The organism is uncultured Vagococcus sp., from assembly GCF_963518325.1.
GTDB lineage: Bacteria > Bacillota > Bacilli > Lactobacillales > Vagococcaceae > Vagococcus_D.
Genome location: NZ_CAUQJB010000030.1, coordinates 1 through 57,443 on the forward strand (window position 1 = coordinate 1; position 57,443 = coordinate 57,443).

The following is a 57,443-nucleotide window of genomic DNA, read 5'->3' on the forward strand; positions in this document are numbered from 1 at the left end:
ACTTAGATACCACCCCGGTGAAATTTGAAATTGTTAAAAATCAAAAAGTAGCTCTAAAGGTTAGTAAGACTAATTTGCAAGAAGAAACTGGAAAATTACCAGATACAGATTTACCAGATACAGATTTACCAGTTAAAGAATTACCAGATACAGATCTACCAGTTAAAGAATTACCAGATAAAGAGCCAACAGATGAATTACCAAATAGAGATGGTAGTGGTGCAAAAACACCAACCAGCAAGCTTTCTACAACTAGTGGTAAAAAAGATGTTAAAACGACAAATAAACAAACGGTTTTACCTAAAACTGGAGAAGAATACCAGACCTATATTACTAATATTGGTATCCTGATAGTAGCGTTTATCGGAGTACAACTGAGAAGGCGACAACGAAAGTATTATCAATAGCAAAAAAGCCAACGTCGGTTTATTTATCGAGGTTGGCTTTTTTTTCGTTTATTTTGCTAATTGTTCAATCAAAGCGATAAAAGCATCAACGATTGATTGAAAGAACTCTAACGTGCCTGGATTATTAATTGAGCCGTCTTCGGCTAGTAACGTGTGGACATTAGCGATATAGGCTTCGGGTTGTTGCAAGGTTTGAACATCTAAAAAGACCAAACTTTGGCGCAGGTGATGGTTGGCACCAAAGGCACTGATATTACCGGGAGAGACGCTGACAACTGCGCCAGCTTTTTTTCCCCACAAATTATGACCATAAGGACGAGAACCAACATCTAAAGCATTTTTTAAAACAGCGGGAACAGAGCGATTGTATTCGGGTGTAACAAATAAGAACGCATCTTGTTCACTCAGCTTTTGACGGAATTCAGCGTAGGAAGAAGGAGCACGATCTTCATCATCAAAATCTTGATTGTACATGTCCAGTTTGCTGATGTCGATAAACTCCACATCGTAACCAGCTGGAAACAGACCTGCTAAAACTTTTGCGATTTTTTTGGAAAATGACCCTGCTCTTAAACTTCCGACTAAGACACCAATTTTTTTGTTTGACATATGTAAACTCCCTTTCGCTAACTTAAATTACTTACCAATAATTAGTAAGTGTTAACCTAAGTGTATAACTCCTCGTAGAATAAGGCAAGCAATATGTATTAAAAGGGCGATTAATCAATAGCAAGCTTTTTTTTAGGTGAGCTGTTTAAGGGCATAACCAATTTCCTTTAGAACAGCTTGATCCGTTTCTTTTTCTTGTAAATCAGTGAGAAACTCGATAATGGCTAGGTTATCGGGAGAAGCTAGCTCGCCTAAAGCCCAAGCCGCAGTTCCGCGAATCACCGGTCGGGGGTCCGTTTCAATAACCGCCAGTAAATTGGGAATAGCCGTTTTAACTTTAGCATTGGCTAAGGCGATAATGGCATTTCGTTGAAGTGGTTTTTTTCCTCGCCAAGAACCTGCTAGAGAACCAAAGGTATCTTTAAATTCGCGATTCGAGATGGTTAGCATCGGTGTTAGCAAGGGGGTCACAACCTCTGGATCGGGTTCCATTTCATCATGAAAATGAAAATCTTTTCCTTTGTTAAAGGGGCAAACTTGTTGGCAAATATCGCAACCGTAAATGATTGTTCGAATTTTAGGACGATATTCTAAGGGCATAAATCCTTTGGTTTGAGTTTGATAAGACAAACATTTTTGACCGTTCATTCTGCCGTCACCTAACAGTGCCTCTGTTGGGCATAAGTCAATACACTTGGTACAACTTCCGCATTGATTGTCGATAGGAGTGTCTGGTTCAAAGGGAATGTTTGTGATAATTTCACCTAAATAAACATAGGAGCCGAACTCTTCGGTTATCAATAGCCCATTCTTGCCAATAAAGCCTAAACCAGCTCGTTGTGCGACTACGACATCAATTAGTTCGCCAGTATCAACCATGGGCTTAAATCGAAGCTCAGGCTCGCTGCCAGCGACTTCATGTATATAGTCAATCAATTTTTGCAGGCGCTCTTTTAAAATATCGTGATAGTCGATTCCCCATGAAGCTCGGGCAAAACTACCGCGACGATCGCCTTTGACAGAGGCTGCCTTGGCTTTTATTTTAGTTGGGTAAGCCAGAGCGATGGAGATAATTGATTGAGGCTGGTCGAAAATTCGCTCAGGATAAAGGCGATCATCAATAACTGGGTGCTCAAAACCAGTTGTGTGACCAGCTGCTTTTTGTTCTTCGAGACTTTCTTTTAAATGGGTAAAGGGGGTGGCGTCAGTAAAGCCAATTTTATCGATACCTAAGTCTCGACTAGCAGCAATAATCTTTTCTTTTAAGCCTTGATACACAGATATCTCGTCCTTTCTGTTGTAAAAAAGGGATAGTTGCCAAATAATTAAAAATTAGGTTCCCCTTTGTCTGTAGTTATTATATGATAATAGTAGAGAAAAATAAACTATTAGGGGTGAAGGTAAATGGCTTTGACTAGAGATCGGAAGCAAAAGACTACTAATTGGCTTGGTATTGGCCTTGGTGCAGTAGCTGTCTTGGCGATTGCCGGTGGTGGAATCTACTTTGCATTAAATACAGAACCGTACAAAGATGTACAGGAAGCCTATATTAAGTCCTTGGAAAAACAAGACTACAAAAAAATGGGGCAACAATTATCTACTGCATCCGTTAAAAACAGTGGCTATCAAAAACAGGAGATCGTTGATAAATACGATAATATTTTTAATGGGTTGGGATTTCAAGGTATTGAGGCTAAAGAGGTAAAGGTGACAAAAGGAAAAGATAAAGGTTCCTTTTTATTGTCATATAAATTAACGATGCAGACGCCTTTGGGCGAACTGGAACAAGGCTATCAAACCAATCTGATTAAAGAAGATAAAGAGTATAAAGTCGAGTGGGATCCTAGTTTGATTTTTGAAGGAATGAGCGGTAAGGATATTGTGTTGTTGGAAATGGAACCTCCAGCACGAGGTAAAATCCAAGACCGTAACGGTACTGACATTGCGACGAACCAGAATGCCAACCAAGTGGGGATCATTCCTGGTCAACTGGGAACGGCTGATCAAAAAGCTGGGGCTATTAAGCAAATTAGCGAGGCTTTAGATGTGACTGAAGACTTTATCAATGAGCAACTAAGTGCCAGCTGGGTTCAGGACGATCACTTTGTTCCGATTAAGACTTTGATTGACGAGACACCTAATCTGGAAGGGATTCCTGGCTTAACCATTGGTCAAACTCCGATTCGTTATTATCCGCTAAAAGAAGCTGGGGCACAACTGATTGGCTATACGGGGCAGGTAACCGCTGAGGATATTGAAAAAAATTCTTCGTTGAAAGCTAATTCCCTGATTGGGAAAACAGGACTAGAAGCTGCTTTTGACAAAGAATTACGCGGTGTTGAAGGTGGTGTCTTAAAAGTGGCGGATGAAAATCGGGCTGAAAAGAAAGTGCTAATCCAGCAGGAAACTAAAGCAGGGGAAACGATTGTGACGACACTGGATGCTGCAGTTCAGGCCAAGGCCTATGAGCAAATAGCGGCTGTTAAAGGTGCTACAGTGGTTATGAACCCTCTTGAAGGGGACGTGATGGCACTTGTTAGTAGTCCCTCATTTAACCCAAATAAGATGGCTAACGGTATTTCAAAAAAAGATTACGATGCTTATGCCAACAATGATAAGCAACCATTCTTAGCTCGGTATGCGACGGGTTATGCACCAGGATCGACCTTCAAGACCATAACAGCGGCAATTGGAATGGATGCGGGGATTACAACTCCTGAGAAGAGCAAAGAGATTCAAGGAGAAAAGTGGCAGAAAGATGTTTCTTGGGGGGGCTATTGGGTAACTAGAGTCTCCAATGTATCTCCAGTTAACATGGTCGATGCCTTAATTTATTCAGATAATATTTATTTTGCCCAAGAGGGACTGGAAATGGGCGAACAAGTTTTTCGCACGGGCTTAGCTAAATTTCAATTTGACCATCAGTTTGACCTTCCATTGGAAGTCGCGCCAGGACAGGTTTCCAATGAGAAGTCCTTTGGCAGTGAGATCTTGTTAGCAGATACGGCTTATGGTCAAGGGGAGTTATTAATCAGCCCCTTACAGCAAGCTACGATGTACAGCGTCTTTGCCAATCAGGGTACGATGACTTTTCCGAAATTGCTTAAAGACAAAGAAAAGGAACAAGTACCAAATGTCGTTACGGCAGATTCCGCTAATAAAGTGAAGGATGCCATGTTAAAAGTGGTTTCTGATCCAAATGGAACTGCTCACGGCTTAAATAGTGCTAGTTATCAGCTAGCAGCCAAAACTGGAACCGCTGAAATCAAAGAAAAACAAGACATCAAGGGCTTGGAAAATAGCTTTTTATTAGCTTTTGATGGGGCAACTAATCAGCCTTTGGTTGTGTCTCTAGTAGAAAGTGCTGAGGCGGGACAATCAGCTACTGTTTTGAATCAGGCATTAATAGAATCTATAATGACAAAGTAGTTTAGCCATGGTAATGAGGGAATCTAACCAAAAGAGACTAGCCTCTTTTAGTTGGATTCTCTTTTTGATAGGAGTCGTAGATTGCTAGTCCATAGTTCTGTTGGGACAAGTTGTAAGACTGAAACTGATTAATTACAGTGGACCAGTTTTGAATCTTGACAAATCAGAGGAATTTTTGTTAAACTGTGTCACATTAAGAGAAGAGGGTGATGACGATGATCCGTCGTCTAATGAGGTTTAAGTCTGTCGCAGTGGTATGTGGCTTCTAGGTAAAGGACTACTTAGAAGCGAGGAAAAGAAAATGGAAATTAATAATGGTAATCATTGGTCAGAAACAGTTTATTTAAATGAAATAGTCACAAATCCCTTGATCACAGTGGGAGACTATTCATATTATTCAGGGTATTATGGGCAACCAAATTTCGAAGATGGCTGTGTTCGCTATCTGTGGGGAGATCAGGTCTCTCGGGAATTATTTAATCCAATTGCGTCCTTTGGTTGGAAATTGGATCGCTTATTCATTGGTAATTATGTCTGTATAGCCAGTGGTGTGGTGATTTTAATGGGTGGTAATCACAACCACCATCCTGAATGGGTGACGGTTTACCCCTTTCATGAGACGATTGCTAGATCTTATGAAAGTAAAGGCGATACAATTATTGAAAGTGATGTTTGGATTGGTATGAATGCTATGATTATGCCTGGGGTAAGAATTGCTGAAGGAGCGATTGTGGCTGCTGGGTCAGTAGTTGTGAAGGATGTGCCGGCCTATGGGATCGTCGGTGGGAATCCTGCCAAACTCATTAAAGAGCGATTCACTTTACAGGAACAAAATTGGCTAAAAGAAATTCGGTGGTATGACTGGCCACGTTACCAAGTTGAAAAGGCGATTCCGCTTTTGATGAGTGGAAATATTGAGGGATTGTATCGCTTTTACCAGTTGAACCAAATGAACTAATCTATGAAACTTGTTTGGCTAGCCAAGCAAGTTTTTTTGTGGATATAATATTATAATGTTGTTCGGTAACGATTTAACAAAAAAGGTTTTGGTAAAGGTTATTGAGGCAGGTGATGTAAGGAAATGCACTAGACATCTGATTAGCTTGCACTTAAGGAAGTGCAAATTTTTTGTGTTGTGGAGAAGAAGACCTTGTTATAAAGTAAGGATGTTGAAAGAAAACGTTATCCTAAAAATTGGCCAAGAATGATAAACTAACCTTTTTTTGTGTTAGTCAGATAAGGAGACATGGCGATGCCCATTCAACTAAGTAAAAGAGAAAACAGTATTTTATTGCATTTATTGACTAATACTGGTGTTATGCAGATCAAAGAATTGGCGGAACAGTTCAGTTTGAGCGTTCGCACGATTAAATATGACTTAGATACAATTCGTCTCTGGCTCGGGGAACGAGAGTATGAATTAAGGTCAAAACGTGGAAAGGGAATTTGGCTTGATTTGACGGACTTTCAAAAATTGTCCTTAAAAAACGAGATCTTGCAATTGGAAAAACTAGAAGATAATGTGGATCAAGAGGTTAGAATTTACAAGTTAGTTTTCGAACTTCTGAATCAAGGGAAGTACATTAGCAGTGACCGGCTTAGTGAAAAATTAGGTGTAAGTAAAAATACTATTACCAGTGATTTGGAAAAAGTTGAAGAGTTTATGTTAAAGAATGACTTGATACTAATTAAACAACCCCGAAAAGGTATTAAAGTTGTAGGAGAAGAGGGGAATATCAGACTTGCTCTGGAACAAATTATTCAAATTGAGTTATCTGAGTACGATATATACAATATTATGAATAAGCTTGTTAAGTCTGATAGTTACGAACGGGCATTTAAACTTTATATTGGATCAAATAGGGAATTTCAAGTGACCTATGGAGAGACTTTGAATAGCATGACGGAATTGATTGACGGTGATATTTTTGAGCAGTTGAATTACAGTGAAATACTGTCCATCACCATTCGAACAGCGATATCTGTCACTCGCTTAGTTCGTCAAAAGACAATCGGGCGCTATAAACTTTTAGCTGATCAACAAGGACTTTTAAGAAAAAAAGAACTACCTTATTTATTAGTCCAAGCGATTTATGAAAAATACGAGCTGCCGATTTTAGAGGACGAGTATCATTACATTTACAGTGATGTCTTTGAAAATGAACAAAATCAGGACATTGCGAATATGGCAGAGCAGATAATTACCCATGTCGCTCGGAAGTTAAGTTGCCCCTTTGATCGGGATGAAGTGTTATTTACAAATTTATTTGCTCATCTTTCTTTGCGATTAGCGCGGAAACATCTTTTTATCAATGAATACAATCCCTTCGTTGTGGATATCAAGGCGAAATATCCTGCCTTGTATACTGCAATCAAAGAGGGGAGTTTACGGGCTATAAGTGGTTCAGCTTTGATTGTCAACGATTCATTTATCGCTTATCTAGCGCTTCACTTTTTAGTTTCAGTTGAAAAGTTTCGAACCAAAGACAGTGTCAAAGTTGTTTATGTCTGTTCCACAGGTCTTGGTGTTACTAGTTTAATTCAGCAAAAAATTTCTGAGGAGATTAACGGCTTGGAGATCGTCTCCTTTGCCTCAATTTTAAACTTAAGAGAGGTCGTTAAATCTTGTTTACCAGATTTGATTATTACTATATTTCCGATTGAAGAAAGTGATACCACTTGGATTAAAGTTAGCCCGATTCCGACTAGTGAGGATTTGAAAAAAATTCAGCTGTTGGTTGATGGTTTATTATCAAATGGACTCCAGTCCGGCAGTAAAGTCAGCTTGAAATTACGCCATAAAAGTCAGTCTAGCTTGACGACAGAAGAAGAAAGTCGGGAATTGATCGTCAAAGGATTTATTATTTTTGAAAGTTTAAAGGAAATTTTATCGGAGCGGATTGATCACGAATTAATGGACTCTTTTTTACTACATGTGTTTTTGATGGTTCACCGAATCGTCTACAAAGCTCAATATCAACAAATGAGTATTGATAGCAAACAAATAATTGGGGAACATCAAGGGATTGTCGCTGAAATTGAGAGTGTTTTTGCCATTAATCAATTACCAGTTAATGAATCAGAGATTTTAGCATTATTACATTATTTGAAAAAGGAAGTGTCGCTTAGGATGAGTCTGTCAGAGGATGCCAAAAATATTGTGAATGAAAGTCAGTATCAGGAAAAATTAAAAGCTATTATGATGAGTGCTGAGAAATTGCTAAATAAGGCAGGCATAGAGCCAACAGAAATTCAGTGGACAATTTTAATTAATCATTTAAACGAGATGATTCGCCGTTCCACTGAACAGGAGAAGTTGCCAGAAATTGATGTGAAACTTTTTGATGAGGTTTCCGAGGTTTCGTTAGAGTTGGCAGAAGTCATTGTAAATGAGATTGCTAATTTATCAGTGGATGAAAAGTATGTCTTATCGATACATTTTGAAACGGCTAAAAATAATTAAGTCAATGTCCAAAAAGTCTCACTATTGAGACGAAATTAGGTCTATCAAAAAAAGGAGTGTTTCATATGATAAAAGTAGTTATTGCAGATCGTTTAGGTAAGGGGCAGAATGTTGCTAAAGGAGTGGAAACAGCAGGAGGAATCGCCGTTGTGGTACCAGGCATGGGGGCAGACATGCGTTTAGGAGACGTCATGCAACAGGAAACAGCTGATTTGGGAATTTCCTTTTGTGGCAGTGGTGGTGCGGGGGCTTTAACAGCAGCGACAAAATACGGATACCCTGAACGTCACGGAATGCGTTCCATTGAAGAGGGTGTAACGGCAATTCGTGAAGGGAAGACCGTTCTAGGATTTGGTTTTATGGATCAAGAAGAATTAGGGAAGCGCTTGGTGGAAGCTTTTATTAAGAAGCAGGCTGAGTAAAGGGAAGAGGACATGATGAAGAATATCACGATTAAAAAGCAACAAATTATCCAAGTTGAAGGAACGGGAGATGAAAAACACCAAGCTTTCGCTCATGGACTTAATCAGATTCACGGACGAATTTTGAAAGAAAAAAATGACGTGATAGCACGGATTGAGCCAATTAGAATTGAGGTGGTTAAAGCGGAAGAGGAAACTTACACAGAGCGATTTTTATTTTTCTTTGTACCACGGGTTAGAATCAGTTATCGTGTGTTATTGGATGTGACTGTTGAAGTGACGTCTATCGTAATGGAAGAAGTCACTTTTGTTGAAAAAAAAGTGCTAGCTCCTAATCATGTCCCGCTTCCTCGTTGGATGAAAAAAAGTCATAAGGAGGCAATTAAATGAGTGTTATTATTATTTTATTAAAATCATTGGTAATTGGTGGCTTAGTTGGTTTTTCTGTTGGTGCAGGGGCTGCTAGAATGTTTCATGCCCCTAGTACCCAGGGGCTAGGAGCTTTTCGAACTTTAGGTGAAATGAATGCTTGTGAAGGCGATGCAGCAAGTCATTTTTCATTTGGTTTAGGGTTTTTCTTCAACGCTTGGGCATCGACTGTTGGGGCTGGGGCCTTTACACAGGACGTGGATCATCGGGTGATTCCTAACTGGGCGGCCGCGGCGCTTTTAGTTAGAAATAAAAATGTAGCGGAAACGGTTCATAATCCAAAAAAGATGGGAATGGCAGGTGGACTAATTGGAATGGTGGTAGTTGCTTTCTTAAATACAACAGCTTCGGCAATTCCAGAATCATTACAAGTAACGGCAGTAGCGGTTTTAGTACCTGCAGCTAATTTATTGATTAACACGGTTATGCCTGTTCTATTTTGGTTAGCGGCGATTGATGCTGGCAAAAGATCGGGATTGTGGGCCACTATTTTTGGTGGATTAGCCACCATGGTCATGGGAAATGCGGTTCCGGGAGTGGTTCTAGGGATTTTGATTGGCAAAGGGGTCGATGAAATTGGCTGGAATCGTGTGACAAAAAGCATGATAGTGGCAATCATTTTATTGTTTGTGTTTAGTGGCTTTTTCCGTGGTTTTGATTTACAAATGATTGAAAGTTTCCGAATGAGGATACCAGGTTGGCTGCAAGATGTCCACAATATCTTTAATTTAGGAAACTAGGAAAAGGAGGAAATTAAAATGAATGAGTCGTTAGAAAAAAAAGACTTTTGGTATGGGGACTGGTCCTTTCCGATTTTAGTTGGTTTATTATCGGCAGGTGTCTTTGCAGGAACGCATATGTACGTGACTTATGGCGTTGGGGCTTTTAATGAAGTAGCGATTGTGGCAATGCTTAAAGCTGGTTTAGATGGCGGTTCTTATGGAGCGGCAGCCGCTTTTGGAGCCAGTTTCTTATTCGCTAGAATATTGGAAGGATCGCTGGTTGGGATTTTAGATATAGGTGGGGCAATCTTAACGGGGATTGGGATTGGGGTGCCCGCCATTTTACTTAGTATGGGAATCACTCAACCAATCAATAATTACGCCTTATCTTTAATAACAGGTTTAGTTATTGGTGGAATTGTTGGCGGTTTGATTATTGTGATTCGTAAATTTACGATTAATCAAAGTAATTCAACTTTTGGGGCAGATGTGATGATGGGGGCTGGAAATGCCTCCGGTCGTTTTTTAGGACCGCTGATCATCATCAGTGCTTGTGGGGCATCTATACCAGTGGGCATTGGTTCCGTGATTGGCGCTTTGATATTCTATGTTTGGAAAAAGCCAATTGCCGGAGGGGCAATTTTAGGTGCGATGATCTTTGGGGCGGTTTTTCCAGTGACACTAGATATGTAAAGTACAGCGAGTGCTTTCTTAATCAAAGTCAAGGATTGAGAGAGTGCTTGTTTTATTTGAAAAATTAAGAGAGTCTCTTGACTGTTGCCTAAGTACCCGAGTTATACTGTGAAGGTAAGGAAGGCGGGGAGTGGTTATAGGTGGAAATAAAAGAAGTGGCAGATGCTTTTAGTGAAGAAGGATTGTTAATAATGGTGGAAGCTTTTCGTGGGAAATGGCAACAGATGTTAAAAGTGGGAGACGATCAAACTATTTTACGGTACCTTCGTTCTTCTCAAAAAAATAAGGAACGTCGCTTTGAGGTGAATCAAGGTCAGGAAATCGTTGGATGCTTTAGTTTGGTTGCAAGGGAATATCCTTTGCGACAGATCAACGAGGGGAAGGGACTAAGTTTATCAGAAAGCATCCGATGGCGAGTTGGTTTAAGTCTTTTATCTTCTGAACCAAAGGCTGGTGAATTATACATCAGTCATTTGGCAGTTAGCAATTTAGCAAGGAGGCATGGTTATGGTCAACAAATATTAACTCATATCTTGAACTTAGGTCGGAATTCAGGTAAATCTTGGGTAATTCTTCATGTGGCTAAAGGAAATCAACAAGCGGTTAAACTTTATCGAAGAATGGGGTTTAGCGTAGTAGCCGAAGAGAATTACAATCTGACTAGTTGGATACTGGGTGAAAAGAATTGGTTGTTGATGAAATGCCCAATAGAGCCAAGCAAAAACACTTTCCTTTAATTGGAAAGTGTTTTTGCTTGAGTGATTGTTTGAATGGCCTCTCGATCGGTAATCATTTGGTTTAAGCCGTCATCGTCATAAGCTCGAGGGCCCATGCCGGCGACTAACACAATATCACCAGGTTGTGCCATCGATAAGGCCTCCCTAATGGCTAGTTTTCGATTTTTCTGAAGGGAGTAGTTAGGAGCATTCAAACCAGCTATCATGTGACGAATGATTTGCTGTGGGTCTTCTTTCCGTGGGTTGTTGGTGGTGAAAAAAACGTGATCGGCGTGATCAACGGCAATCTGAGCCATAATTGGTCGTTTACTGATGTCTCGATTGCCAGAACAGCCCATGACGCAAAATAGCTTTCCTTTAGTTAAACTACGAGCTGTTTGCAAAACGGTTAGCAGCCCATCAGGAGAATGGGCAAAATCCACAATACTGGTTATGTTGTTATTGGTTGTGACAATTTCAAAGCGACCAGGAACTCCTTCAATGTCTGTTAAGGCACAAATGATTGTTTCCGGTGAAATCCCAATAGCATAGGCAGCGCCAAAAGCAGCTAAGATATTGTAGACATTAAAGTCACCAATCAATCGGGTTCGCAAAGGATAGTGTTTACCAAAAAGTGAAAGGGTATAGCTCGTTCCCTTTGCACTTGTTGAGATATCAAGAGCTTGTAAATCACCTTGGCCACAGCCGTAGGTTAAAGTATTGACGGGGGTTAGGGCCACTAATTGAGGGCCAATCGGATCATCGATGTTAATAACGGCCATTTTCGCAGTGTGACCAAAACGATTACCAAGTCGGGAAAATAAACGACTTTTGGATTGATAATAATCGTCCATATCGGGATGGAAGTCCAAGTGGTCCTGAGTAAAGTTAGTAAAGACGGCTACATGAAAATCAATACCTAGAACCCGGTCCTGTTTTAGACCGTGAGAGGATACTTCCATGACACAATCAGTTACCTCAGCTGTTGCCATTTGTCTTAAGAGTTGTTGCAGTTCCACGGTATGAGGCGTGGTATTTGGTGTAGGCAAAAAGTCCTGCCCAATTCGGTTATAGAGTGTCCCAATCAGGCCACTGTTGTAGCCTGCATAAGCTAAAATTCGGTCAATCAAAACAGTCGTGGTTGTTTTTCCGTTGGTTCCTGTCACACCTATAAATCTGATACCACGACTGGGATGGCCATAATAGTCAGCCGCGATTTGAGCTAATGCTCGTTCCGTATTTGCTACCAGAATAAAAGGACCTGGGTAAGGGGGCAACTTTGCCACCACAATTGCTGTTGCACCTTGGGATAAGGCCTCCTGGATAAAATCATGGCCATCGTAATAACTGTTGTGAATGCAAATAAAGAGACTGCCGGACCTTACCTCGTCGATGTATTGAGTGATAGAGGTTATAGTAAGACTGTCCAATGAAGAAACGTCATTTTTGACTAAACAAGTCGAAATAAGTTGCTGCAAGTTCATTGTCGTTACTCCTTCCTTTTTAGGTTCTTAAGGGACGGGAAATTAGCAAAACTAGCGACATAATTGGCAAAAGGTAATTTTAGGCTGGCTGAGACATGCAAGTTATCTGAGAGTAGTGATCGATTTTGGGAGACAATGATTTTGTTTCGGGTGTTATCTACGTCCATAATAGCATATTTTTTTTTGTAGAAAAGCGGTTTCAAATAAAAAAGACAGCTGATTTTCAGCTGTCTTAAAAGGGCTGTAAATAAGAGACACTTTTAAGTTTAAATGGGAGATAATTTTTGGAAATAGTTCTCAATGACTTGAACATCGTCTAAATCTATCGTAGGAGCTGTAGGCAATCGATAGGTCTCATGACCCATACCAGCTACTAAAATCGTGTCACCTGCGTGTGCTTTGCTGAGTGCCAGTTCAATGGCAAGTTGACGATTTAATTCAACGTCGAAGTTAGTTTTAGTTAATGTGGCAGTCATATCGGCAATAATTGCTTCTGGTCGTTCATTTCGAGGGTTATCCGTTGTGAAGATCCCATGATCGGCATGGTCAATGGCGATTTGGGCCATTAAAGGACGCTTGCTAATATCCCGATTGCCGCCGCAACCAACGATGCAATACAAGTTACCTGTGGTCAGTTTGTTTGCCACTGTCAAGACATTTAGGAGACCATCTGGAGTATGGGCATAATCAACAATTGCCATAACACCAGCATCGTTTGGTACTGATTGGAAACGGCCTTTAACGCCTGTGATACCTTGAATTGCTTCGATGATTGTATCGGGAGAGATGCCAGCTGCGTAGCTTGCTCCGAATGCTGCTAGAATATTATAGACATTAAATTCACCGACTAAATGTGTGCTTAGTGGGTACTCTTTGTCTAGAAGTAGTAAGGCGAAATTAGTACCATTAGCTGTGCTTTGAATGTTAATCGCTTGGATATCACCTTTGCCTAGGCATCCATAAGTATAGACATTGGCGGGTGTTGAGTCGACAAATAGTTGGCCGTAGGAATCGTCGATATTGATGATGGCAGCTTTAGGTGTTTCCGACAAGGCGTTGCCTAAACGGGTGAAAAGAGATGTTTTAGACTGTAAATAATCTTCCATAGATTCATGGAAATCCAGATGATCTTGAGTGAAGTTGGTAAAGACTGCTACATCAAAATCAATTCCTAGAACACGTTCTTGTTTTAACCCGTGAGAAGAGACTTCCATCACACAGTCTGTGACCTCGGCTTGGGACATTTCTGCTAATAGTTTTTGTAGTTGAACTGTATGGGGGGTTGTATTTGGCGTAGGGTAATACTTATGGCCAATTTTATTGTAAAGGGTACCGATCAAGCCATTATTAAAGCCAGCGTGTTTAAGAATTTCATCAATCAGGAATGTGGTAGTTGTTTTACCATTTGTACCAGTCACACCAAACATTCGCATGTTACGGCTGGGATAACCATAAAATTGATTGGCAACTTGGGCCATGGCTTTATTCGTATGGCTAACTAAAATAAAAGGGCCTTGAACAGTTGGAAGTTGATCAACAATGATGGCGCTTGCACCTTGGTCGATTGCTTGTTGAATAAAGTCATGACCATCGTAATAAGTATTGTTAATGCAAATAAAAAGTGAGCCTATTGTGACTTCTTCAATGTACTGGGTCAAGCTGGAGATGTTCAAATTGGCCATACCTGACCAATCATTTTTGACAAAACAAGTGGAAATGAGTTCGGATAATTTCATTAGGGTGTTTCCTCTTTTCTTAGGTTAAAGGGACAGACGCAATTAGTAATTGAAACTAAAAAAGGTAAAGAAGAAAAGAATAAAGGAGGTGACAAATTGTTATTTAACTGTTGTTAATAAGAGGAGGTGATTTAGGTATGAACGTACATGGATGACGTTAGTGTGTGCCTAATCATAACACAAATGAGGACATTAAGAAACTGATTGATATTTAAGAGTTGTCTTTTGAAATAAGAGAGAGACTGCACTTGGTTTCCTGGTCGGAAACCGTTGCAGTCTATAGAGTGGGGCTATCTGCTTCCTTGATGACTGAATAGCGTTACTCGATTAGGTTATTACCTTTCAAGGATGGATTCCCGATGTTCTTAGTAAAGCGTTCAAATTGTTTTTTTGTTAAGCTAATAGTGAAAGAGAGGAGCAGTAAACTGATAATGGTGCCTTCTCTCACAAAGAGCGGTCCACCAGTGATGATTGAAATCAGAATGGAAAGGGCGACTGATATCACATCTACGCCATAACGTAGAGGTGCAAATGTTTGTTGCCAGTTTTCAGCAAGTATCTGACAAACACTTTCAATGGGAAAAGCTAAGACTCCCAAGTTTAGTACCATGCCGGTGCCGAAACCGCCAATGATTGTTCCTAAAATAAAAAGAGCTAAGCGATTGACATAGTCGTTTAAAATTAGTTGACCAAAGACGCCGTAAACAAAAAAGTTGATCACCTGACCAAGGCATAGATCGGAGATGGCTTGAATCAAGTAGCTAGTCAGTAGTTTTCCTCGTGTTAAAAGGATAAAGAGAAATAAAAATAAGCCGTTTACAAGGGTGGTCATGGTTCCGATTTTGATAGTTGTAAGCTCAGATAGGCTGAGATTTAAAGAGTTAAAGCTACTGACGCCTACATTAGCCAGAATACTCAAACTGATACCAAACCCTGTCAGTGTGTAGAAAAGGAGAGAAATGAGTATGCGTATTTTTTCATAAAGAATCACCGTGCCTTTCTGTTGTAATTTATCATCTATTTAGAGATAATAATAGGAGATATCTCACAGTTTGGAGGCGCGAATGAAAAAAGTCAGATTAAATGATGGGTCAGAGTATCGCGATTTGTGGCAACCAGTCAAAAGTTTGATGGGACTTCCGATAGAGGAATTAGCTCATCTTGAGTGGTATAGACGAGGAGAACGAATCATTCGTTACAATCAGGGCACTGATAAGTTATTTGTATTGCTTAAAGGAAAAGCCAAAATTTATATGATTCATGAGGATGGCAAACAATCGATTATTCATTTTATGCGCAAAGGAGAGTTAATTGGGGAATTAACTCTCCTAGAAGTGGAAGAGCGAACGAAAGACGTTGTGGCTCAAAGTGATTGTCTTTGCTTGGTGATTCCATTGAAAGAAAATCGTCAAGTCTTATTGGAAGACCCCGTTTTTTTGAAGCAGCTTAATGTATACTTAGCTAAGAAGCTCTTAGCTCGCACAGATCGTTTTAGTGAAGGCTTGAATTACCCCTTAATCAACCGCTTGGCAGCATTTATCCTTTACACGGAAACAACTGGTCGCTATCAAGAGAAACACACAGAAGTAGCAGATTATTTAAGTGTGAGTTATCGCCATCTACTTTATACGTTCAAGCAGTTGCGGGACAGAGAGATCATCCTAAAAGAGAAGCAAGGCTACCTGATTATTGGTCGAGCTCAGTTAAAAAAATTAGCAAAAGATATCCATGCCTAGTTGAAAATGTTTTCAATAATGGTACACTATAATTAAACAACTATTAAACATGTTTGTAAACTGATTATTTAGGACAATAAAGGAAAAAAAGCATTACAAGTATAAGCGGCTTGCAACTTTACTGAGTTGTTCCGTATTCCTAACAGTAATAAAGCAACAAGAATAAGGGCAGCAATTAGCGATAGTGGACACTTCACTACGTTACGATCTCGTCAAATTTTAAGGGCTGAAGCACAAAGATTTGAAAGTCGAACCTATAAGTAAAAGGAGGAAAGTTAATGGGGGAGCGGGATACACAGGAGCGTTTATTAGAAGCTACGGTCAAACTATTATCCGAAGCGAATAAGCCAGAAAAAGTGACTGCTAGGCAAATTGCCAAAGAAGCAAAAGCTAATTTAGCAATGATTAATTATTTTTTTAAGAGTAAAGATGAATTAATTAACTTAGCGATCCAACAGATTATGAAAAAAGAATCTGCTGATTTTATCAGTGTATTAAAAAGTGGGGCGGAGCCGAAGGAGCAACTCTATCAATTCTTAAATTATTTTTGTGACACTGCAATTAAGTACCAAGACTACCTCCGATTAACGGTACCTTATGGTTTATTGACAGCTGATTTTACTATGGAAACAGAACTGTTGGAATTAGTTGAAGAATTTTATGAAAATCGTATTCCGACGGCTTATTGTCGGATGATTGCTTTGCAGATAGTGACCTTTACCGAGTTATTATTGTTGCGAGCAGATGCGTTTAAAAGCTATAGTGGAATTGATATTTTAAATGTGCGCCAGCGACAGCAATATTTACGTTTTCAAATTGAATTATTTTTACAGCCGAAAAGTGATGACTAACTAATGGTGAGTGTAAGCAGATAGATAACTGTTTACACTTTTTTATTTAATTTGACATCAACTCCTTAACCACGTAAGATACATACTGAAGGTATGTATAGTGGAGGATGAAAAATGGCTCGTAATAAGTATCCAGAAGAGACAGAAAAAAAAATATTGGATGTAGCGGAGAAACTATTTTTAGGGAATGGTTACGATCATACAACGATTCAAGATATAATTGACCAATTAGGAGGATTGACTAAAGGCGTTATTTATCATCATTTTAGTTCGAAAAAAGCTATCTTTGATAAGGTTTTGGAGCGGAAATATGGCAATGAAGTTTCTTTGCGTTTGGACCGTTTGGAGGGGTTGACAGGGTTCCAAAAAATCAGGGAATTATCATTGATGACCATGCGGGCAACTGATCATCAAATGTTGGCTTATTCTGCTCGAACGTTGTTAAGCAATCCTCAAATGGTGGGGAATCAATATAAAACAGCTTACGAGACGGCGATCCCTTTGATGAAAGATTTTGTGGAAGAGGGGATCAGCGACGGTTCAATAATTACAGAATTTCCTCAAGAAATTGCCGAGCTACTTGTTCTTTCCACAAATATTTGGCTGGCTCCTCTAATATATGAGCTAAGTAAAAAAGAAATTCTTCATAAATTGCTTTTTTTTCAGCAGCTATATGAGGGGGTTAATTTTCCCTTAATCGATGATGAGTACATCGGGGCGTGCTTAATGATGTATGAGGTTATTCAAAAAAAAATTAATTAAAATGCTTGTTAGCATTTTTTTATAGAGATACATACCTTCAGTATGTATCTGATTTACTTTGAAGGGAGGTGATGAGAGATGATCGATGAGATGAATAAAAAAATTAGAAGAATTAATGAAAACATCGGTGTAGAAGTAAAATTGCCTGACACAACTAAGCCAAAGTTGGAGTGTTATAGCATGATAAATTTGGGAATCGGGACTGGTTTTCTGTTGTTGGGAGTGGCAACTGAGATGAAAGGATATTTGCTCATTGGCAGTTTAGCTTTGGCTAGTGGTCTATTTATGAGGCGTGAAGCTAAGAAAAAGTAAATCTGTTTAAGTTTAATCTAGGTCTTAAGGATGAACTTGGTTTTATTGCCTAAAGTTCATTGACACATAATACTATGCGATGTATAGTATTATGTGTCAGGAGGTTTACGATGAACAGTCAACTAAAAAGAGGTTTATTGGAATTTTGTGTGTTAGCGGTATTAAAAAAAGGGGAGTCTTATGGTTATCAAATTGTGAAAGATGTGAGTCGAGTCATTGACATGTCAGAGTCCACGCTATACCCTATTTTGAAACGATTAGAAGCCGGCGAGTATGTTAAGTCACATTCTGTTGAATATAATGGTCGTCTTCGTAAATATTATCAAATTACACAAGGGGGCGAATACTATATCAAGGAATTTTTGAAGGACTGGAATCAAGTGACAGAGGTTTATAATTTTATTAAAGGAGTGATAGAAGATGAATAAAGCGACCTTTTTGAGTCGATTAGGCAATCAATTAAAAAATTTAGGTGTTGAAGATTTTGATACCTTTGTTCAATATTACGATGAAATGATTGAGGATTATCAGGAAGACGGCCATACAGAGGAGGAAGCCGTTAGTTTTATCGACTCTATTGAAACAATCTCCAAAGCAATTATTTCTGAACGGAGTACTTATCATTTGCCAACAACGGGCAAAAAATCATGGAATTATGCATTACTAATTTTAGGAGCACCACTTTGGGGAACCATTTTACTGGCCATTATTTTGTTTGTTTTATCAGCCTACATCTTGTTGTGGTGTGGACCGTTAGTGGTTGGTTCCTTTAGTTTAGCTGGACTAATAGTCTCGGTTGCTTGCTTTATTGGAGCGCCCTTTAATAGTGCTTTATTTTACGTGGTTACTCAAGTTGGGATAGGGCTGATAACCTTAGGGTTAGGGTTGTTATTGTTGTTACTAACAGTCCAATTGGCAGGTCGAATTACTGGTATAACGCAAGGTTTTAGCAAAAAGTTATTGATCTTATTTAAACGAAATGTGGTGCAATCATGAAAAAAAATGAGTTTAAGAGAGTGTTGATTAAGGGAAGTCTGGGATTGATTTTAGTAGGGATTGTGACTGCGGCGATTGGATTTAGTTTGTCAGGTTTTAAAGGAGAGGAATTTCGTTCGGACAATAAGCAATGGTACCAAGTTATCACCATCCCTAAAAGCTTTGATCAATAAGGGGTGATTTTTAGTATAAATTGAGGCAAATAATCCATTACTCTTCTTAAGCCTAGATAGCTGCAATCGGATCGTACTGGGATTTTTGTCAGTGTTTATTATCATGAAGCTTTCATTGTTGAAGGAGCAGATAGAGGGAAGTGTCATATATAGTTGACATTTCTTTTTTTTGATTTTATAATGTCGTATATATATGACATATCAAGGAAGGATTGCTATGAATACTGTTAGAGAACATCGAAAAGCATTAAAATTATCTCAATTGGAACTGGCGAAAAAAGTTGAGGTTGCTCGTCAAACGATAAATTTAATTGAGAATGGGAAGTATAATCCATCTTTGGATTTATGTATTAAATTAGCCGTGGCATTGGAGACAGATTTAAATACATTGTTTTGGCAGACCTATCAGGAGGGATTGGAATGAAGGATAAAAAAGAACGTCTATTTAACTTCTTAGTAGGTGTTGATTCAAAGCGGGATGAGTACGAATTACAGGAGATTCGGCAAATATTTAGTTGGAATGGGCTGGGGATCTTATTGGCCAATAACATTCTAATGGTCATTATCATCGTGATGGACCAGATGAACAATACCTTATCTGTAGCAAGTGTGGGGCTCATTCTCATTAACAGTTTATCTTCTCTGTACTTGGTTATCAGGTTATACGGCAAAGGGTTAAATGTAACGGAATTTGAAACCCCAGAGGAGTTGAGAGATTATAAAAAAAGAGCACTTAGACGGTCATTGATCCAAGGCGCATATGCAGGAGGTTTTATCTATTTGTTAACAGGTGTTATTATCCCCTTTTTTATAGGTGAAACTATTAGTTTAAATTGGGTGGATCTAATCAAATCGTTAGTGATTTGTACGATTATTGGTGGGGGTGGGCTTTATTTATCAGTCCATTTTAGAGTGAAAAAATACGAAGAAAAGTAGGCAGTTAAATGAAAAAAGTTGGAAAAGTATTGTTGATTGTAGCAGGAAGTTTAATTGGGTTAATCGTTCTATTTTTTGGAAGTGTTTATGTAGTGAATTGTATCAGTGAGGCTAGAGAAAGTAAAAAAATAGAACCCTATGGCAAGCTGATGGAGGTCGGAGAGAAAAAAATGAATGTGGAAATAACTGGAACTGGGTCTGAGACGGTTGTTCTGTTACCTGGATTTCTAACTGGATCACCTGTTATTGATTTTACGCAATTAACAACAGAATTAGCTAAAAAGTATCAAGTTGTTGTCATTGAACCTTTTGGTTATGGACTAAGTGAGTCAACCGAAAAAGAACGTACTCTAGAAGCAATTAGTACCGAAATTCATCAAGTGTTAGGCAAGTTGAAAATCAATCGCTATACGCTAATGGGGCATTCTATTTCTGGTATTTACACGTTGGACTACATCAATCGCTACCCTGATGAAGTCACCGCTTTTGTCGGCATTGACAGTAGTGTGCCAAATCAACCTGGTGGGGAAGATAACCAAGGTGATAGTCTCAAGCTTTTAGGGGATTCAGGTCTGTATCGCTTGTTGACCAAAGTAACACCTGAGATGATTGCTTATCCGGAGGTTGATGCCCATTTAAAAGAACAATTCCGCATGATTTCACTAAAAAATATGGGTAATTCAAGTAATGTGAGTGAGTCAAAAAATATGAAGGCTAATTTTGAAGCAGCTAAACGATTAAGTTATCCAACTGATTTTCCTGTTCTCTTTATCTTGGCTAAAGCCAGTGAAAATGATACGGTAGGATGGATTAGTTTACATGAAGAGATGTTGTCTGGCTTGACGGAGGGCAAGATGGTGGTACTAGAAGGCGAACACTATTTACATCATACCAAGTCGCCAGAAATTGCTAAATTGTATGAGGAGTTTATGACAAGTCAATCCACAGACGAATTGGAATAGAAATAAAAAAACAGGTGCCGAGTACGAGGCTGCTGAAAAACTCATAAAATAACAAAATAAAAAAATAGGAAAATTCAGTTCCAAAAATAGATTTAAATAGGCGTTCCCAGTGGAGATGAACCTTCACATTTTATTAGTATTTACTATACTAGTGGGGAAAAATAAAAAGTCCGAATTTTCTGTTAAGAAAATTCGGACTTTTTCAGCATCCTCGCCGAGTACACCTGTTTTTTTATTTCTATAGATTAGTGTCCGCCGAGAATAAAGAGTTGAATGAAGAATAGGACGGCGAATAAATAAATTAATGGGTGAACCTCTTTTGATTCTTTTTTGATGAATTTAGTAATTGGATAGGTCATAAAACCAAGAGCTAAACCAGTTGCGATGCTGCTAGTTAATGGCATCGCAATAATCACTAAAAAGGCGGGAAAGGCTTCTGAGAAGTCGTCCCAGTTGATATTGGCTGCTTCACCAATCATCATACTACCAACGATGATTAGGGCAGGAGAGGTGATCGCTGGCACGCTGGCAAGGACACTGACGATTGGGTAAAAGAAACTTGAAAGAAAGAACAGAAAGGCAACGACAACAGCTGTTAAACCAGTTCTACCGCCAACTGCCACACCTGTTCCTGATTCGATATAAGCGGTAGTTGGGCTTGTGCCGAAAATCGAACCAACAGTTGTCCCAAGCGCATCTGCGAAGAGTGCTTGTTTGGCACGTGGTAAATTACCGTCTTTCATCAAGCCGGCTCGTTTGGCTACGCCGATCATTGTGCCGGTAGTATCAAAAATCGTAATCAGTAAAAAAGACAAGACAGCACCATATAAGCTGTGATTGACGATGTCTTTAAATGGCTTGATTGGATTAGTTATCATCAGTTGATTTCCTAGTCTAGGCAAGCTAATAAAGCCGTCAAAGGTGACTTGACCTGTAGCAAAAGCCACAATGGCGATAATTACCATGCTGACGAAAATGGCTCCTGGGACATTTAATAATAAAAGTATGACTGTTAGCATTAATCCAAATAAAGTTAATAAGACAGTTGGACTGTGTAAATCGCCTAATTTTACTAAGTTGATAGGATCAGCGATGATCACACTTGATAGGCGTAGGCCAACAAAGGCGATGAACAAGCCAATACCAGCAGAGATGGCTGATTTCAGCGATTCTGGAATTGACAGAATGAGTTTTTCTCGAAAGCTAGTTAAAGATAGCAAGAGAAAAATAATCCCAGCAATAAAAACAGAGGAGAATGCGGTTTTGTAATCGACACCTGTAGCGACGACAGAAACAAAATAAGCATTTAAACCAAGACCAGGTGCGATGGCAATTGGGTAATTAGCCACTAGTCCCATCCAACCTGAGGCGATGACTGCTGAAATAATCGTCGCCATAAATACTTGATTAGCGGGGATACCGGCAGCTGTTAAAATAGCAGGGTTAACAATGATGATATAAGACATGGTTAAGAAAGTAGTGAAGCCAGCAGCTATTTCCGTCTTAACAGTGGTTCCTTGTTCAGTTAATTTAAAAAATCGATCCATAAAAATCTCCTTTTCCAAAATATTATGGCAATAAGAAACATGATACCTCTGATATCCTATCAAAGAATTGACCTATTAGCAATTAAAAGTCGTTTTGACTGGTATTTAAATAATTCGCTGTTTTTTTCTTGACCTTGCACCGTGGTTCAATGTTAACTTAGGAGTATGAGGTGAGAAAATGTATACAATCAAAGAATTTGCCAAGCGCTTAAAAGTGAAAGTTTCAACCATTCGCTATTATGAGCGAGCGGGTTTGTTAAGACCAAAACGTGGGGAAAATGATTATCGACTTTATAGTAGTGATGACTTGGAACGAGCCCGCTATATCTTAGTCATGAAGTATGCCGCTTTTTCAATTGAAGAAATAAAACAGATGTTGGAGATGATGGTGTTGCCTACGACGCCAGACTGTGAAGCAAGATCTGAACAGTTATTGACAGCAAAAGAAAGAGAACTTGAACACAAGATTGCTCGCTATCAGGAAGTTCTGTCGTTGCTGACGCGAATTAAACCTTTAGCCATTGAGGCGAATTATGAAGAAGTGGAACCGGAAATAGCCGCTACAATCAATGATATTTATCAAAAAATTAATGAGGAGCAAAAGTAAAATGAAAACGACAATTGTTTATGCCCACCCTTGGTCAGGTAGTTTTAATCAGAGCATACTGAGTAAATTGGTAATGAGATACCCTGAAGCAAGTGTCATTGATCTATATGGCGACCAGTTTAATCCGGTAATGAGCGTTGAGGAGCTGGCTTTGTTTTCAAAGGGAGAGAGTCTCGATCCATTAATTAAAGATTACCAACTACTGCTGCAACAGACTAATCGGTTAATCGTTGTTTTTCCGATTTGGTGGTATGGGATGCCAGCTATATTAAAAGGTTTTTTTGATAAAGTGATGCTAAAGGAGTTTGCTTATAAGGAAGGGAAGGCAGGTGTCCTAGTGGGTCAGCTGAGTCAAGTGAAAGAAACTTACATTGTGACTACTTCTCAATCTCCTACTTGGTATATTAAATATTTTGGTGGCAATCCAATTGCTAAAACATTGATTAAGCGAGTCTTAAAGGATATTGGGCTAAAAAAAGTAAAATGGATAAATGAAGGAACCATTGCCACTAGCCCTAAGGAAAAGAAAAACGCCTTTTTAGATCGTTTGGCAAAAATTTAATAAAAGATTAAAACGTGAACGAACAATTGAATCCATTCACTGACCTATGTTAACCTAAGTCTCAGAGGTGGTCAAATGAAAAAGAGGTTGCTAAATTGGGGATCCGTAAGTTGGATTCTTTTGGGTGTAGTTTTGATTGGTAGTTATGGTCGCAACAAGTGGATGGCTCACGAGCTCCTAGGGGTGTGGACTTACCAAACGGTAGAAGTCAATAATGGCAAATTAATTACCTTGAGCCCAATTAAAATGGAGCTTGAGTTAAACACAAGCGGTGACTACATAATCAACAAGCAAAAGGAATCCGATTATCGATTTAGACAGCGGGTTGGTCGTTTGTACTTGCAACTATATCATAATGGCAGTCTTGAAGCTCCTCTAATTAGTACGGAATATTTGGTTCGCAAACACGGTGACGTCTATACGTTGACGAATAATGAAATGGTCTTAGAAGGAAATCCTGTGGCTACAGGTAGTCGGTTAACAAAAAAACAGCCGATTCCTTGATGGGATCGGCTGTTTCTTTTAGTTCGAGGAATTAACCTGTAATTTCAATCTGATTATTTTCTGGATCAAGGACACAACTTTCGTAATAGCCATCGCCAGTTGTTCGAGGCCCACTAATAACTTGAAAGCCATCTTCTTTTAAGCGTTGTGTCAATTCGTCGACGGCGTCTTTACTACCTGTCGAGAAAGCCAAATGAGTTAAGCCTGTTCGGTAAAGCGGCTTGTCTAATTCCACTTTTTCAGGACGAGTCATTAATTCTAATCGACTGTCTCCTTTAAAGCTCAAAAAATAGGTTTCTAATCCGGTTTTGGGATTATGGTATTTGTCGTTAGGAACGGCATCGAAATACGTTTGATAGAATGTTTTCATTTGTTCCAAATTGTTAACATAGATAGCACTGTGTTCAAGTTTCATCTTACATTCCTCCAGATTAAGTTAGTTAATAGTCACTGACATCAAACTGCCTGTCCCGGTAATAGTAGTCTCGATCAGCCTCTGTCACAGCACGAATGATTCGGCAAGGATTTCCAGCTGCTATCACATTATCGGGAAGATCTTTTGTGACGACACTGCCGGAGCCGATGACCACATTGTTGCCAATGTTAATGCCAGGATTAATGACAACATCTCCGCCGACCCAAACATTATTTCCTATGGTGATGGCAATGCCGTATTCATAACCAGAATTACGAGAGTCTGGGTGAACTGGATGACCGGCTGTGTAGAGAGACACATTTGGGGCAAACATGACGTTTTCACCGATGGTAATTTTTCCGACATCTAACATCACACAATTAAAATTAGCAAAAAAATGATTGCCAACTTCAATATTAGACCCGTAATCACAGCGAAAAGGTGGTTCAATGGTGATTTCTTGACCGGTTTTTCCGATAATTTTCTTGATGAGAGCCGTTAGTTCCGTAGGATTCCCAGGTTCCATCGTATTATAACGATGGGTCAGTTTTCGTGAACTTAAGCGTTCTTCACTTAACCCATCTAGCCAAGCTTTATAGGGCAGTCCTGCTAACATGCGTTCTTTTTGATTCAACGTCTAACCTCCAATTAATAATGTAATGACTTCATGGCTATTATACCACGGTAATTACTAACTGACCTGGTGTATCTTAATGAACTGAAATGGATAATCTTGTTTTTGAAATCTTCTTGTCATTAAACTGTAATTGCGTAATAGTAGAGAATGTGTTATACTAATTGAGTATTAAAAATAGGTATAAGTATTTACGCAATTGATTTTTAGGAAATTTATTCAAACTGGCGCAATTTAAGGATTGCAAGGATTTAATAGATGGTAGGGATTAAGTCGTTTAAATGAGAAACAATATCGCAGTAACAAACAAATAGTTTTATCGGAACAAAAACCTTATGAATATTTATTTTTAGTTAGAAAGCCGCTCATTAATTTGAGCGGCTTTCGTCAATTTTAGGGGTAAAAAGCTCTCGCTACATTTTGTAGTGAGAGCTTTTCTTTATTGATAAATAGCTTTAATAGGGTCCATTCGTGCCGCATTAAAGGCGGGAATGACACCAAATACGAGGCCGATTGCAATTGAGACGCCGGCTGAAATCAAGGTCATTTTCAAACTGAGTATCGCTTCAATCCCAGCAACCATAGAGACTAGCTGGGCGATTCCCCAACCAAGTAAAATACCTAAAATGCCGCCAAGCAGTGTAATAAAAGCAGCTTCCAATAGAAACTGAATCATGATATTGAGCGGTTTGGCGCCAATTGCCCGACGGATACCGATTTCACGTTTTCGCTCAGAAACAGAAACATACATAATATTCATAACGCCAATTCCGCCGACTAAAAGAGAAATCGCGGTAATGAATACTAGGCCAATAATGACTTGTTGAATCATATCCTCAATTTGTTTGCGGATGGATTCGCTCGTTCGATCCTCTTGAAAGGAGCCATCAAGTTCTGGATGGTACTCGATTAAACGCTCGTTGGCCTCAGCAATTAACGCATTCCGATCAACATCGGCACCTATTTTTAATTTAATCGCGTTAATAGGTTTATTTTTAGCAAGTTGATTATAAGCTTTTTTGGGTATGACATTGTAGAAAACGGAATTGTCATTGATCATTTCGTCTTCACCAATTTCTTTTTTGACACCAATTACTAAAAATTTTTCACCATCAACATCAATAGCGTGACCTAAAATATCTTTTGGTCTTGTCATTCCCAAGGCGTATTTTAGGGTGTCATAAGTCAAAATAATCGTATTTTGATTCATATCCTCTTCAAGAAAGTCACGACCGTAAGCAACTAAATTGTCACCACTGTTTGACATGACTTCGCCACCGGATTCGGTATCAAAGTAAGAAAGATTAGCTGAAATCGTTTCAAGTGAGCCAAAGCCATAGCCATAATCGGCTGAAATTGAGTCAATGTGTTTCAACTCTCGTAATCTTTTTAAGTCATCTCGGCTAAAAGCAAAGGTATCGTAAGGATTGGAATTAGATTCTTCGCCTTCAACATTTGTCTTGTAAATTAAGCGTACGACATTTGAGTTGGTTGAGTCCAACATTTTTAAACTGCTACGTTTCATCCCTTCACCGATAGCAGAAACTGTCACAACGGCTGCAATCCCAATGATGATGCCTACCATGGTTAGAAAAACACGAAGTTTATGGGCTCGTAGGCTTAGTAAGGTACTTAGTAAAAGATTTTTAAGCATGTTTGTAGGCCTCCTCATCTAAGAATAGACCGTCTTTCATGTAAATTACTCGTGAGGCATACTGTGTCATATCACTGTCATGAGTGACCATGACAATTGTTTTTCCTTCTTTATTTAATTCGGTTAAGATAGCCATAATATCAGCACTAGTTTCACTGTCCAGTGCACCCGTTGGCTCATCGGCCATAATCAAAAGGGGTTCGTTGACAAGCGCTCGGGCAATTGCCACTCGTTGTTGTTGTCCGCCAGAAAGTTCAGTGGTTTTTGATTTTTCTTTTGTATCAAGTCCCACCATGTCCAAGTATTTTTTTGCAACTTCTTGTCGCTCACGATCCTTTCGTTTTCCTTCATAGACCATTGGTAGTTCGATGTTTTGGCGAACATTTAAAGACTGGATTAAAAAGAATTGCTGAAAAATAAAACCTAGGTATTTATTTCGCAAATCAGATTTTTGGTTTTCGCTTAATTTGGACACGTCTTGATCATCGAATAAGTATTCGCCATCGGAAATCGTATCTAAAAAACCAAAAATATTCATTAAAGTTGTTTTTCCGCTACCGGATTTTCCCATTATCATTAAAAACTCACCACGTTCAATGGTTAAATCTAAATTTTTTAGAACATGGAGTTGATCTTTACCAACTGGATAATACTTATTGATGTTTTTCATGACAATTAGGGGAGAATTTTTTTGTGAGTTGTCATCCATCATTATTCCATCCCTTCAGCTGGTTGATCAGCGCCTTCTTCAACCTGTAGCACATCTCCGTCTTTTAGTTTTTTATTTGAACTTACAATAATTCGATCCATCGCTTCGAGACCATTTGAGACTTCTACATCATCACCGGTGGCTTCTTTAGAAGTGACAACTGTAATATTTTTCTTTAAGACAGTGCCAAAGTCATCTACTAGGACATAAGCCTGCTCTTTATCATACTGAACAGCGGCTTTAGGAATCACCATCTTTTTATCATCTAAATTAATCGCTGCTTGAACGTGAAAGCCATTTTTGATGCCTTCCGTTGTTTCTAGAGATAGTTTAACCGTATAGTTGCTTAAACTACTGCCACCGTTACTTCCGCCATCGGAAGTTGTGGTAGTATTAGGGACTTCAGATATGTAGGTGATTTTACCTTTCATATTTTTTTTGTTTGAAATCGTTTGAACATCGGCTTGCTGATCAACTTTTATTTTGTCTACGTCTTTTTCATTAACAGTTCCAACAACATAAAAGTCTTCGGATGTTAAATTCATAATTGCGCTATCTCGGTTTTTATCTTGAGGAATTGAAATTTTTCCTTTGAAAGGGGCTGTAACTTTATTTACTTGGCGTTCTAACACGTCGTTTAACTGTTGCTCCATCTGCGCTAACCGGACATCAAATCCGTTAATATCGTATTTTAGAGCGATGCTTTCCCGATTAGCTGCTGTATCACCACCGGAAGCTTCGCCATCTTCCCCAGGTTGGCTAGCGCCGTTTTTTAATTGCTGTAATTCTAGTTCTAATTGTCTGGCAGCTTTATAACGGTCTGCTTGTGTACTTTGAATATTCCCTTGAATATCAGCGATTTCTTTATCACTGTTCGGGTCGATATACTGATAAAGTAAAGTGCCTTCTTCAACAAGTGCACCGTTTTCAACTTGTAAATCACCTAATTTCCCTAAAGAGGCATCCTTTACGAACTCCTGAGAACGAACGGGTGTCACAGACCCATTAATAAAAACCTGCTCTGCTCCTTCTAAATTGAAATAGTTAATCTCTGGTTCAGCAGTCGCTTCTTTAGGGTTGCTTCCCTTTGGTGAAAATAACATAAAACCGCCAATTAATAAGACCGCAGCACCAGTAACTCCAACAATAATTTTAGTTCTTTTTTTCACATTTACTCCTCTTTTCTAATAAAAATACCTACATTTTAATTATATTGGGAATAAGTGAGGAATAAAACAGGACTTTAGCCCTATTTTTTTAGAATATGTACTGTAAAAAGTTATTCTTTTGTTGGTAAATCCAAATGGATGTCTCGGCTAATTATGATAGGAAAAATTGTCAGGAAAATGGAATTACTGTCAAGTTACTGAAATTAGTACCTGTCTTTTCCAAAAGTATTGAAGCGGTGGTCTAAATTATGTTAAAAAAGATGTAGTGATAAAAAAGGGGAACAGGTAGTCATATGACAAAGGTGATAACGAGATTAATAGTAAGTAAGGAGATGTTATAACGATGAGAGAAAAGATTCAACGATTTGGAGGAGCCATGTTTACGCCAGTGTTATTGTTTTCCTTTTCTGGGATTATTTTAGCGTTGACGCTTGTTTTTAAGAACCCGGTTATCATGGGTGGATTGGCCGATGAATCGACTGTTTGGTTTAAAGTTTGGGATATTATTGGTGAAGGGATGTGGACTGTTTTTAGGCAAATTGAATTATTATTTGTCATTGCATTACCGATGGGGTTAGTAAAAAAATCTGCGCCCAGAGTTAGTATGGAATCTTTTGTCATTTATATGTCATTCAATTATTTTATGGGGGCAATACTCAATCATTTTGGTGCATTTTTTGGTGTTGATTATTCACTTGAACCAGTCACTGGTTCTGGGCTAAAATTAATTGGAGGCATCAAAACCTTAGATACAGGAATACTAGGTGCGATTGTCGTTGCCTTGATTGTTGTAAGTGTCCACGATCATTATATCGATAAGAAGGTTCCAGATTATCTTGCAATGTTTAATGGATCATCTTTGGTTGTTTTAGTAGGAATGAGCTATGCTTTGCTTGCAGCTTTAGCTTTTTGTTTTATTTGGCCATTATTTCAACAAGGTATGGATGTTTTTCAACAGTTTTTTGTTAATAGTGGAGCTGTGGGGATATGGGTTTATTCTTTATTTGAGCGACTGTTGTTACCGACAGGGTTACACCATTTACTGACGCAACCATTTAGTTATGGGCCAGTAGTGGTCGACCAAGGAATTACGACGTATTGGTTAGATCATTTAGTTGAATTTAGTCAATCGACAAAGCCATTGGCAACCTTATTTCCAGGTGGTGGGTTCAAATTGTATGGACATAATAAAATTTTTGGTGCACCAGGTGTAGCTGCTGCCATTTATTTTACAGCAAAACCAGAAAAAAGAAAAAAAATTGCTGCCTTAGTTATTCCTGCAGCGTTAACAGCTATTGTAGCTGGGATAACTGAACCCTTGGAGTTCACTTTCTTATTTATATCGCCAGCGCTTTACGGGATTTATGCCATATTATGCGCAACATTGGCGACTGCTCAATATATGATTGGTTTAAGAGGGGATTTTACGAGTGGGATTATCACTTGGCTCGCCAAAAATTGGATTCCACTTTGGAAAAATCATTATCCATTGTATTTAAAGCAAATTACCTTGGGATTAATCTTTACGTTAGTGTTCTTTTTAGTATTCAGATACTTGATTTTAAAGTTCGATATTCTAACGCCAGGTCGTGAAGATGAGAATGCCCTTTCAAAACTTTACACTAAAAAAGATTACAAGGCTAAAAAAGCGAATGAAAATAAATTTAGCCACTTAGCTGAACAGTTTTTAGTTGGATTAGGTGGTAAAGAAAATATTGAGAGTGTGACGAATTGCGCCACACGATTGAGGGTAAAAGTGGTAGATGTTAGTCGGGTTCTTGAGTCGGAGTATTTCAAAGCAAATGGTGCTTTGGGAGTTGTTAGAAAAAATCTCAATTTTCAAATTATTATTGGACCGAGTGTGCCGCAGGTTAAGGACGAATTTGAAAAGCTTATTTAACAGATAAAATAATGAAACTAATAGACTAACTGAAGGTTTGTCATAATAATAAAGGAGGTAACGATGTTATCAGTCAAAGTTGATACGCATACTCATACTATTGCATCAATTCATGCTTACAGCACCTTGTTGGAGAATATTAATCAAGGTAAAAAAGTGGGGCTTGAAGGTCTTGCCGTTACTGATCATGGTCCAGCTTTAAAAGAAACATTCCCAAGCAGTTATTTTGGTAATCTTAGAAAAAGCATTCCAAATCGAATTGAAGGATTACGTATAATTAAAGGTGTTGAAGCTAATATTATTGATTTTGAAGGGAATTTGGATCTTTCAGTGTCTCTCTTTAAGAAATTGGATTTAGTTATTGCCTCTTGTCATGAGAGCGTCTTAAAGCCTGGAACTATTGCAGACCATAATCAGCTATGGAGAAAAGTGTCTCAAAATCCTTGGGTAGACATCATCGGACATCCGGGAAACGGTAATTACTTATTTGATTTTGAGCGGATATTACCGTTGTTTAAAGAAAAGAAAAAATTGGTGGAAATAAATAGTAGTTCTTTTCTTAATAGAAAGGGTGCTCAAAAAAATTGTCGTGAGATTGCCAAATTGTGTCAGTTATTTGAGATACCAATTGTGGTAAGCTCTGATGCTCATTTTGCATCGGCAATTGGTGACTTTAGTGAGGCACTAAAGATGTTGGAAGAAATTGGCTTTCCTCAGCGATTAATTGCCAATCGAGGACTGGCTACATTAATGGAAAAATTACCGAAAATGAGTGATTAAAAGGAAGAAGTGAAATATACTCTCAATCAAAGTTAGCTTGACGCTGATAGTTGAGATAAAATTTGACAATCGTATCAAGAAGCAATGTTAAAGTAGTATACGATGTGTAATTATTTTTAGGATTTGGATCGATAATTTTGCTAGATTGAATATAAAGATTATCACTAGCTAAACTTGCAAGTGGATTACTTTTAAACTCGGTAATTGAAATAACTTTTACATCTTTTGAGATCATTTCACTAATATCTTTTTCAATATTAGGAACATGACCGCTCATGGATACAATTATGATAACATCTCCTTTTTTTTGATGTTGAGCATTTAGGTGAACTTCTTTGCTGGTCGGCAAAGAAATAATAAACTTATTGCAGTGAATCATTCCGCGACGGAAATCTTCGAGGATTGTTCGTTGACCGTAGCCAGACCCATAAGTATAGATGGAGTTTGCTTCATGTAGGACGTGAGGCAAGTTATTAAAAAAAATGGAATTCATTAATCGAAAAGTCTCGGCTATGTCTTCTTGAATCGTTTCGATGGTCGCCATTTCACTGTTGACGGGGTAAGAACTCTCGTGTTTGAGTTGGTATTTTAATTCGCTGAAGCCTCTGTAACCCAGTTTTTTTGACAGACGCATAATAAATGAATTCGATACAGCGCATCGTTTGCTGAGATCTGTAATGCTGAGGTTAGAGCAAAGATGTTTATTATTTTTCATGAAACTAAGAACAACGAATTCATTTTGATTTAGGGTGAGATAGTTCTGATTGATTGCTTCTTCGAGTAGCATCACAGAGTCTCCTTTCTATCCAACTTGATGATGGAATTTTTTTAAAATTTTTTAAGTGGGGAGTCAGACATGAAATTATTGGCAACAGATTTTGATGGGACATTGTTTATTGATAATGAAATACCTACTGAAACCTTATTACAAATTAAAAATTGGCAACTAGCTGGAAATGTTTTTGGTATCATCACTGGCAGAGACGAGATAATGATTGTTGATAAGTTAAAGGATTATGATTTAGATATTGATTTTTTTATTGGCAATAATGGTGCAGTTGTCGATGGGAGATTAGATAATCCAATACATATGGAAGATATTCTTGAGCTGTTAACAGAAAAGCTGACTTTTCAATCTGAACATATATTACTGTTTAAAGAAAAAGAGCATCTCGTGTTACTCAACAAAAAATCTTCAAAGTTCTATTACAGAGAGTATGATCAATTAAAAAAAATCACAAGGAAACAACTTGAATCAATTACGTCAGTAACGCAATTATCTTTTCAATTTACCACAAATTATGAGGCTAGGTTGTGTGGTAAGCAAATAAATCAGTTGGAAGGAAGGCGTTTACAAGCTTTTCAAAATAATAACTGTGTCGATATAGTTTCCAGAGGGACTAATAAAGCGGTCGGACTTTCTAGATACATGTCGAGCCAGAATTGTGAATTCGAAGAGGTTGTGGTTATTGGCGATGGCGAAAATGATAAAGAGTTAATCAAAACTTTTAATGGTTATAGTTTGCCCCATGCCTCCCCAAGTGTTAGACAGTTAGCCAATGGAATTGTCGGGTCAGTTGGGGAGCTAATAAGCTCACTAATGAGATAGTTAAAAACGGTTGGCTCTTGTTTTAAAGCTAAGTCGTTATGTAGGGTTAGACCTTTCTCCTGCGGGCGAAATCAACAAATTTAAACTTATCCAGTCGATGACGAGATTCTGTCACTTCGAAGGCACGAGTATCTTCCAAAGAGACAACACTGCGAACGACGATGACATGGGTATCTTCGGGATTTAAATCCATATAGGTTTTGTCTTCTTCGGTGATTTCCTCAGCAGTGATTTCTTTTTGAGCGTAGCCAATGGTTAATTCAAGGTCATTTTCAAAGTAATCATAAATTGAGACAGCTGCCCGCTCAGCTGGTAATTTGGGAATGATTTCCATCAATAAGTAATCTTTATCTAAAATCACGATTTCACCATCAATTCGACGTTGACGAAGAAGGCGCCAAATAGGCTCGCCTTGCTTCCAGTTGGTTAAATGAGCCAAGTGTGGCGTGACGATGTCTCGTTCTAGCTCAGCAACGATGGTCTGACTAGCGATTCGCTGAGAATCCTGTAGTTCTTTATAGCTGGTTAAACCGGATATTGGGAAATCAAACCGTTCAAAGTTTAAGACGATGGAGCCTTTACCTTGTTGCTTTTGAATATATCCAGCATTGATTAGTAATCCAAGAGCTTTTCGAATGGTTTCCCTAGAGACACCATATATCTCCATTAATTGTTTTTCACTTGGGAGCATGGTACCAGAAGGGTAGTATTTATTAATGATTTTCTCTTCTAAGTCTAAAAAGATATCATGAAATTTATTCATTTAAAACCCTCCTTAAATGTTTAGTTAATCAAAAATTGAATTACTTAAGGTTGTGGCCCATGTGTTTTTAGGCGACCTTACCATTCATCATCATATCACAATTTAACCCAGTAACCAAGACCTTTTCGAGAACAATCGATGAGGGAAAAGTCATTTTATTTGAAGAAAAAGCCAAGAGGTTAATCTTGGCTTTTTCGTTTATTTTTGAAGTGATTAATCAGTTGCCCCAACTAAATCATGCTTAGTGACAGAGCCTGTTTTGGTTAAATTAAATGAGTGATTCTCCAAGTTAGTGAAGACCACAATAATATCAGTTCCTTTACCTAATGAGATAACTTTTTCCCTGTCCATTTTTGCTAAAGGAGTGCCGGCAGCAACGGTTTGACCATCTGCTACTAAAATCTCAAATGGCTCACCCTTAAGTTCAACGGTGTCAAGTCCCATATGGACTAGAACTTCTAATCCATTCTCCATCAGTAATCCTATGGCGTGTTTTGTTGGGAAAATTGAAGTCACTTTACCAACTACAGGGGAGACAATGTCATTTGCGGTCGGTTGGACGGCAAAACCGTCTCCTAACATTTTTTTAGAAAAAACCTGATCATTGACCTCTGTGATAGGTATTAATTGGCCATCTGCTGGTGCGTATAAATCTAAATCAGCTGTTATACTTGGAGCAGTCGGCATACTTGTTTCAAAATTAGAAGAGACACTGCCGTCAGCACCTGCAAAGGCAAGATCTTCACCTACTCGATCGATTTTGTTTAAAATATTTTTATTTCTGAATACAATGGTTAAGAAAAATGGAACGACGATGGCAATTAACATAGCAATTGCAAACGGACCGTAGCCAATCTTAATGGATAAAATCCCCGGCAAGCCACCGACACCGATACTAGCAGCACGAACACCCATTAATGTTGAGAAGAGACCCGCTAAACTGGAACCGATCATGCCTGCTACAAAAGGATAAAGATACTTCAAGTTTATCCCAAACATGGCGGGTTCCGTCACACCTAAATAACAGGAAATCGCTGCTGGTATAGAGACTTGTTCTTCTTTCTCATTGCCTCGGTGTAAATAAACGATGGCCATAACAGCTGAACCTTGGGCGATGTTTGACAAGGCAATCATTGGCCATAAATTAGTGCTACCAAAGTCGGCTACTAATTGTAAATCAATGGCATTGGTCATATGATGCAACCCAGTGATTACTAATGGGGCATAGAAGAAACCAAATGCTGCGGCAAACAACCAGTTGAAGGCACTGGCTAATCCAGTGTTAACGACAGTCGAGATAAAGCTACCGATTTTCCAACCGATTGGGCCTAAAACGGTATGAGCTAATAGAACCGTTGGGACTAAAGCGAAAAGTGGGACAAAAATCATCGAAATCGCTTGTGGAATGTGCTTTCTGAAAAATAGTTCTAAATAACAGAGTAAGAATCCGGCTAACATGGCTGGAATAACTTGGGCTTGGTAACCAATCATGTTAACTTGGGCAAAACCAAAATCCCAAACTGGAATGTCAGCAGCAGCAGTCGATGCTACCGAGTAAGCGTTTAATAATTGCGGAGATACCAAGGTAATCCCTAGGACGATACCCAGAATTTGTGTCGTGCCCATTTTTTTGGCGATACTCCAAGTAATACCAACAGGTAAGAATTGAAAGATAGCTTCTCCTATTAACCAGAGAAAACTATTGGTACCTGCCCAAAATTGTGAGACTTGGACGATTGTTTGGCCGTCTAAAAAGCCGAATTGAATGCCTTCTAAAATATTGCGAAACCCTAAAATCAGCCCCCCAACAACCAAAGCAGGAATCAGTGGGGAGAAGATTTCTGCAAAAACGCCAATAATTCGTTGCAGCATGGTTTGATTTTGCTTGGCATTTTGTTTAGCGGCATCTTTCGAGACACCTTCCACTCCTGAAATTTTGACAAACTCATTGTAAAATGTTTGAACATCGTTACCGATAATGACTTGGAACTGACCAGCTTGGGTAAACATCCCTTTAACTACCGGGATATCTTCGATTGCTGATTCGTCTGCTTTTACTGGATCGTTTAACACGAATCGCATGCGAGTCGCACAATGTGAGACAGCAGCAATATTTTCTTTGCCACCAATATCCTTTAATAACTGTGCGGCATCATTTTTGTAATCTGCCATTATAAATCCTCCTTTTAAACTCTCTTTTCTTTTTGCAACAAACAGGTATCATGTATAGACAAGTTCTTGTATATACATGATACCTTTTTTTGGTAAATCTTGCAAGCGTTTTTAACTGTAAAATTTTTTTTTTTATTGTCATTAAAGTTTATCTTCTTATAAAAGCACCAACTTTTTTTGTTTGTATAAAATCGACAGACTTAGAGAGGAAATGAGAAAAAAAGGATTTTTATGTTTGCAAAAAGACGATTAGTTGTTTATACTGAAATCAAACAAACATGTATATACAAGATTCTTTGTAATAACTAAAAGGAGAACAGGGATGAATTATATTGCTATCAGATTCGAAGAGTGCCTAGTAAGGTTAGTTTCAAATAAAGGGCTGCAACTGGCTGTGGCTCAATTAGACGTCAATTTGGAAAATTGGTGTCATGAGGTAATGAGTTTAGCTGAGAAAATAAAGAGCTTAGATTGGAAATTTAATGGGATAGCGATTGATTTATCCAAAGAAACTCTAACTGATCTGGAAAAAACGGCGATGCAATCCTTAAGCGAAGGCACGAATCAACCGATTGTTTTAGCTAGTGATTTAGCTCTAGCGGCAAACAGCCAGGACTACTTTGAAAAAATTGAAGAGGAACAGACTTGGACTTTGGATTATTACGGGTATACTCCAGGAAAAAGTGAGTATTCGGTTGAGTCACTATTAACGACAGGTAATGGTTTTATTGGTTTGCGTGGGACCTTACCTGAAATGGAGGTGTCTGAAGCTCATTATCCGGGGACGTATTTAGCTGGATTATACAATGGTGCGCCATCAGTAATTGAAGGTCGAACCGTGATTAATGAAGATTTTGTTAATAGCCCAAACTTACAGTATTTATCAATTAAAATTGAAAATCAACCAGTCTTAGAGATCAATGAACAAACGATTCGTTCTTTACATCGCCATCTTGATTTGAGAACAGGGGTATTTACATCTGAAGCTGTACTTGACAGTCATGATCGTCAAGTAAAAATCATCTCTAAGCGTGTGGTTAATATGTTGGATAAGCACCACTACAGTATTAGCTATGAAGTGACTCCTTTGAATTTCAGTGGGGAAATCACTTTGATTTCTAAAAGTGACGGCACTGCTATTAACTTTAATACTGAACGCTATCGCAGCTTGACCAGTGACCATTTAGATTTGATTCATATGAGTGCTGGTGATACTAAGACGACAGTGGCTGTTTCAACTAAGCAGTCTAAAATTCAAGTGATTCAACATTCAGAACTGTTTGGTCAGCTGACTGAAAGTGGCGTTAAGAACGAGATAAAAGACAGTGAAATTATTCAAACAATCGTGATAGAGGCTGAAGAAGGAACGTCTTATGGCGTTGAAAAAAGTGTTACGATTGCTTACTTCTTTCCTGAGGAGTCAGTTAATGGCTTGGCGTACATTGACTCACCAGTAGTCGCCAAGCCCTTTGAAAACAATCGGACTGAAAGTCTTGAGGCTTGGAAGGGCTTGTGGGAAAAGGCGGATATTAGCGTAACTGGAGACCTAATGTCTCAAAAAATGATTCGTTTGCATACGTATCATTTACTGGTGTCAGGTTCGCCGATTGCCAATCAGACCTTAGATGTCTCGATTACCGCTCGTGGTTTACATGGGGAAGCTTATCGTGGTCATATTTTCTGGGATGAAATTTTTATTTTACCTTTTTATCAATTACATTTCCCTGATATGGCGAAACAACTGATAATGTATCGCTACAATCGTTTGGCAGCAGCTAAAGAAAATGCCAAAGAAGCTGGCTACTCTGGTGCCATGTTCCCTTGGCAATCGGGATTAGATGGGACAGAACAAACCCAAGAAGTCCATTTGAATCCTTTAAACGGTCAGTGGGGGGAAGATTACAGTCGATTGCAGCGCCACGTTTCCTTGGCGATTGCATACAATGTTTGGAACTATTGGCACAATACGGGAGATCGTCAGTTCATTCGCCAGTATGGAGCTGAAATGTTGTTGGAAATTGCTGAGTTTTGGCGCAGTAAAGCGGTCTGGAATGATGCTTTAAATCGTTATTCGATTCCCAATGTAATGGGGCCAGATGAGTTTCATGAAGCTTATCCAGATAGCCATGAAGGTGGCATAAGAGACAATGCCTATACCAATATGATGGTAGTTTGGTTGTTTGAAGAAATTGCGACTTTGGTAACGGAATTAACGGTGACAGAATTTAGCGAGTTACAACTTAAAACAGATATCACAACAGAAAAAATTGCTGAAATGCAAGATATCCGTCAAAAGTTGTATTTAGAAATTAACGATGAGGGAATCATCGCTCAGTATGCAGGTTATTTTAAGCTGAAAGAAGTGGACTGGGATTATTACCGCGAAAAATATGGCAATATTTATCGTATGGATCGTATATTAAAAGCAGACGGTAAATCGGCTGATGACTATAAGGTAGCGAAACAAGCTGATACCTTGATGACATTTTACAATTTATCTAAGGATAAAGTGGATGAAATTATTGCTGACTTGAACTACCAACTACCGGCTGATTACTTGGAAAAAAATCTGGATTATTATTTACAGCGGACATCTCACGGTTCGACATTGTCGCGAATTGTTCACGCTCAATTAGCTGAAATGGTTGGTAAACGAGAGTTGTCTTGGAAGTTGTATCAGGAGGCATTGCGCTCTGATTATCAGGATATTCAAGGCGGAACAACGGCGGAAGGGATTCACACAGGTGTTATGGCTGCCACTTTAATGGTCACCTTGCAAACATATGGCGGTGTCGATAGTCGTGGCGAGTTGCTGAACTTTAAGCCAGACTTACCGAATAATTGGCAAGGGTTAAGGTTTAGTTTGACGCGTTTTGGGGTTGTTTATCAGGTTTATTTGACACCATCTTCTATTGAGGTGAGTGCCAGTGACGATGTAACAGTTATTATTGGCAACACCACTCATAATTTGACTAAAAATCAACCGACCAAGGTAACTTATGTAGAGGAGAGAACTAAATGAAAAAAGGGTTTATTTTTGATTTAGACGGGGTCATTACCGACACCGCTAGGTATCATTACCTGGCGTGGAAAGAACTGGCAAGGGGGCTTGAGATAGAAATTGACGAGACTTTTAATGAGACATTAAAAGGCATTGATCGCATGTCTTCCCTTGAGCGTATTTTGACTTTTGGTGGCAAGGAAACGGCGTTTACGGAGGCACAAAAAGAAGCTTTGGCAGTTAAAAAGAATAAGCAATACGTGGAGCTATTGACAGACTTGTCGCCAGCAGACTTATTACCCGGGATTGCTGATTTTTTAGCAGAAGCGAAGAAACAGGACGTTCCTTGTGCAATTGCTTCTGCCTCCAAAAATGCCCCAATGATTTTAGAAAAATTAGGCGTTGCAGATTATTTTAAGGCAATTGTCGATCCAGCAACATTGAGAATGGGTAAACCAGATCCTGAAATTTTCCTAAAAGCAGCGGCTGCCATTGGGATAAAACCATCAGAAGCGATTGGCTTTGAAGATGCACAAGCTGGGGTTGAAGCTCTTAACCTAGCTGGCATTATGGCCGTGGGAATTGTCAGTGACAGTGATTTAACAGAGACTACATTAAATGTTAATGATTTGCGTGAAACATCAGTCGCAGCTTTACTTGCATACTAAGACTATCAAAGTAACCAATTATAACTATCTAAGTGAACCTATTGTTTTAGGGAAGTACTTTGGTAGTTTTTTGCTTTTTCAAGAGGCTATAATGGCTTAGATAAGGCGCTAACTTTCTTTAAGCTTTTTATATTGTAAGCGGATGCTAATATGATAAGATAGAGTTAAATTAGTTGTTTAAGAAAGAAGGTTCTTCAATGACATATAGAATCATGTTAGCTTGTGCGGGAGGCATGTCCACTAGTTTATTGGCCAGTAGTATGCGAAAAGCCGCCGAAGAGATGGGGATTGATATAACGGTGGCAGCTATGCCTGTCGGAAATGTAGCCTCAGTTAGAAAGGATATCGATATTTTGCTAATCGGGCCACAAGTCCGTTACCAGTTGCCTCAAGTGGAAAAAATCTATCAGCAATTTCCTGTAACGGTCCAAGTGATTGATTCATTGGATTACGGTCGGATGCTTGGTGGAAAGGTTCTCGGTAATGCGCTGACAGTTTATCAGCGGGAACACGGTCTTAATTAATCATTTAAAGGATAATCTAGAGGAGCTTAATAAATCGTTAAAAAGTTAAAGACTTTCTTAAGGTTATAAAACTAGAGCTTTAGCCCGAGGTTAATTTAGGTGAGATAGCTTATTCTAAGAATATAAAGTGAACGAGTGTGCATGTGTACGCTAAAAGGGGAATCTGCTATGACTAAAAAACATCATTATTCAGGATTGAGTTATACTGAAGTTGAAACGCGCAAAGGACGTGGTGAAAGCAATGAAGCTTTGCCGCCAATGACCCGAAGTTTGAAACAAATATTTTTGGAAAACAGCTTAACGCTATTTAACTTTATTAATATTGTCATTGCAGGATTTGTTATTTATACTGGCAGTTATAAAAACTTACTTTTTCTTGGTGTAATTATCGTTAATACGACTGTTGGGATTTTTCAAGAACTTCGTGCAAAAAAAAATGTCGATGAGTTGGCGTTATTAAACCAAGCCAGAGCGACAGTTATTAGAAACAGCCAGCAAGAGGAAATTTTACAAGAGGATATTGTTAAAAATGATCTACTGACGATTAAGCGAGGGCAGCAAATTGTGGTTGATGGAGTCGTGATTGAAACTAGCGGCATCGAGTGCGATGAATCCCAATTAACTGGTGAAGCTGATCCTGTTATGAAATCAGTAGGAGACACGGTTTATTCGGGAAGTTTTGTGGTCAGCGGCAATGCCGTGATTGAAGCGACCAAGGTTGGAAAGGAGAGCTACAGCTCTAAATTGGCACTTGAAGCAAAAGGTGAAAAGAGTATATACAGCGAACTAGTTCAAACGATGAAACGGATTATTCGTATTTTGACTTTTGGGATTATTCCAGTCGGTGCGTTGTTATTTTTATCTAGTATGCTAGGAGATATGACTGTTAATCAAGCTATACTGGGTTCGACTGCCGCAATGATTGGCATGATTCCAGAAGGGCTAGTCTTATTGACAACGGTCGCGTTGGCCGTAGGGGTTATTCGTCTGACTCAGAAAAAAGTTTTGGTTAAAACCATGGGGTCAATTGAAACCTTGGCTCGGGTGAATATATTATGTTTGGATAAGACTGGAACTTTAACCAGTGGTGAATTGAAGATTTTAAAAACAGATGTCACTGGTAATCTCACGGCAACTGAATTTGCGGAAATGGTGGGTCATGTGGCTCATGATTTGAATGAGGATAATGCTACAGGGCTGGCATTAATGAAAGAATTTCCTTCGACAGATAATATCTGGCCAATGGCTAAAACAATCCCTTTTTCCTCAGCTCGTAAGTGGAGTGCAGTTGAGTATCAACAAAAAGGCAGTGTGGTCATTGGGGCGCCGGAATACTTATTTGATTCTTTTACAGCGGAATTAACTGAGCAAATGCATCTGGCCACAACTGAGGGATTAAGGGTTCTTGCGATAGCCACAAGTCAGGAGTCAATTGTGGAACAAGATTTGCCACAATCGTTGAGATTGGAAGGGCTCGTTTTCTTGGAAGATGAAATACGTGAAGAAGCACCTCAGACACTTAAGTATTTTATGGAACAAGATGTTGAAATTTGCATTATTTCAGGGGATCATCCCCAAACAGTGGCGCACATTGCCAAGCGAGCTGGAGTCAAAAACAGCGACAGGATGATTGACATGAGTAAGGTGTCAGAGTCAATTAACTATCAAACATTGGTAAAAGAAAATCGGGTTTTTGGTCGGGTCAGTCCTGAGCAAAAACGATCGCTAGTAGAGGCTTTGCAGGCTAACGGAATGACGGTTGGGATGACGGGAGACGGTGTTAATGATATTTTAGCCCTAAAGAAAGCCGATTGTAGTATTGTCATGGCTAATGGGAGTGATGCGACAAAGGGGATTGCAGATTTCGTACTATTGGATTCTAATTTTGATTCGATGGTAGGAGTCGTTTTAGAAGGGCGGAAAGTTGTTAATAACATTCAGCGAGTAGCATCACTCTATTTGACCAAAACCATTTACTCTATTTTATTAGCTGCTTTGTTTATTTTTATCACGTCTCCATACCCATTTCAACCAATCCAGCTAAGCCCTATTAGTACATTGACTGTAGGGATTCCCTCGTTTTTCCTAGCTCTGCGACCAAATGTGGCACCAATCAAGGGACGCTTTTTTCAAAATGTTCTTGAACCAGCTTTAGCTAGTGGTCTGAGTGTGGTTATTTTCGCAATGGGCATTCTGTTTTTTGGGAAACAGTTTGGTTGGACTTACGAAGAGACATCAACTATCACCGTCTGGATGACAGGTATGGTTTGTTTTGTGGCATTGTATTACGTGTCACAACCGAGTAATTGGAAAATACTGACGATGATTAGCGCATTATTCAGTTTGTTCTTGATCCTATTTATCTTTTTTGGTCGGATTTTCTCACTAGTAAATTTATTCCAGTGGCATTTGGTTATGGTTTATGGGCCGATGATGCTAGGCGTAATACCACTTTTTTATGGGTTGAAATACATTGCCCACCGACTGCTGGGAAATCATCATCACACCAATTGAAAAAGGACCGTCGCAAAATTAGGACTTCGCTTTTGCGACAGTCCTTTATTTTTATATCAAAAAATTAATCTCGCGTAAAAGATGCGGCAATGAATAACATGATTGCTAAATAGAATGGGTTATACTTTTAGTTAAATGAGTTTGTCCATAAGTGTAGATATCAGGAAAGAAGGTTATCCTACAATTTCAATTTTTTGTGAATGGGGTAAATGTCTAAGGACCAAAGGGCAACTATCCACTTCTGCATGTTTGATAAAACGTCAAAAAGAATTAGCAAGTGCTACTATTTCGCCGAATTGCCCCAGTTGTTCCCACTTGGGATATACGAAACTCACAGTATAGGTTAGTTTAAAAAAAGATCACACCACGTTATTCAAGCTTTCTTAAGTTCTTACTCAACACTATGATAAGGTAGCTGAAATTGCTTTCTCTTTTTCTGAGTTACACGAGTAATACCTGATATGCTCTAAAAAGGTTACGGTCACATTGCTCTTTTTTTAAACTACATTATTTAGTATAATTATGTTGAGAAGACTGATGAAAGGAGTTGACTTTATGTTACGAATTTGCTTATCTCTTTAGGGGACGAAAGCTAAACTAGTGATTTCTTAATGACACCTACCTTTGGATTGTGGTCAACCGCAATACAGTGGCTTAGACAAATTAACAAAATAAGCCGTGGTTCGGATAAAAAAATGAAACAGGTTTTTTTGAAGCTGGAAAAGGAAGTAATCGTTTATCAGAAATAGACGGTGAATCGGTCAATCTTTTGAAAAAGCCTAGGGCGCAAAGCAATTGTCGAGAGATATTTGCTTTTGTGAAGAAGAAACGGAACCCTTTGCCTTTGTTTGAATGTTAAGCAAAGGACGAGGTAAATGAGAGCAAAAGAAAATCATCACTTTATTTGTGAAAATTGTGGCTACGATGTTCAGCCCGTTTCTAACGGGAGTTATCGGAATCACTGTCCGGTTTGTTTGTATTCCAAACATTTGGACGTAGTACCTGGAGACCGGGCGTCAACTTGCCAGGGATTAATGGCACCAGTTGATTATCGTTATTCTGGTAAAAAAGGTTACCAGCTCTGTCATCGATGCCAGAGTTGCCAGCAAGAACAGTGGAATAAGATTGCCCAAGATACTTTTCAAGAAGATCAATTCATTGAATTTATCAGGGGTAGGTAAGCAAGTAAAGTAGGTGGGTACTCAAGTGCCGACTTACTTTACTTCTTTTTGCTTGGGCAATCACTAGAATTTCCTCCGTAGTAGTGCTAAACTAGTAGGGTAGATGGATTATGACAAGTACGTGAGATGTAATAGATTGTGTTGGGAAAGGAGGGAGCCAGTGAGTTTATTAGAAATTATCGAACGACTATTAATTGCTGTCGCTATGTCTGGTGCCATCGGTTTTGACCGTGAATTTAAGAATCGACCAGCAGGTATTCGAACTCATATTTTAGTATGTGTTGGTGCGACTGTTGTAGCTTTAATGCAAGATCAGATTTCCATTGACGCGTTGAATATTGCTACAAATCAGCCTGAACTAGCTGGAGTGGTTCGTTCCGATCAAGCTCGGTTAATTGCTCAAGTTATCAGTGGCATTGGATTTTTAGGTGCAGGGACTATTATTGTGACCAAGCGTTCTGTTATGGGGCTGACCACTGCTGCCTCTTTATGGACGGTGGCTTGTTTGGGAATTGCAACAGGTATGGGCTACTATGAAATTGCTGTTGCTGGTTTTATTACCATCCAGCTGACACTGTCATTGTTGAAAAAAGTTATTATTATGCCCTCGATGAAAAAATTAGAAGTTAAGTATGTTCATCGAGTTGAAACGAAGGAGTTTATTACTGATTATTTTGCAGAAAACAATGTTGAGGTTAAAGATGTTAACTTTGACGTGGACATTGTGGATGAAAGGCGAATTTACACCAATTTGTATACTATTGAGTTGCCTCGTGGGAAAAATTTTGCCGATTTAATCGAGGATTTATCCATTCATGAAAATGTTATGAAGATTCGTTTAGTGGATGTTTAGCAATAGCTTAAGTTAAGGAAGGAAGAATAGGATGAAAACATTAGTTAATTTTAGAGATGCAGGTGGTTATCAGACCGCTGATGGGCGCAAAGTTAAAAGAGGGAAAATTTATCGCAGTGGTGAAATTGTTGATTTATCGACTGAGGATAAAGAGAAATTTGTCAATCAATACGGCATTAAGACAATCTTTGATTTACGTGGTGCCAGTGAATTGGCTGAGCGCCCCGATGATGTTTTTACTGGTACAAACTACATTAATTTAGATATTATGAAAGATTTAGATGGGCAATCCTCAAGTTTAGAAGATTTAACAGCTGAACCTACATCTGCTGATGATCATATGAAATTTATCTATCGGGGAATGGTTTTATCTAAATCAGGTCAAAGCGGTTATCGTCAATTTTTAGAGCAAGTAGCAAGTGGCGATGATCCGTTTATCTTCCATTGCTTTGCTGGTAAAGACCGCACAGGAGTGGCAGCCGCTTTGGTATTGGATTTATTAGAAGTCTCGAAAGCTGATATTTATGATGATTATTTAAAAACCAATCAGATGCGTCAAGCAGCCAATGATTTGATGATTGCTGGCCTGCGTGAAAAAGGGATGAATGAGGAACAATTAAAAGAAGTGGAAACCATGATGTACGTTAAAAAAGAGTATTTGGATGTTGCTTATGAGACGATGGATGTGGAATTTGGTGGCTTACGAGGTTTTGTGAAGGATGGTCTAGGACTATCTGATAATCTTGTGAAAGATTTAAAAACATTATATACTGTATAATAAATAGGAGACTATTCTTTGGTAAACAAGGGATAGTTTTTGTTTAATCTGCTGGACTAGTTAATTCTGACAGCCTAAACTACAACAAAATTTTATGAATAGAAGTGTTCAATTTTATGGAAGAAATAGTGATATTACATACAAACGACCTTCACTCCCATTTAGAAAACTGGCCACGAATACGGCGATATCTGATGGAAGAAAGATGTCAATTAGAGGCGGAAGGAAAGACCGTTATCACGTTGGACTTAGGTGACTTTTCAGATCGAGTACACCCTTTGACAGAAGCAACTGATGGTCATGCCAATACAGTATTAATGAATCAAGTTCATTATAATCTGGCAACGATCGGTAATAATGAAGGGATTGGCAACAGTCGTGAACAACTAAATCGTCTTTATGACGAAGCTAATTTTAAAGTGGTATTGGCTAATGTCCGAGAACAAAGTAGTGGTCAGTTGCCCAAGTGGGCCCGCCCTTTTGATATTGTGACCACTCAAAAAGGCACAAAAATTGGTTTTATCGCATTAACAGCGCCGTTTCCCTTAACGTATAATCCAAATGGGTGGGACGTGTTTGAAACGGATGAAGTCTTACCGGGATTAATTAAAGAAGTCGAGGCTTGTTCTGATTTAATCGTGTTGATGTCTCATCTTGGGATTGAAGAGGAAACTCGAATTGCCCAGGTATATCCTGAAGTTTCAGTAATATTAGGATCTCATACACATCATCTATTTGTGGACGGCATGTTAGTTGATAATACCTTGTTGGCGGCAGCGGGTAAATTTGGCCGCTATGTGGGGAAAGTAACACTAGAATTAAAAGACCGTCAATTAGTAGATAAAAAAGCCAGTGTTCAAGTTGTGAAAGAACTGCCAGAACTAGCAGGTGATGAGCAAGAAATTGCTGGTTATTTATCTGAAGGCCATCGTTTGTTGCAACAACAGGTAGTAGGTTACCTACCGACAGCGTTAAGTGCTGATCCCAACGAGGCAGATGCCTTGATTGATGTGGCATTAAAAGCAATCGCTCATTATGCAGGAGTTGAGACAGCTATTTTGAATTCAGGATTGTTTTTAGAGACGTTAAAGGCAGGTAAAGTGACAAAAGATGAGCTTCATCAGTGCTTACCTCATCCCATGCATCTTGTTAAAGTGACACTAACAGGGACAGATTTAAAGAGTTTAGTAAAGGATCTAAGACGTGAAAGGTTGGGCTTACGCGATTTTCCAATCGTTGGCATGGGTTTTCGTGGAAAAAAATTTGGAGAATTGAAAAGTAGCGGCATGACCTGGGAAGATGCCAGACAACCGATATTCTGGCAAGGCCTGCCATTAAAAGAGCAGCAATTGTACACATTTGTGACAGTGGATCATTTATTGTTTATTCCTTTTTTCCCGACTATACGCGACAAAGGCCAGATTGACATGCTTTTTCCAGATTTTTTACGACACGTTGTGGGAGACTATTTAGAAGAATACTATCCTTGTCCTTAAAAAAAGGCTATAATAATCTTAAATGAATAATAGGCGGTGACAATAAGATGGAAACAACGAACGAAGAACAGGTAGTTGAGAAAACGATAACAGATGAAATCGAATCGCTCCTAACGGATATTGCTAATGATGCACCTGTTGAAAAAGAGAAAAAACAACGGATTAATCTGATTGAAGACGACATCGTGATGATTGATCAGCGTCAATACCGCTTAGTTGAAAACTATCGTGAAGCCTTTGACATCGAAAAAATGAACGAACGCTACAGTGATGTCCTAAATCGTTACGATTATATTGTAGGAGATATTGGGTTTGAACAGTTGCGTTTGAAAGGTTTTTTCTCAGAAACACAAAAAAGAATGCCTGTGGAGCAGCGAATCAGTTCATTGCAGGATTATTTATATGAATATTGTAACTTTGGTTGTGCTTATTTTGTATTAGAGCGTGAAGGGGCTGGGACGCGGAAAGAAAAACCGCAGAATCGCAATAAACGTAATAACCGCAAAAACAATCAAAAATCAAATCAGCCAGCACATGTTCAAGAGAAACAAGGCAAAGCTGGAGAGAAACCAACGCCCCGCAACAAGAAGGCACCAGTTATAAAGAATCGTCAGGATAAAGAGTCTAGCCAAACTAAGAAGAAGGTAGAGACTAAGCCTGCTCAAAAGAAATCACAAGATAATAAACGTGGTTTTACCATTCGCCAAAAAGGTGAGTAGTGATAGCAGTAAAAAATCCACTAAGGGGATACTCTGTATCAGCTGGTGGATTTTCTGCTTTAAAGTAAAATGGCACAGTAACAGATTAGGCGTATCTCACAAGATACAGATAAGGAGTTTTTGATGAGCTATCAAGGGTATTTAATTGATTTGGACGGTACTATTTATTTAGGCAAAGAAACCATTCCAGCTGGAAAACGATTTGTTGAACGATTACAGGAAGAGGAAATCCCTTATTTGTTCGTGACAAATAATACGACGAAGCGACCAGAATCTGTTCGTCGAAATTTAGCGGATAATTTTGATATTCAGGTTCCTTTGGAAACGATTTATACTGCCACCTTGGCAACTATTGATTATATGGCGACTCAGGGATTGGGAAAAAAAGTCTATGTGATTGGCGAAGCGGGACTCGTGGAGATGATACTTGAGGCTGGTTACGAGTTGGACGAAAGTGAGCCAGATTATGTAGTGGTAGGTTTGGATAGCGATGTGACCTACGAGAAGCTAACGGTGGCCACCTTGGCAATTCAAAAGGGCGCCCATTTTATTGGGACCAATCCCGATAAGAATATTCCAACTGAGCGTGGGTTAGTTCCAGGAGCAGGTTCATTGTTGGCTTTAATTGAAACAGCTACTCGAGTGGCGCCAGTTATTATTGGCAAGCCTCAGGCAATCATTATGGAGAAGTCATTGGAACGGTTAGGTTTGAGTGCCGATCAAGTCTTGATGGTCGGGGATAATTACGAAACCGATATTCAAGCAGGATTGCAAAATGGAATCGACACGCTATTGGTTTTATCAGGTTTTACTCAAAAAGAAGATGTTCCGACACTAGCGAAAGCCCCAACCTTTATTGTGAATAGTTTGGATGATTGGAGTGTTTAAATGGCAAAGCAAAAGTGGCTTCATCAATTAGGCTTATTTAGTTTATTTTTAACCATTGTGACAGTTGTTATCACTGTCACAATTAATGCTTATCCTCTATACATTTGGGACGTTGGCCATTTGGAAATTTTAGATTGGGTGGATGTTTCCAAAGAAACGTTGTTGTTAAATTATCGAGAGTTAATGAAGTATTTAAACAATCCTTTTATAACCAAGTTAATATTGCCTGATTTTCCGGTTTCTGATTCGGGGGCTTTTCATTTTTATGAAGTAAAAAAATTATTTATGTTGAATTACGGTGTATTGTTAGTGACAATTGTCCCAACGATTGTTTACGTTAAACGATTAATTAAGCAGAGACGCTTGTGGCAATTAGTAAGACCATTTCAAGTAGCAGCAGTTATTCCATTGATCTTTGGTTTTTTGATGGCGATTGGATTCAATACCTTTTTCACTGCATTTCACGAGGTATTTTTTAATAATGACGATTGGTTGTTCGATCCAGTGACTGATCCGATTATTAATGCTCTACCAGAAACTTATTTTATGCATTGCTTTATATTGGCTTTTGTTTTACTGGAAGTAATCCTCTTAATCGGAATTTATCTTGGCAAAAGAGAAATGAGAGATAATATTGAAGCGTACAAAAAAGATGTTAGCGAAAGCTGACATCTTTTTTGTTCAGAAGGCCGTACTAATCTATGCTCGATTTCGATTTTTAGTTAAGTGAGATTTTTCTTGAAAAGAGATAATGAGTTAGAGTAAGCAACATTGCAATCCCGATGGACAAACAAAGAATGGCATTAGGAACAGTCATATCCGGATTTTGCAAGTAACGGGCCAGTGAAAGGTTGCTGTAGTAACTGTCATTTATTTTAGTAATGGTAGCAGATTGAGTTGTTGCTGTAAGTGTCAATTTTTGTGGTACTTGCCAATCAACATGAGCAAAGACGCTCCCGACATTAAGGTAACTAAATGGATTCAAATGGGCTCGGGTCATTAAGAAAGGGAGACGTTGGGAGCTAAAAATACCACCAATTGTCATCAGCCAGAGTGTTCCCAGTAAGGTGATGCTGCTCTTTTTTAAGAGGATACTGAGCAAGAAATGAAGTGCCAAGATGAAACCAATGACGAAAATCCAGATGATAAAAATAGTTCTCATGTATTGCCACAAAGGAATTAAACTAACATCTCCTCTATCTGACACGATGATGGGGTAATTAAATTGGCCAACGCCACTGATACTACTACCCAGTAAGAACGCAACTAAGATTAAAAAAAGTGAAAAAACAACAGCTTGAAACCAAGTTAAAGCATATAAACTAAGTAAATAACGTTTTCGACTAATGGGTTGTGTCAGCGTCAATTGGACACTGCTATTTTCAATTGCTTTTGTTAAGCTGTCACCAAATAGAATCAGAATAGCAACGAGGCCGATACTGCTGGCTAAAAGCATCAGGATAGTAGTGCTGAAATGAGAGCCGGTGGTGCCGTATCGTTCACTGATCGGTTTCATATTGTGATCGATTAAAAAATGATTGCGGCTTTTTTTATAATAAGTATAGCCTGGCGAGGTATCTTTTTTCAGTGGCCCATTTTGGATTATGGCTGGCATGATTTTAACATAGTTTTCCAGCTGTCTGTTCTCTTCAGATAAAACCTTTTGCCAATCTACTAGGCTAAGGTTTTCTAGATCCTTAGTCGTCAAATTAGCAGATGCTCCATAAGTATTGACTAGGGCTTGCAACTCTGCTTGTTCTTTTGGTAGGCAGTAGCAGAAAAAAAGAAGTAAACTAAGTAGGACTAATCCAATCAAAAAGCGTATTTTACTTGTGCTCCAAATTTTACGATACTCAAAATTAATTAAATTCATTAGCAGACCTCCGAATAATTTGTCTGAGCATCGCCAGTCCCAGAATCAACCATAAAAAGATAACAGTGTAAGGAATAGTAAGAGACTCATGGGTGATCAAGATGCTTTTAACATCGAGGTACTGAAAAGGGAGCAAGTGCCCAATTTTAGCTAAATCAGGCACTTGATTAAAAATAACAGATGGAACAAGTAAAGAAACAAGTGAAAAGCCCAGTACTTCAAACGAATCGTGACGCCATAGAGATAAGATAAATAAATAAATCAGGATAAAAAGAGAAAATAAAGACTGAAGCATTATGCCATTGAGTAAATAACGCCCGAGAGTGCAAAAGGCAGCTTGGCCATTTTTAATAGATTCAATTGGATATAGAAGGCTTCCGGGTCCGTATTTGATTGTGCCGATGAGGAACATTATAATCGTCAAGAGGAAAAAGAGTCCTGTGATAATGATAAAGTTACTGATGACTTTGCTGCGAAAGATGGCTGTTTTTGAAAATGGCTGAACAAAAAGAAATTTGATAGAGCGTGATTCCTTTTCCATAGTGTAGGCATCGTAACAAAGTAATAGTAATAAAGAAATACCGAGAAAACTAAACCAGTAATCAGCGATGTATTTGACATAGTACCAGCCGCCTCGTCCAGCTTCAATCGTTGTTGGTTTGATAGTATGTTGTTTTAAGTATTCATGTTCTTGCCTATTTATAAGGAGTTCTTCTAGTGTTAAATTAGCTAAGCGTCCGCCGGCCTTTATAAAATAGATGGCTTGCTGGTCAAAACGAATCTGTAAAGAGAGTTCTTGTTGCCAATTAGAGGCTAAACGTTGTTGATCCATCTCTTTAATGGTTTGCTTCATTTCGGTTAGTTGATCAATTAGTTGTTGATTTTCTGGAGTAACGGAGCCGTCTTCCTCATTATAGTCGGTATACCTTTGATGATGGACTAAGTTATAAAGAGTGTCGTTTTGCCTGAATTGATCAATGGCTAGGCTCGTTTGTTGTTTTTCTAGTTGAAGTAACACAACTATTAAAGAGAGGGGGATCATGGTTAAAAGAGCCCAAGTTTTTTTATTGCGCATTAGCTTCACTAATTCAAATTTAAAGAGGGACATGAGAGCCTCCTTTATGAAAGAGTTCAAAATAGGCGTTCTCCAAAACACCTTCGGCTAGGCTGACATCAAGCAGTTTTACATTTGCTTGTAGGCAAGTCGCTTTTAGAGAAGCCAGTTCCGCTTGAGTTAAGCGAATAGATAGTTTATGTTCTGATATACGTTTGCACGGTATCGAGTGACTGATGGCGTAATGTTCTAGGAATTCCATCTTTTCTAAAACCAGTAAATAGTTACTGGCTTTCACGAGTACGTCCTGACTGTTTAGTAAGCCTTCTTCAACTAGAAAATAGATAGTATCCGCTAGTCTTTCAATTTCGACTAAATTATGTGAGGAGAGAATGACTGTAGTACCTGATTCTTTCAATTCCGTGAGTATCTGCCTAACGAGAATGACACTGTCCGGATCTAAGCCGTTGAGAGGTTCGTCTAAAAGAAGGAGCTTTGGTTGGTTAACCAAGGCGATTGCTAAAAGTAAGTGTTGTTTCATTCCAAGTGAATACTGACTGATTCGTTTTTTTAAGTAGTGGCGAATCCCAATTTTATCGATAAGGGCGTTGAGCTTTTCTTTTGAGAGCCGGTGTTCATTGGCTACAAAAACTAAATGATCATAACCTGTCAGGTGACCGTATAAAACAGTGTTGTCCTGTAAGTAAGACATCTCATGAAAAATCATATGGTCACTATTGTCTTTTCCAAGAACGGTCACAAAGCCTTCGTCTGCTTTTTCAATATTAGCAATCACGTTTAATAAGGTCGTTTTACCAGTTCCGTTAGGGGCTACTAAGGCAATAATCTGGGCTTCGGTTACTTGGAAATCAATGTCAAACAAAATCGTTTGACTGCCGTAGTGCTTTGTGATGGATTCCAAGGTTAAAATAGGGGGTGTTGTCATGAGGTTTCTCCTTATCATATGGTTATTAGTACAAGCGTATCATATTTCATCAGTATAATAAATATATCATTAGTGAACAGAATAAGATTATTTCCCCCTCATTAACTTGGCTAAGTATGAGGGGAGAACTCTTAATCGGCTTGAGCGTGAGCGATTCGGCTAGCGGCAGCCGCTGCAATCGCTCCGACGATATCATCTAAAAAGGTGTGAACATTTTCGTCATCATGAGAATTCAATTTAGCAAGAATCCCTGGTTTTACTTTATCAATATAGCCATAGTTTGTAAAACCAATCGAGCCATAAACATTGACGATAGATAAGGCCATAATTTCATCGATTCCGTAAAGACCTTCATCTTCTGTTAAAATTTCTTGAAGGGGGCTAAGCAGTTCATTCTTCTCAGCCGAAATATCTAACTGGATGCCGGTAATAATCGTATTTTGCACTTCGCGTTTTAATAAAACAGCTTCGACATTTTCGGCGCACATTGTCAGGGTTAAATTTGGCACGTAATCTTTCTGAAGATAATAAACTAATTCGGCGATGTCCTCAATTGTCACACCGCGTTGTAGTAATAAGTCTCTGGCTGCTTTTTCTAGGATATGTTTATCTATTTTCATTTCATTTCCTCCATTTTGCTTGGGTTTTAAGTTCCTCTTTATAGTACCTTGCTTCCTTTATAAAAAGCAAGTCGAGAGACTAAAAAGAGCCTAGTTATAAACTAGACTCTGAGGTTCTTTTATTGACCTTCGAACAAACTGGTACTGTGGGTCGGTTGAGCTCTGATATCGGGGCGAATATAATGAAGGGCATTGTTGACTGCCGTGGGTGCTTCACCAAACCCGGTAGCTATTAATTTAACTTTTCCTGCATAAGTACAGATATCGCCAGCTGCATAAACGCCAGGCATTGAAGTTGACATGTCGCTGCCGACTAAAATGGAATGACGAGAAAAGTCCAAGTCCCAATTTTTGATTTCTCCTAAGGAAGAGCTAAACCCATAATTGATGATTAATTCATCGATGGGCATTACTTCTTGAATACTCTCTTTCGGGTTGCTTAGTTTGATCGCTGTTAAACCATGACTCTCTGTGATTAATTCATCAACAACGAAGGGAGTTCTAATTTTAACGGAAGAATCATTTAGTAGCGTAACGCTATGTTCATGAGCTCTAAAATCTGGTCGACGATGGACTAGGGTGACCGTATTAGCAATTGGCTCAAGCATTAAAGACCAATCGATAGCAGAATCACCACCACCGCATATCATTACGTCTTTATCGCGAAATTTTTCAGTATCGGTCACATAGTAATGGAGCGAGTGGCCTTCCAGTTCATCCGCCTTTTCCATTTGCAGTTTTCGTGGTTGGAAAGCACCGTTACCAGCCGTTATGATGACGCTATGTGATAAGTGTTCACCTGCTGTTGTAACGATTTTAATCACCTTGTCATCGACTTTGATTAAATCGAGCACCTCTTCTTCCAAACAGATGGTTTGATCAAAGCGTTCAATTTGTTGAATCAGATTATTGACTAACTCACTAGCTTTTACATCTGGAAATCCAGCGATGTCATAAATTTTCTTTTCTGGGTAAAGCATGGCAAGTTGCCCACCAAGCTGTGGCAAACTTTCAATGACCTTTGTTTTGGCTTGTCGCATGCCGGCATAAAAAGCCGCAAACAGACCAGTTGGGCCTCCACCAATAATGGTAATATCGTAAATTTCATTAGTTGACATCTTGTTATGCACCTCCGTTTCTTCTTTTGTATAGTGTGAGCCATACTGCATCAGTATAGAATAATTATAGCAATAACGACACAAATTTGCATTTTCGATAGAAATAGATAGAAATAAATCTTAATTTTAGGTATCATGGAAAGGAATACAAATTAGGAGGAAGACAATCAATGACTTTTCATCAATTAAACGTGCAAGATGCACCAGGACCAATCGCAACGATTAAAACAAATAAAGGGGACATGACCTTTAAATTATTTCCGGAAGCTGCCCCAAAAACAGTGAAGAACTTTGTTGAATTAGCCAAAAAAGGTTATTACGATGGGATTATTTTTCACCGTGTTATTCCAGATTTCATGATCCAAGGTGGGGACCCATCAGGGACAGGCATGGGTGGCGAAAGTATTTACGGCGAATCGTTTGAAGACGAGTTTTCAAAAGACTTGTTTAACTTGCGAGGTGCTTTATCAATGGCGAATGCTGGACCTAATACAAATGGCAGTCAATTTTTTATCGTTCAAAATCAAAATGTACCGGCTAACATGGTCAAACAATTAGAAGGCGCAGAGTTTCCCGCTGAAGTAGTCGAGGCATACAAAAAAGGTGGAACTCCTTGGTTGGATTTCCGCCACACCGTTTTTGGTCACATTATGGAAGGTATTGAAGTGATGGATGATATCGCAGGGGTTCAACGTGGCCCTCAAGATAAACCTGTCCATGATATTATTATTGAAACTATTGAAATTTCTGAATAGAATGAGTTGAATGTTTTTCCACTTTTCATAAGGAGGTTTTTACAGTGTTATACGGAGCAATTGAAGCAGGTGGCACAAAGTTTGTTTGTGCAATCAGTGATGAAAACTTAGATATTAAGGAACGGGTTAGTATTCCAACAACCGTTCCAGAAGAGACAATGGCGGCAGTCTTTACGTTCTTTGATCAACATGACATAGTGTCGATTGGAGTCGGCTCTTTTGGCCCGATAGATGTTAATAAAAAATCTGAGACTTATGGTTATATTACGAGCACCCCTAAATTAGCTTGGGCTCACTATAATTTTTTAGGAGCATTAACCGAGCGTTACAATGTTCCGATTGCTTGGACAACAGATGTCAATGCGGCGGCTTATGGTGAATTGAAAAAAGGGGCTGCTGTTGGCAAAGACAGTTGTTTGTATATTACAGTAGGTACAGGTATTGGTGGTGGTGTCGTCATTGACGGGAAAATTATCAACGGATACGGACATCCAGAAGTTGGCCATATTTTAGTTAGGAAGCATCCGGAAGATACGTACGAAGGGGCTTGTCCTTATCATGGAGACTGTCTAGAAGGCGTCGCTGCAGGACCATCATTAGAAAAACGTCATGGAATTAAAGGCCATGAGTTGGAAATAGCCCATAAAGCATGGGAGATTGAGGCCTACTATTTAGCACAAGCGATTATGAGCTATACGCTAATTCTTTCACCTGAAATGGTTGTAATGGGCGGCGGCGTGATGAAGCAAACTCAATTATTTCCACTAATGAGAGAGTCATTCCTTAAGCAAATGAATGGGTATGTTGCAACACCTCCGTTAGATGAATACATTGTCCCTTGTGGACTAGGTGATAATGCCGGAATTACAGGATGCTTGTTACTAGCAATTGAAGAAATAAATTAAAGACAAGGGAGTCTTCCAATAGAGGGCTCCCTTTTTTTGTTGAATTGAATGGACAATTAAAAACAAGAGCAGGGAGCTAATGAACTAAAATTAGATAAATTCCTATTGTTTTATTTTTTAGTCTTTTGACGTATAATGATAGTAGTGAAGTGAAAAAACATGACAATGATGATAATTTCAATTTATGAATGAGTTGCTAAAAATCAGACGACTAAGACATTTTAATCGTAAAAATGCTTAAAAAGTCCTAATTGACTAAGTGGAAAGGAGTCTAATTAAATGACCTATACGATTGGTACGGTACTAGAAGGAAAAGTAACAGGCGTTCAACCTTATGGTGCGTTTATTTCGCTAGATGATGATGTTCAAGGATTGATTCATATTTCAGAAGTGAAGCATGGCTTTATCAAAAATATTTCAGACGTGCTCAGTATAGGTGAAGCAGTTCGAGTAAAAGTGATTGATATTGATGAGTATTCACAAAAAATCAGTCTGTCTATGAGAGCTTTGGATTTAAAAGCGCCTTTACCTCAATATAAACGTAAGAAATATTTTACAAATCGAAAAAAGAAAATTGGCTTCGAAAGCTTGGAATTACAGATGCCAGCTTGGATTGATGCTAGCATGAAGGAACTTACAGAAAAATAAAAATGATTTTTTTCTGAAAATGTGCTATTATTTTAATAGTATAATGAAAATTCATTGCAAATTGAGGTGGAAGTTTTGAGTAACCAATTAGTTGCTGGTACTGTCATGTTAAATAGTGCCAATGGTGATAAAAGGTTTTTAGTAAAAAGAAACGAAGAAAATTTTGATTTTGTCACAACCACAATGAATGAAGACTTCACGAGCTTAGCTTGTATTTTAAAAGAGCTAAAATCGGAAGTGATGATGGATGTCAATTCGATAGATCTTGTTGAATTAACTAATGTCAGTGTCAATAACCGTAAAATGCCTCTTTTTGTGTTTGAGATGGAGGAACAGAAGAACGATAGCGTTCTTGGCGACAGCTATGCATGGGAAACACCTAATACATTGCGAAGTGTATTAAACAAGTTCCAAATATCTGGAGTTCCAATTTTTGAATAAGTATGAGACACTAACAGCATGTACGCTGTTGGTGTTTTTTTGATTTAGGTGATTTGACAATAAAGAGTTAGTTAAGCAATAGGGACGTTAAACTTTATTGAATGCAAATAAAAAGAAATTTGGATGTTTCTTCTATAGTAGAAACTATTCTAAACCATTTTTTGTTCCTTAGAGGGTTCTAAGAGGATAATCTAAAAAACAGTTGAAAAGTAAATAGGCGAATAAAGAGTAAGGTGACTAGGAAATTAGACGTCAAAAGCGAACGTTAAATAGCCAGTCTAGATAATCAATCACCTTTGTGAAAAAAAGTGAGAAAAGGGAGAATAAGGCTTGCTTTTTAAAGAAAGTATTGATATATTAATACATGTCGTTGAGACAAGTTAACATTATGAAAGAAGCGTATGAAACTTTCTTGAAAAATCTATTGACATCATAGAGAGCGTTATGTTAATCTAGTTAAGTTGTCGATTGAAGAGTTAAACTACTTCAAACAAACTCATGACTTAAAAAAGTAATGAAAAAAGTTGTTGACACTGACAACTGAAATATGTTATTCTAATTGAGTTGCTGTTGAAGTTCTAAACCACTTCTGCTGAGT

General features: G+C 38.6%; 59 protein-coding genes and 1 pseudogene. 41 read left to right on the forward strand and 19 right to left on the reverse strand.

Going from position 1 to position 57,443, the window contains the following annotated elements; genetic code table 11:
* A partial coding sequence (locus tag RWN13_RS18550) for an LPXTG cell wall anchor domain-containing protein (protein WP_314066709.1) occupies positions 1-407 on the forward strand: 407 nt, incomplete at its 5' end.
* A 48-nt stretch (positions 408-455) separates the two neighbouring features.
* Here the strand turns inward: RWN13_RS18550 and RWN13_RS18555 are convergent.
* Together RWN13_RS18555 and queG are read right to left on the reverse strand one after the other, a co-directional pair.
* Entirely contained in the window at positions 456-1,016 is a 561-nt protein-coding gene (locus tag RWN13_RS18555; protein ID WP_314066712.1) for an NAD(P)H-dependent oxidoreductase, read from the reverse strand.
* A 132-nt stretch (positions 1,017-1,148) separates the two neighbouring features.
* Entirely contained in the window at positions 1,149-2,294 is a 1,146-nt protein-coding gene (gene queG / locus RWN13_RS18560) for a tRNA epoxyqueuosine(34) reductase QueG (protein ID WP_314066713.1), read from the reverse strand.
* Positions 2,295-2,420: 126 nt separating this feature from the next.
* Here queG and RWN13_RS18565 point away from each other — a divergent pair, with 126 nt between their 5' ends.
* The 9 genes and pseudogenes from RWN13_RS18565 to RWN13_RS18605 all read left to right on the forward strand — a co-directional run bounded on the left by RWN13_RS18565 (position 2,421) and on the right by RWN13_RS18605 (position 10,911).
* A complete protein-coding gene (locus RWN13_RS18565) occupies positions 2,421-4,445 on the forward strand; it encodes a penicillin-binding transpeptidase domain-containing protein (RefSeq protein WP_314066714.1) in 2,025 nt (674 codons plus the stop codon).
* A 301-nt stretch (positions 4,446-4,746) separates the two neighbouring features.
* Positions 4,747-5,403: a CatB-related O-acetyltransferase gene (locus tag RWN13_RS18570; protein ID WP_314066716.1), complete on the forward strand. Its 657-nt coding sequence runs from the start codon at positions 4,747-4,749 to the stop codon at positions 5,401-5,403.
* Positions 5,404-5,697: 294 nt separating this feature from the next.
* A pseudogene (locus RWN13_RS18575) lies at positions 5,698-6,891 on the forward strand (BglG family transcription antiterminator); the annotation flags it as partial.
* Between the two features lie 684 nt (positions 6,892-7,575).
* Positions 7,576-7,908: a PRD domain-containing protein gene (locus tag RWN13_RS18580; RefSeq protein WP_314066840.1), complete on the forward strand. Its 333-nt coding sequence runs from the start codon at positions 7,576-7,578 to the stop codon at positions 7,906-7,908.
* A 65-nt stretch (positions 7,909-7,973) separates the two neighbouring features.
* Complete coding sequence (locus tag RWN13_RS18585; RefSeq protein WP_314066719.1) at positions 7,974-8,330, forward strand: glycine-rich SFCGS family protein; 357 nt, start codon at positions 7,974-7,976, stop codon at positions 8,328-8,330.
* Between the two features lie 12 nt (positions 8,331-8,342).
* Positions 8,343-8,720: a DUF4312 family protein gene (locus RWN13_RS18590; RefSeq protein ID WP_314066722.1), complete on the forward strand. Its 378-nt coding sequence runs from the start codon at positions 8,343-8,345 to the stop codon at positions 8,718-8,720.
* On the forward strand, positions 8,717-9,499 hold the full coding sequence (locus tag RWN13_RS18595) for a DUF4311 domain-containing protein (RefSeq protein ID WP_314066724.1): 783 nt from the start codon (positions 8,717-8,719) through the stop codon (positions 9,497-9,499). The genes RWN13_RS18590 and RWN13_RS18595 overlap by 4 nt, the downstream gene beginning before the upstream one ends.
* An 18-nt stretch (positions 9,500-9,517) precedes the next feature.
* A complete protein-coding gene (locus tag RWN13_RS18600) occupies positions 9,518-10,174 on the forward strand; it encodes a DUF4310 family protein (RefSeq protein WP_314066726.1) in 657 nt (218 codons plus the stop codon).
* Positions 10,175-10,314: 140 nt separating this feature from the next.
* Positions 10,315-10,911, forward strand: coding sequence for an N-acetyltransferase (locus RWN13_RS18605; RefSeq protein ID WP_314066728.1), 597 nt, complete (start codon positions 10,315-10,317; stop codon positions 10,909-10,911).
* Here RWN13_RS18605 and RWN13_RS18610 read toward each other — a convergent pair.
* The 3 genes from RWN13_RS18610 to RWN13_RS18620 all read right to left on the reverse strand — a co-directional run bounded on the left by RWN13_RS18610 (position 10,908) and on the right by RWN13_RS18620 (position 15,101).
* Positions 10,908-12,374 (reverse strand): UDP-N-acetylmuramoyl-L-alanyl-D-glutamate--2,6-diaminopimelate ligase, encoded by a 1,467-nt coding sequence (locus RWN13_RS18610; RefSeq protein WP_314066730.1) that lies wholly within the window; start codon positions 12,372-12,374, stop codon positions 10,908-10,910. The two genes, RWN13_RS18605 and RWN13_RS18610, sit on opposite strands and share 4 nt — an antisense overlap.
* A gap of 266 nt (positions 12,375-12,640) precedes the next feature.
* Positions 12,641-14,110, reverse strand: coding sequence for a UDP-N-acetylmuramoyl-L-alanyl-D-glutamate--2,6-diaminopimelate ligase (locus tag RWN13_RS18615; protein ID WP_314066732.1), 1,470 nt, complete (start codon positions 14,108-14,110; stop codon positions 12,641-12,643).
* A gap of 319 nt (positions 14,111-14,429) precedes the next feature.
* Complete coding sequence (locus RWN13_RS18620) at positions 14,430-15,101, reverse strand: hypothetical protein (protein ID WP_314066734.1); 672 nt, start codon at positions 15,099-15,101, stop codon at positions 14,430-14,432.
* Between the two features lie 73 nt (positions 15,102-15,174).
* Between RWN13_RS18620 and yeiL the strand changes: the two genes are divergently transcribed.
* The 10 genes from yeiL to RWN13_RS18670 all read left to right on the forward strand — a co-directional run bounded on the left by yeiL (position 15,175) and on the right by RWN13_RS18670 (position 20,838).
* Positions 15,175-15,846 carry a transcriptional regulator YeiL gene (yeiL, locus tag RWN13_RS18625; RefSeq protein ID WP_314066735.1) on the forward strand — a complete coding sequence of 224 codons (672 nt, stop codon included), beginning with the start codon at positions 15,175-15,177 and terminating at the stop codon, positions 15,844-15,846.
* A 278-nt stretch (positions 15,847-16,124) separates the two neighbouring features.
* Positions 16,125-16,697, forward strand: a complete 573-nt coding sequence (locus RWN13_RS18630) for a TetR/AcrR family transcriptional regulator (protein ID WP_314066737.1) — start codon at positions 16,125-16,127, stop codon at positions 16,695-16,697.
* 114 nt (positions 16,698-16,811) lie between these two features.
* Complete coding sequence (locus RWN13_RS18635) at positions 16,812-17,459, forward strand: TetR/AcrR family transcriptional regulator (protein ID WP_314066738.1); 648 nt, start codon at positions 16,812-16,814, stop codon at positions 17,457-17,459.
* A 78-nt stretch (positions 17,460-17,537) separates the two neighbouring features.
* Positions 17,538-17,771, forward strand: coding sequence for a hypothetical protein (locus RWN13_RS18640; RefSeq protein ID WP_314066741.1), 234 nt, complete (start codon positions 17,538-17,540; stop codon positions 17,769-17,771).
* Between the two features lie 110 nt (positions 17,772-17,881).
* On the forward strand, positions 17,882-18,199 hold the full coding sequence (locus tag RWN13_RS18645) for a PadR family transcriptional regulator (RefSeq protein WP_314066744.1): 318 nt from the start codon (positions 17,882-17,884) through the stop codon (positions 18,197-18,199).
* Entirely contained in the window at positions 18,192-18,767 is a 576-nt protein-coding gene (locus RWN13_RS18650) for an HAAS domain-containing protein (RefSeq protein WP_314066747.1), read from the forward strand. Before RWN13_RS18645 ends, RWN13_RS18650 begins: the two co-directional genes overlap by 8 nt.
* Entirely contained in the window at positions 18,764-18,940 is a 177-nt protein-coding gene (locus RWN13_RS18655; protein ID WP_314066749.1) for a hypothetical protein, read from the forward strand. Before RWN13_RS18650 ends, RWN13_RS18655 begins: the two co-directional genes overlap by 4 nt.
* 217 nt (positions 18,941-19,157) lie before the next feature.
* Positions 19,158-19,364, forward strand: a complete 207-nt coding sequence (locus RWN13_RS18660) for a helix-turn-helix transcriptional regulator (RefSeq protein WP_314066750.1) — start codon at positions 19,158-19,160, stop codon at positions 19,362-19,364.
* A complete protein-coding gene (locus RWN13_RS18665) occupies positions 19,361-19,876 on the forward strand; it encodes a DUF3278 domain-containing protein (RefSeq protein WP_314066752.1) in 516 nt (171 codons plus the stop codon). Before RWN13_RS18660 ends, RWN13_RS18665 begins: the two co-directional genes overlap by 4 nt.
* Before the next feature lie 8 nt (positions 19,877-19,884).
* The gene (locus RWN13_RS18670) at positions 19,885-20,838 is read left to right on the forward strand and encodes an alpha/beta hydrolase (protein WP_314066756.1); all 954 of its coding nucleotides are present in this window, start codon (positions 19,885-19,887) and stop codon (positions 20,836-20,838) included.
* A 245-nt stretch (positions 20,839-21,083) separates the two neighbouring features.
* Here the strand turns inward: RWN13_RS18670 and RWN13_RS18675 are convergent, their stop codons facing one another.
* Complete coding sequence (locus RWN13_RS18675; RefSeq protein WP_314066758.1) at positions 21,084-22,385, reverse strand: NCS2 family permease; 1,302 nt, start codon at positions 22,383-22,385, stop codon at positions 21,084-21,086.
* 178 nt (positions 22,386-22,563) lie between these two features.
* On the opposite strand from RWN13_RS18675, the gene RWN13_RS18680 reads away from it, so the two are divergent.
* The 3 genes from RWN13_RS18680 (at position 22,564) to RWN13_RS18690 (ending at position 24,058) form a co-directional block, all read left to right on the forward strand.
* Entirely contained in the window at positions 22,564-22,992 is a 429-nt protein-coding gene (locus tag RWN13_RS18680; protein WP_314066760.1) for a MerR family transcriptional regulator, read from the forward strand.
* Position 22,993: 1 nt separating this feature from the next.
* A complete protein-coding gene (locus RWN13_RS18685; protein ID WP_314066762.1) occupies positions 22,994-23,554 on the forward strand; it encodes an NAD(P)H-dependent oxidoreductase in 561 nt (186 codons plus the stop codon).
* 75 nt (positions 23,555-23,629) lie between these two features.
* Complete coding sequence (locus RWN13_RS18690) at positions 23,630-24,058, forward strand: hypothetical protein (protein WP_314066764.1); 429 nt, start codon at positions 23,630-23,632, stop codon at positions 24,056-24,058.
* Between the two features lie 31 nt (positions 24,059-24,089).
* Here RWN13_RS18690 and RWN13_RS18695 read toward each other — a convergent pair whose 3' ends face one another.
* The 5 genes from RWN13_RS18695 to RWN13_RS18715 form a co-directional block, all read right to left on the reverse strand.
* Entirely contained in the window at positions 24,090-24,473 is a 384-nt protein-coding gene (locus tag RWN13_RS18695; protein ID WP_314066767.1) for a VOC family protein, read from the reverse strand.
* 25 nt (positions 24,474-24,498) lie between these two features.
* Positions 24,499-25,107 (reverse strand): sugar O-acetyltransferase, encoded by a 609-nt coding sequence (locus RWN13_RS18700; protein WP_314066770.1) that lies wholly within the window; start codon positions 25,105-25,107, stop codon positions 24,499-24,501.
* A 439-nt stretch (positions 25,108-25,546) separates the two neighbouring features.
* The gene (locus tag RWN13_RS18705) at positions 25,547-26,761 is read right to left on the reverse strand and encodes an FtsX-like permease family protein (protein ID WP_314066773.1); all 1,215 of its coding nucleotides are present in this window, start codon (positions 26,759-26,761) and stop codon (positions 25,547-25,549) included.
* Positions 26,754-27,470: an ABC transporter ATP-binding protein gene (locus RWN13_RS18710; RefSeq protein WP_314066842.1), complete on the reverse strand. Its 717-nt coding sequence runs from the start codon at positions 27,468-27,470 to the stop codon at positions 26,754-26,756. Before RWN13_RS18710 ends, RWN13_RS18705 begins: the two co-directional genes overlap by 8 nt.
* A 2-nt stretch (positions 27,471-27,472) precedes the next feature.
* Positions 27,473-28,639 (reverse strand): efflux RND transporter periplasmic adaptor subunit, encoded by a 1,167-nt coding sequence (locus RWN13_RS18715; RefSeq protein ID WP_314066776.1) that lies wholly within the window; start codon positions 28,637-28,639, stop codon positions 27,473-27,475.
* Positions 28,640-28,982: 343 nt separating this feature from the next.
* On the opposite strand from RWN13_RS18715, the gene RWN13_RS18720 reads away from it, so the two are divergent.
* Both RWN13_RS18720 and RWN13_RS18725 read left to right on the forward strand, forming a co-directional pair.
* Positions 28,983-30,539: an alpha-glucoside-specific PTS transporter subunit IIBC gene (locus tag RWN13_RS18720; protein ID WP_314066778.1), complete on the forward strand. Its 1,557-nt coding sequence runs from the start codon at positions 28,983-28,985 to the stop codon at positions 30,537-30,539.
* 63 nt (positions 30,540-30,602) lie between these two features.
* Positions 30,603-31,319: a phosphatase gene (locus RWN13_RS18725; protein ID WP_314066780.1), complete on the forward strand. Its 717-nt coding sequence runs from the start codon at positions 30,603-30,605 to the stop codon at positions 31,317-31,319.
* A 22-nt stretch (positions 31,320-31,341) separates the two neighbouring features.
* On the opposite strand, the gene RWN13_RS18730 is transcribed toward RWN13_RS18725, so the two are convergent.
* Complete coding sequence (locus tag RWN13_RS18730) at positions 31,342-32,106, reverse strand: MurR/RpiR family transcriptional regulator (protein ID WP_314066782.1); 765 nt, start codon at positions 32,104-32,106, stop codon at positions 31,342-31,344.
* Positions 32,107-32,175: 69 nt separating this feature from the next.
* On the opposite strand from RWN13_RS18730, the gene RWN13_RS18735 reads away from it, so the two are divergent.
* Positions 32,176-32,928, forward strand: coding sequence for an HAD family hydrolase (locus RWN13_RS18735; RefSeq protein ID WP_314066785.1), 753 nt, complete (start codon positions 32,176-32,178; stop codon positions 32,926-32,928).
* Between the two features lie 46 nt (positions 32,929-32,974).
* Here the strand turns inward: RWN13_RS18735 and treR are convergent, their stop codons facing one another.
* Positions 32,975-33,691 (reverse strand): trehalose operon repressor, encoded by a 717-nt coding sequence (treR, locus tag RWN13_RS18740; RefSeq protein WP_314066788.1) that lies wholly within the window; start codon positions 33,689-33,691, stop codon positions 32,975-32,977.
* A 213-nt stretch (positions 33,692-33,904) separates the two neighbouring features.
* On the reverse strand, positions 33,905-35,863 hold the full coding sequence (treP, locus tag RWN13_RS18745; RefSeq protein ID WP_314066791.1) for a PTS system trehalose-specific EIIBC component: 1,959 nt from the start codon (positions 35,861-35,863) through the stop codon (positions 33,905-33,907).
* A 322-nt stretch (positions 35,864-36,185) separates the two neighbouring features.
* On the opposite strand from treP, the gene RWN13_RS18750 reads away from it, so the two are divergent.
* The 11 genes from RWN13_RS18750 (at position 36,186) to RWN13_RS18800 (ending at position 49,154) form a co-directional block, all read left to right on the forward strand.
* The gene (locus tag RWN13_RS18750; RefSeq protein ID WP_314066793.1) at positions 36,186-38,885 is read left to right on the forward strand and encodes a glycosyl hydrolase family 65 protein; all 2,700 of its coding nucleotides are present in this window, start codon (positions 36,186-36,188) and stop codon (positions 38,883-38,885) included.
* Positions 38,882-39,532, forward strand: coding sequence for a beta-phosphoglucomutase (gene pgmB, locus RWN13_RS18755; protein ID WP_314066795.1), 651 nt, complete (start codon positions 38,882-38,884; stop codon positions 39,530-39,532). Before RWN13_RS18750 ends, pgmB begins: the two co-directional genes overlap by 4 nt.
* A gap of 197 nt (positions 39,533-39,729) precedes the next feature.
* On the forward strand, positions 39,730-40,056 hold the full coding sequence (locus RWN13_RS18760; RefSeq protein WP_314066797.1) for a PTS sugar transporter subunit IIB: 327 nt from the start codon (positions 39,730-39,732) through the stop codon (positions 40,054-40,056).
* A gap of 168 nt (positions 40,057-40,224) precedes the next feature.
* Positions 40,225-42,570 (forward strand): HAD-IC family P-type ATPase, encoded by a 2,346-nt coding sequence (locus RWN13_RS18765; protein WP_314066798.1) that lies wholly within the window; start codon positions 40,225-40,227, stop codon positions 42,568-42,570.
* An 875-nt stretch (positions 42,571-43,445) separates the two neighbouring features.
* Complete coding sequence (locus tag RWN13_RS18770) at positions 43,446-43,751, forward strand: RNHCP domain-containing protein (RefSeq protein ID WP_314066801.1); 306 nt, start codon at positions 43,446-43,448, stop codon at positions 43,749-43,751.
* A 103-nt stretch (positions 43,752-43,854) separates the two neighbouring features.
* Positions 43,855-44,604, forward strand: coding sequence for an MgtC/SapB family protein (locus tag RWN13_RS18775; RefSeq protein ID WP_314066803.1), 750 nt, complete (start codon positions 43,855-43,857; stop codon positions 44,602-44,604).
* A gap of 31 nt (positions 44,605-44,635) precedes the next feature.
* On the forward strand, positions 44,636-45,382 hold the full coding sequence (locus RWN13_RS18780) for a tyrosine-protein phosphatase (RefSeq protein ID WP_314066804.1): 747 nt from the start codon (positions 44,636-44,638) through the stop codon (positions 45,380-45,382).
* Positions 45,383-45,498: 116 nt separating this feature from the next.
* Positions 45,499-46,878 carry a 5'-nucleotidase C-terminal domain-containing protein gene (locus tag RWN13_RS18785; RefSeq protein WP_314066806.1) on the forward strand — a complete coding sequence of 460 codons (1,380 nt, stop codon included), beginning with the start codon at positions 45,499-45,501 and terminating at the stop codon, positions 46,876-46,878.
* Between the two features lie 47 nt (positions 46,879-46,925).
* Positions 46,926-47,597, forward strand: a complete 672-nt coding sequence (locus RWN13_RS18790) for a YutD family protein (RefSeq protein WP_314066808.1) — start codon at positions 46,926-46,928, stop codon at positions 47,595-47,597.
* A gap of 123 nt (positions 47,598-47,720) precedes the next feature.
* A complete protein-coding gene (locus RWN13_RS18795) occupies positions 47,721-48,485 on the forward strand; it encodes a TIGR01457 family HAD-type hydrolase (protein WP_314066810.1) in 765 nt (254 codons plus the stop codon).
* Positions 48,486-49,154, forward strand: a complete 669-nt coding sequence (locus tag RWN13_RS18800; protein WP_314066813.1) for a TIGR01906 family membrane protein — start codon at positions 48,486-48,488, stop codon at positions 49,152-49,154.
* A 49-nt stretch (positions 49,155-49,203) separates the two neighbouring features.
* On the opposite strand, the gene RWN13_RS18805 is transcribed toward RWN13_RS18800, so the two are convergent.
* The 5 genes from RWN13_RS18805 to RWN13_RS18825 all read right to left on the reverse strand — a co-directional run bounded on the left by RWN13_RS18805 (position 49,204) and on the right by RWN13_RS18825 (position 54,096).
* Positions 49,204-50,358: an ABC transporter permease subunit gene (locus RWN13_RS18805; RefSeq protein ID WP_314066816.1), complete on the reverse strand. Its 1,155-nt coding sequence runs from the start codon at positions 50,356-50,358 to the stop codon at positions 49,204-49,206.
* Complete coding sequence (locus RWN13_RS18810; RefSeq protein ID WP_314066819.1) at positions 50,345-51,466, reverse strand: ABC transporter permease subunit; 1,122 nt, start codon at positions 51,464-51,466, stop codon at positions 50,345-50,347. Before RWN13_RS18810 ends, RWN13_RS18805 begins: the two co-directional genes overlap by 14 nt.
* On the reverse strand, positions 51,453-52,358 hold the full coding sequence (locus RWN13_RS18815) for an ABC transporter ATP-binding protein (protein ID WP_314066821.1): 906 nt from the start codon (positions 52,356-52,358) through the stop codon (positions 51,453-51,455). The genes RWN13_RS18810 and RWN13_RS18815 overlap by 14 nt, the downstream gene beginning before the upstream one ends.
* A gap of 131 nt (positions 52,359-52,489) precedes the next feature.
* Entirely contained in the window at positions 52,490-52,978 is a 489-nt protein-coding gene (locus RWN13_RS18820; protein WP_314066822.1) for a phosphatidylglycerophosphatase A, read from the reverse strand.
* Between the two features lie 119 nt (positions 52,979-53,097).
* Positions 53,098-54,096, reverse strand: a complete 999-nt coding sequence (locus RWN13_RS18825) for an NAD(P)/FAD-dependent oxidoreductase (RefSeq protein ID WP_314066825.1) — start codon at positions 54,094-54,096, stop codon at positions 53,098-53,100.
* Between the two features lie 170 nt (positions 54,097-54,266).
* Between RWN13_RS18825 and RWN13_RS18830 the strand changes: the two genes are divergently transcribed.
* From RWN13_RS18830 to RWN13_RS18845, 4 genes are all read left to right on the forward strand, one after another.
* Positions 54,267-54,851: a peptidylprolyl isomerase gene (locus RWN13_RS18830; protein WP_314066829.1), complete on the forward strand. Its 585-nt coding sequence runs from the start codon at positions 54,267-54,269 to the stop codon at positions 54,849-54,851.
* Positions 54,852-54,895: 44 nt separating this feature from the next.
* Positions 54,896-55,756: an ROK family protein gene (locus tag RWN13_RS18835; RefSeq protein ID WP_314066832.1), complete on the forward strand. Its 861-nt coding sequence runs from the start codon at positions 54,896-54,898 to the stop codon at positions 55,754-55,756.
* Between the two features lie 279 nt (positions 55,757-56,035).
* Positions 56,036-56,404: a CvfD/Ygs/GSP13 family RNA-binding post-transcriptional regulator gene (locus RWN13_RS18840; protein WP_314066835.1), complete on the forward strand. Its 369-nt coding sequence runs from the start codon at positions 56,036-56,038 to the stop codon at positions 56,402-56,404.
* Between the two features lie 75 nt (positions 56,405-56,479).
* Positions 56,480-56,845 carry a hypothetical protein gene (locus RWN13_RS18845; RefSeq protein ID WP_314066838.1) on the forward strand — a complete coding sequence of 122 codons (366 nt, stop codon included), beginning with the start codon at positions 56,480-56,482 and terminating at the stop codon, positions 56,843-56,845.
* The last annotated feature ends 598 nt before the right edge of the window (positions 56,846-57,443 follow it).

Bases quoted from the DNA above. Each gene is read 5' to 3' on its own strand.
- RWN13_RS18555 (WP_314066712.1), bottom strand. From the start codon at position 1,016: ATGTCAAACAAAAAAATTGGTGTCTTAGTCGGAAGTTTAAGAGCAGGG.
- RWN13_RS18565 (WP_314066714.1), top strand. From the start codon at position 2,421: ATGGCTTTGACTAGAGATCGGAAGCAAAAGACTACTAATTGGCTTGGT.
- RWN13_RS18570 (WP_314066716.1), top strand. From the start codon at position 4,747: ATGGAAATTAATAATGGTAATCATTGGTCAGAAACAGTTTATTTAAAT.
- RWN13_RS18580 (WP_314066840.1), top strand. From the start codon at position 7,576: ATGAGTCTGTCAGAGGATGCCAAAAATATTGTGAATGAAAGTCAGTAT.
- RWN13_RS18585 (WP_314066719.1), top strand. From the start codon at position 7,974: ATGATAAAAGTAGTTATTGCAGATCGTTTAGGTAAGGGGCAGAATGTT.
- RWN13_RS18590 (WP_314066722.1), top strand. From the start codon at position 8,343: ATGATGAAGAATATCACGATTAAAAAGCAACAAATTATCCAAGTTGAA.
- RWN13_RS18595 (WP_314066724.1), top strand. From the start codon at position 8,717: ATGAGTGTTATTATTATTTTATTAAAATCATTGGTAATTGGTGGCTTA.
- RWN13_RS18600 (WP_314066726.1), top strand. From the start codon at position 9,518: ATGAATGAGTCGTTAGAAAAAAAAGACTTTTGGTATGGGGACTGGTCC.
- RWN13_RS18610 (WP_314066730.1), bottom strand. From the start codon at position 12,374: ATGAACTTGCAGCAACTTATTTCGACTTGTTTAGTCAAAAATGACGTT.
- RWN13_RS18615 (WP_314066732.1), bottom strand. From the start codon at position 14,110: ATGAAATTATCCGAACTCATTTCCACTTGTTTTGTCAAAAATGATTGG.
- yeiL (WP_314066735.1), top strand. From the start codon at position 15,175: ATGAAAAAAGTCAGATTAAATGATGGGTCAGAGTATCGCGATTTGTGG.
- RWN13_RS18630 (WP_314066737.1), top strand. From the start codon at position 16,125: ATGGGGGAGCGGGATACACAGGAGCGTTTATTAGAAGCTACGGTCAAA.
- RWN13_RS18635 (WP_314066738.1), top strand. From the start codon at position 16,812: ATGGCTCGTAATAAGTATCCAGAAGAGACAGAAAAAAAAATATTGGAT.
- RWN13_RS18640 (WP_314066741.1), top strand. From the start codon at position 17,538: ATGATCGATGAGATGAATAAAAAAATTAGAAGAATTAATGAAAACATC.
- RWN13_RS18645 (WP_314066744.1), top strand. From the start codon at position 17,882: ATGAACAGTCAACTAAAAAGAGGTTTATTGGAATTTTGTGTGTTAGCG.
- RWN13_RS18650 (WP_314066747.1), top strand. From the start codon at position 18,192: ATGAATAAAGCGACCTTTTTGAGTCGATTAGGCAATCAATTAAAAAAT.
- RWN13_RS18655 (WP_314066749.1), top strand. From the start codon at position 18,764: ATGAAAAAAAATGAGTTTAAGAGAGTGTTGATTAAGGGAAGTCTGGGA.
- RWN13_RS18660 (WP_314066750.1), top strand. From the start codon at position 19,158: ATGAATACTGTTAGAGAACATCGAAAAGCATTAAAATTATCTCAATTG.
- RWN13_RS18665 (WP_314066752.1), top strand. From the start codon at position 19,361: ATGAAGGATAAAAAAGAACGTCTATTTAACTTCTTAGTAGGTGTTGAT.
- RWN13_RS18670 (WP_314066756.1), top strand. From the start codon at position 19,885: ATGAAAAAAGTTGGAAAAGTATTGTTGATTGTAGCAGGAAGTTTAATT.
- RWN13_RS18675 (WP_314066758.1), bottom strand. From the start codon at position 22,385: ATGGATCGATTTTTTAAATTAACTGAACAAGGAACCACTGTTAAGACG.
- RWN13_RS18680 (WP_314066760.1), top strand. From the start codon at position 22,564: ATGTATACAATCAAAGAATTTGCCAAGCGCTTAAAAGTGAAAGTTTCA.
- RWN13_RS18685 (WP_314066762.1), top strand. From the start codon at position 22,994: ATGAAAACGACAATTGTTTATGCCCACCCTTGGTCAGGTAGTTTTAAT.
- RWN13_RS18690 (WP_314066764.1), top strand. From the start codon at position 23,630: ATGAAAAAGAGGTTGCTAAATTGGGGATCCGTAAGTTGGATTCTTTTG.
- RWN13_RS18695 (WP_314066767.1), bottom strand. From the start codon at position 24,473: ATGAAACTTGAACACAGTGCTATCTATGTTAACAATTTGGAACAAATG.
- RWN13_RS18705 (WP_314066773.1), bottom strand. From the start codon at position 26,761: ATGCTTAAAAATCTTTTACTAAGTACCTTACTAAGCCTACGAGCCCAT.
- RWN13_RS18710 (WP_314066842.1), bottom strand. From the start codon at position 27,470: ATGGATGACAACTCACAAAAAAATTCTCCCCTAATTGTCATGAAAAAC.
- RWN13_RS18720 (WP_314066778.1), top strand. From the start codon at position 28,983: ATGAGAGAAAAGATTCAACGATTTGGAGGAGCCATGTTTACGCCAGTG.
- RWN13_RS18725 (WP_314066780.1), top strand. From the start codon at position 30,603: ATGTTATCAGTCAAAGTTGATACGCATACTCATACTATTGCATCAATT.
- RWN13_RS18730 (WP_314066782.1), bottom strand. From the start codon at position 32,106: ATGCTACTCGAAGAAGCAATCAATCAGAACTATCTCACCCTAAATCAA.
- RWN13_RS18735 (WP_314066785.1), top strand. From the start codon at position 32,176: ATGAAATTATTGGCAACAGATTTTGATGGGACATTGTTTATTGATAAT.
- treR (WP_314066788.1), bottom strand. From the start codon at position 33,691: ATGAATAAATTTCATGATATCTTTTTAGACTTAGAAGAGAAAATCATT.
- treP (WP_314066791.1), bottom strand. From the start codon at position 35,863: ATGGCAGATTACAAAAATGATGCCGCACAGTTATTAAAGGATATTGGT.
- RWN13_RS18750 (WP_314066793.1), top strand. From the start codon at position 36,186: ATGAATTATATTGCTATCAGATTCGAAGAGTGCCTAGTAAGGTTAGTT.
- pgmB (WP_314066795.1), top strand. From the start codon at position 38,882: ATGAAAAAAGGGTTTATTTTTGATTTAGACGGGGTCATTACCGACACC.
- RWN13_RS18760 (WP_314066797.1), top strand. From the start codon at position 39,730: ATGACATATAGAATCATGTTAGCTTGTGCGGGAGGCATGTCCACTAGT.
- RWN13_RS18765 (WP_314066798.1), top strand. From the start codon at position 40,225: ATGACTAAAAAACATCATTATTCAGGATTGAGTTATACTGAAGTTGAA.
- RWN13_RS18770 (WP_314066801.1), top strand. From the start codon at position 43,446: ATGAGAGCAAAAGAAAATCATCACTTTATTTGTGAAAATTGTGGCTAC.
- RWN13_RS18775 (WP_314066803.1), top strand. From the start codon at position 43,855: ATGGATTATGACAAGTACGTGAGATGTAATAGATTGTGTTGGGAAAGG.
- RWN13_RS18780 (WP_314066804.1), top strand. From the start codon at position 44,636: ATGAAAACATTAGTTAATTTTAGAGATGCAGGTGGTTATCAGACCGCT.
- RWN13_RS18785 (WP_314066806.1), top strand. From the start codon at position 45,499: ATGGAAGAAATAGTGATATTACATACAAACGACCTTCACTCCCATTTA.
- RWN13_RS18790 (WP_314066808.1), top strand. From the start codon at position 46,926: ATGGAAACAACGAACGAAGAACAGGTAGTTGAGAAAACGATAACAGAT.
- RWN13_RS18795 (WP_314066810.1), top strand. From the start codon at position 47,721: ATGAGCTATCAAGGGTATTTAATTGATTTGGACGGTACTATTTATTTA.
- RWN13_RS18800 (WP_314066813.1), top strand. From the start codon at position 48,486: ATGGCAAAGCAAAAGTGGCTTCATCAATTAGGCTTATTTAGTTTATTT.
- RWN13_RS18805 (WP_314066816.1), bottom strand. From the start codon at position 50,358: ATGAATTTAATTAATTTTGAGTATCGTAAAATTTGGAGCACAAGTAAA.
- RWN13_RS18810 (WP_314066819.1), bottom strand. From the start codon at position 51,466: ATGTCCCTCTTTAAATTTGAATTAGTGAAGCTAATGCGCAATAAAAAA.
- RWN13_RS18815 (WP_314066821.1), bottom strand. From the start codon at position 52,358: ATGACAACACCCCCTATTTTAACCTTGGAATCCATCACAAAGCACTAC.
- RWN13_RS18820 (WP_314066822.1), bottom strand. From the start codon at position 52,978: ATGAAAATAGATAAACATATCCTAGAAAAAGCAGCCAGAGACTTATTA.
- RWN13_RS18825 (WP_314066825.1), bottom strand. From the start codon at position 54,096: ATGTCAACTAATGAAATTTACGATATTACCATTATTGGTGGAGGCCCA.
- RWN13_RS18830 (WP_314066829.1), top strand. From the start codon at position 54,267: ATGACTTTTCATCAATTAAACGTGCAAGATGCACCAGGACCAATCGCA.
- RWN13_RS18840 (WP_314066835.1), top strand. From the start codon at position 56,036: ATGACCTATACGATTGGTACGGTACTAGAAGGAAAAGTAACAGGCGTT.